The organism is Clostridium sp. K04, assembly GCF_019734375.1.
In the GTDB taxonomy this organism is placed as follows: domain Bacteria; phylum Bacillota; class Clostridia; order Clostridiales; family Clostridiaceae; genus Clostridium; species Clostridium saudiense.
Window position 1 is genome coordinate 1 of sequence record NZ_JAASHD010000013.1, and the last position, 57,671, is coordinate 57,671.

Here is a 57,671-nt window from a genome sequence, read left to right on the forward strand (position 1 = left end):
AGATATAACAGACATAATAAACATAATAATAATCAAAATAAGCCATCTACTGGCAATACTTCAACATCAACTGGTAACACCTCAACATCAAATGGAGGAAATACTAGTAACAATACTCAAACAGGTGATAGTACAGTTGTAAATGATCAATTCATGGCACAAGTTGAACAAGCCATATTTAATAAAGTAAATGAAGAAAGAGCAAAAGCAGGAGTTGCACCATTAACATATAATACAACAATGGAAAAGTATGCTAGAATTAAGTCTCAAGATATGGGAGATAATAATTACTTTAGTCATACTGATTTAAGTGGTAATTGTATAACGACAAAAATGAAAGCTGATGGAGTTACATATAGAGCTTGGGGAGAAAATATCGCTTATATAGGGGGAGTTTCAGACCCAACAGCACTAGCAAATCAATTTATGACTAACTGGATGAATTCTCAAGGTCATAGAGAAAACATATTATCTACAAACTTTAGTAGTATTGGTGTAGGTGTATATAAAATAGGTAATAAGGTATATGCAACTCAAGAGTTTTATAAATAGAAAATAAATTTAGAATATATAATTAAATAGTACAATAATAGTAAGCTATAAGGTGATTTAAATACAATAATCACCTTATAGCTTTTTTTATTTACAAATTAAATTTAATGAAATATCTACCAATGAAATATATAAAATAAATGATTAGATTTGAACTAATTTATCTTAAGTTTTTGATTTATAAATATTATTTACTATCAATACTAGTATAAATAATAGATTCAAACTGTTTTTTATAAGACTTATTGTAATTTATATAAAAAGTTACATTTACTTCAGGATCGGTTAATGGAATCAAAATACGATTATCATGGCTAGAGCTCTTATTAGTCAAATCTGTAGCAAAGGAAGGCAATGCTGAACTTTTTCGTAGTTCATCTAAAGCTGATAGTTCTTCCTGTACAAGAAATAAAGAATCAGGCATTTTTGCTTTGCAGATATCATACCAAAAGCCTATTTTTGAAAGAATAAGTATACTTTGACCATTTAAATCATTTAAAGTTAAGCTTTTATGTCCAGCAAGTGGATGAGCTGGTGGCAGAGAAATATATAAGTGCTCCTCACAATATTTTCTGCTAATAATGTCAGGGAGATTCATTTCATCGGTAGTAATAATAATTTGATATTTGTTGTTTATTAAACCATCAACTAGTTCATCTAAAGATTTCATATCAGATTGAATTTTCATATCAGGAAAAAGTCTTGATACCTCAGGGGTAAGATTCCATATAGGCGCAGGTGCACAAGAGCCAATACTGATAGTGTGATTACTTTTATCAAATGCTTGAAGATGCTCTTTCATCTCAAGACTACTATTTACAATTTTCCTTGCGTATTCTAAAGCAAGTTTTCCATTTTCATTGAAGGTTATTTTGTTTTTTTGACGAGTAAAAAGAGTCACTTGTAGTTCTTCTTCAAGCCTTTGCATAGAACGGCTAAGTGCAGGCTGGGAAATAAGTAGTTCTTCAGCAGCTTTTGAAAGTGTCTTATATTTATCAATTGCTAGTAATTGCTCTAGTTGTATAAATTCAAACATTATATCCTCCAATCAATAATTAATATTTTCAGTATGCGTCTATATTATAGCACAATGTGTTATTGGTATTGTACTAATTCTGGAAATTTATTTATACTTTTTATTGTAGGAAGGAAGAGATTCTGATGCATAAAGAAAGAGTAGCAGAGCATTTTATAAAATTGAATAATGGAATTAACATGCCGATGCTTGGATATGGAACATTACAGATTACAAATGATCAATTATGTGAACAATGTATATATGAAGCAATAAGAGCAGGATATCGTATGTTTGATACTGCAGCGGCTTATCACAATGAAGAAGCAATTGGAAGAGCAATTACAAAAGCTATTAAAGATAAGTTAGTGAAAAGAGAGGAATTATTTTTGATTACAAAGCTTTGGATACAGGATGCTGGTCTTAATAAGACTAGAAGGGCTGTAGAAGAATCTATGAGAAAATTACAAGTTGATTATTTAGATTTATATCTTATTCATCAGCCTTTGGGGGATTATTATGGAGCATGGAGAGTAATGGAACAAATGTTGGAAGAGGGAGTTTTTAGAAGCATTGGGGTATGTAACTTTTCAAAAGAAAAGCTAGTAGACTTATGTATTAACAGCAAGGTAATTCCAGCAGTTAATCAAATAGAAATTCATCCTTTTTATATTCATGATGAAGAATTAAAAGTAATGAAAGAATTTAATATTGCAGCACAGGCATGGGCACCACTATCAGAAGGACAGAGGGATATTTTTAACATAAAAATATTGAAAGATATTGGTGATAAGTATGGAAAGAGTACAGCACAGGTTATCCTTAGATGGCATATTCAAAGAGGAATTTCAGCAATTCCAAGAACAGTACAGATGGATCATCTACATGAAAATATAGATATCTGGGATTTTGAGTTGTCAGATTTAGATATAAAACAAATTGAAAGCTTAAATATTGGCTGTAGTGAGATTATTGATCACAATAGCCCATGTACAGCAAAATGGTTAAATCAGTGGAAAATTCATTAATAAAATATAGCGTAAAAACGCAGAAAGAGGTAATAGTATGGAATTTATAACATTAAATAATGGAGTTAAGATGCCAATGGAAGGCTTTGGAGTATTTCAAGTGCCAGATCATGAGATATGTGAGCAGGCAGTATTAGATGCAATTGCATCAGGATACAGATTAATTGATACAGCAGCTGCTTATATGAATGAAGAAGCTGTAGGTAATGCAATTAGTAAATGTGGTGTTGCAAGAGAAGAACTATTTATTACAACAAAACTATGGGTACAAGATGCAAGTTACGAAGGAGCAAAGCAAGCAATTGAAACATCACTTGATAAATTGGGACTTGATTATATTGACCTATATTTAATCCATCAGCCAATGGGTGATTATTATGGTGCATATCGTGCTATGGAAGAAGCATATCGTAATGGAAAGATTAAAGCAATTGGTGTATGTAATTTCTATCCAGAAAGATTAGTAGATTTATGTTTAAATGTAGAAGTAAAACCAGCAGTAAATCAAGTGGAATTACATCCATTCTTCCAACAAGAAAATGCATTGAAAGTTATGAAAGAGTATGGAGTACAACCAGAAGCATGGGGACCTTTTGCAGAAGGAAATCATGGAATATTTACAGATGAAAAGTTAACTGCCATTGGTAAGAAATATGGGAAAACTGCAGCACAGGTAGTTCTTCGTTGGAACATACAAAGAGGTGTTGTTGTTATTCCAAAGTCTGTTCATAAGAATCGTATGGAACAAAACATTGACATTTGGGATTTTGAACTTAGTAAGGAAGATATGGATGTAATTGCAAAGATGGATATCGGACACAGTGAAATTGTAGACCATAGCAATCCTGAATTTGTGAAGATGTTAAACAATATGAAAATTCATAATTAAATTATTCGGGTGATAAAGGGAGCTGAAAATGGGCTCTCTTTATTTTCAAAAAATATTTAGATATATAAAAGTAAAGCAGCAATAAAATGAGCAAAAATATTTTGATCTTATCAGGAAGTTCAAGAAAAAAGGGCGATTCAGATTTATTTATACAAGAAGCATATGAAATGGGAATAGGAGTGAAATAAATGAAATACAGAGTACTTGGAAAAGATTTAAAAGTATCAGCAGTAGGATTAGGGTGCATGGGTATGAGCCATGGATATGGTAATCCAGCTAATAAGAAAGAAATGACAGAACTTCTTGCACAAGCAGTAGACATGGGATATACATTCTTTGATACTGCAGAGGTGTATGGAACACCAGAAAATCCACATGACAATGAAGAACTTGTAGGGCAAGCATTAAAACCATTTAGAAATAAAATAGTTATTGCAACAAAGTTTGGAATTAATTTTGATATGAACAGTAAAGAAGTAAATAAGCCACTTATTCCGGATTCTAGACCAGAAACAATTCGTTCTTCTGTGGAAAATTCACTTATGAGATTAGGTATAGATAATATAGATTTGTATTATCAACATAGACAAGATCCTAATGTGCCAGTTGAAGAAGTTGCAGGTGTGATGTCAGAACTTATAAAGGAAGGGAAGATTAATCATTGGGGCTTATCTGAAGTAACTGAAGATACTATTCGTAGAGCACATGCTGTCTGTCCAGTTACAGCAGTACAAAATCGTTATTCCATGATGGCAAGACAAAATGAAGTTTTATTTCCTGTTTTAGAGGAGTTGAATATAGGATTCGTTCCATTTTCACCTATGGCAAATGGATTTTTGACAGGTAAATATGATAAAAACTCAAAATTTGATCCTAAGACGGATTATAGAAGTATGATGCCTCAGTTTAAAGAGGAAGCATATGAACAAAATAAAAAATTGCTTCAGTTGTTATGGGATATGGCTTCTGAAAAGAATGCAACACCAGCACAGATTTCATTAGCGTGGATGATTTGTAAGAAGGATTATATTTCACCAATACCAGGAACAACAAAGTTAGAGAGACTTAAAGAAAATGCAAAAGCAGCTGACATACAGCTAACCAAGGAAGAAATCAAAAATCTTGATGAGGCACTGTCAAGTATAAAAATGTCTGAGGTATTTGGTGGAACTAAAATTGTAAAATAGCTTAATAAAAAGGTATGTATAGAATGATAAGGGAGAAGGAGTATATAAAAAATGAAAGTATTATTAATTAATGGAAGCCCTCATAAAGAAGGATGCACATTTGTAGCACTTAGTGAAGTTGCAAAGACATTACAAAATGAAGGAATTGAAACTGAAATTTGCTGGATTGGAAATAAACCAATAGGTGGATGTATTGCTTGTAAATCCTGCGTAAAAACAGGAAAGTGTGCATTTGATGATGTAGTAAATGTAATACATGAAAAAGCAAAAAAGGCTGATGGGTTTATATTTGGAACACCAGTACATTATGCTTCAGCAAGTGGAAATATGACTGCATTCATGGATCGTTTATTTTATTCAGAAATTGGAGGTCAGGGAAATAAGAACTTTAGGTTGAAACCTGCAGCATGTGTAATTTCAGCTAGAAGAGCAGGAACAACAGCAACTTTTGACCAAATGAATAAGTATTTTGCAATTCAAGAAATGCCTATAATAACGGCAAAATACTGGAATATGGTACATGGAGCAGCACCAGAGCAAGTGCAGGAAGATAAAGAAGGGCTGATGAATATGAGGGTCCTAGGAAGAAACATGGCTTTTGCATTAAAGTGTAAGGAAATTGCAATGAAGCAAGGCTTAGAACTTCCAACAGTGGAGCCAGCAGTATTTACGAACTTTATAAGATAAGTCTTGAAGGATGCTAGGATAGAACTTAACGAAAAAACAGCTACAATAGTTTATTTTGTAGCTGTTTTGATTTTATTAAAACAATGGAATCATCTTCTTTCTGGAGTCATTATTAATTGGGCTATTCAATTAAAATTTGAGTACTATTATTTGCAGTTAATTCCTTTTTAGGTAACTCAATATTTAAAACGCCATTATCAAATTTAGCTTTAATTGAATCTTTATTTACATTGCTAATATAGAATCCTCTTGAAACTGATCCATAGCTTCTTTCACGTCTTATATAATTATCTTTCTTTTCTTCAGATTCATTATTTCTAGTTGCAGAAATAGTTAAATAGTTGTTATTGTAATCAATTTTTATATCTTCTTTCTTAACACCAGGTAATTCAGCATGAACAATGTATTCTTCAGGGGTTTCCTTTATATCAGTCTTGAAACTTCCACTAGAATTAAATTTTGATAACATATCATCATTAAAGAAATCATTGAACATGTCATTAATTGTTAATCCTCTATTATTTTCTCCATTATTAAATTTAAAAGGTACTAAACCAAACATACAAAGACCTCCTTATACTAAAATTCTAAATTTTAATTTAGCTAATTGAACTTACTCCCTAAAGTAATAGTTAGGAATGAAGTTCATTTAACAAATTAATTTTGTGAAAGTTCAAAAGTAGTTTTTGCTAAGCTTAATTGAATTTTCAGTGTGAGAAGTTTATTCTTTATTTATTACTTCTCTTATCTCTTTATACAAGTACATTATAAGATTAAAATCAAAGAAAGTCAAAGTTAAAAATGAAGAGATTTAGTTAGATTTATTTAGAAAATTAAAGAGTTAGTTTGATAAATTTTAATTTTAAATAAATATTTATATATTTGAAGAAAATTAAATAAAAATGATTAACGTATTTGCAAATGGGGCAGGGGTTCGATATCAAAAGTATGGAGCAACATTTGAGCATTTAGCTTCTTGGGGATTTGTAGTAATAGGAAACGATGATGCTAATTCTGCAAGCGCTAAATCTTCATCAATTACATTAGATTATATTTTATCATTAAATAGTAATGAAGAAAGTATATTTTTTAATAAATTAGATACAGCAAATGTAGGAATTTCAGGACATTCACAAGGAGGTGTAGGAGCAATAAATGCTGTAACTGAATTTGATAATAGTAATGTATTTACATCAATTTATACTGCAAGTACAACATCGATTGAATTAGCTAATGCTCTTGAATGGAATTATGATGTAACCAAAATATCAATACCTTATTTTATGGTAGCAGGTACAGGTAAGGCTGATGCTGAAACAATAGCACCGCTAGATTCTATGGTTAAAAATTATATGAATTTAAATAGTGATATTAAATCAGTTATGGCAAGAAGAAAAAATACTGATCATGGGGACATGCTCCTTTATGCTGATGGCTATATGACAGCTTGGTTTAGATATACTTTAATGAATGATGAGGAAGCTAGCAAAGTATTCTTAGGAGATTCAGCTGAAATATTAAGTAATTCAAATAATTGGCAAGATGTAATGATTAAATAGAAATAAATATATTGATTATGAAGTTGGATATACTAAAAAGGAATATATTATTATCCATAAAATGCAATAATGTTATCAGTTTAATATGATAATATTATTGCATTTTTTTGTTTAAAAATATATTTATATCTTATTACTTATTTCGACAAAGTGAAGTGATGATATTTGCTATAATTAATAAAAATAAGTAAAAATAAAGGAGGGGTAGTTTTGGGGATAATTATAATTTTAATAATTATAATGTTAATTATTAAATTTAATGGTGCAAAAATTAAAGGTAATGTTGGCGAAAAAAGAGTAGCTAATATACTATCAACTTTAGATAATACAAAATACAAAGTTATAAATAATTTGATGATAAGAACAGAAAGAGGTACTACACAAATAGATCATGTTGTTATTTCTATATATGGAATTTTTGTGATAGAAACAAAAAATTATAAAGGATTAATATTTGGTAGTGAAAATGATGAAAATTGGACACAAGTAATTTATAAGAATAAAGGAAAATTTAGAAATCCTATAAAACAAAATTATGGACACGTATTATCAATAAGGGAAAGATTAAGCCTTGATAGTAGTACTAATATTAATCCAATAGTGGTTTTTACTAATAGGGCTACATTAAAGGTTAATACGAAATCGCCAGTTATGTATGATAATAATGTTATTGACTATATAAGAAGTTGTAATTCTATTGTAATGTCAATAGATATGGTAACTAGGATATATTATGATTTACTTATGTTTAATATTGATTCTAAAGATGTAAGAAAAGAGCATGTACATAATATAAAAAGTAATTTAAGTGAAAGAGAAAAAAAGATACAAAATAACATATGTCCTAGGTGTGGCAAGGCGCTTGTAATGAGAAATGGAAAGAATGGAAGTTTTATAGGCTGTAGTGGGTTTCCTAAATGTAGATTCATAAGAAATTAATATAGATAGTAAATAAGAAAAATACAATAATAGGTTAATAATGTGGAGGAAAGCATGGTAAATTATAAAGATGTTTTTAGAAAAATACCTAAGCCAATATTGTTTATAAAGTATGAATTAAACAAAGATAAGAATACTACAATGAAGATAGAATTTATTAATGACGAAGCACTTTCATTTTTTAATAAAACTTCTGATGAGCTTATCCATAAAGATTTCTTTGATGTTTTACCAGAATTTAAAGATGATAAGAACTTTATAAATAGGATAGAGAGTATAGAGAATGATAATATAGTATGCACTAAATATATTAGGAGTTTAGTGAATTTTATTAGCATTACTATACAAAAAATAGATGAAAAATATTTTGCTTTTTATTTAGAGCATTGTATAGAAAAGAAAATTTTTGATGAAATTAATGAGCTAGGTAATATTTTCTTTATAAAAGATAGAGAAAATAGATACATGTATAGTAGTGATTTATATAATGAATATGAAGGGCATCCAAATCTTGATATGTATGGATTAACAGACTTTGATGTATATTCAAAAGAGAATGGAGATTTATACTTCAATGCAGCTAAAACCTTCATTGATTCAAAGCAACCATATAGTAAAGAGATTAGTACATTAAATAATACTGTATATATATTAAATAGATATTCAATATATAGTAATGGTGAGGTTATAGGTATTATAGGAATTTTTGAAAGTGTTATAGGGAAATTAGAAAAAATATATGATGGTGGTATAATGACTAAAATAGTAAATGATAGCCTAGAACATATAATTTTTAAAGATATGAATGGTGTGTATTTAGATTGTAATGATAGTTTTTTAAAAGATCTTAAACTTAAACGTGAAGATGTTATAGGGAAGAGTAGCTCTAACATATATGGTTTAAGTGAAATAGAAGCTAGTATACAAAAATCAGATTTAGAAGTAATTAAAGAGAAAAAGAGAAAAATATATAATGAAGAAATTACTATTGATGGACAGGTTAGAGAATTTGAAGTTATTAAAGAGCCATTTTTGGATAGTTACAAAAATTTAGTGGGGATTATTGTAACTGGAAGAGATGTTACTCATAGAAGAGAAATTGAAAAAATGCAACAAGAGTTTTTTGCAAATATATCTCATGAATTAAGAACTCCTTTAAATTTAATTTTTGGTTCATTGCAACTAATTAAAAGTGTTGAAAAGGAAGTTTTAGAAAAAAGAAATTCCTTAAATAAGTATATAGATATAATAGACCAAAACTCCAAAAGATTATTAAAGTTGGTTGATAATTTAATTGAGTCTACAAGAATGAAATGTGGATATTATGAATATAACCCTAAAAATTATGATATAGTGAGTTTTGTAGAAAATATTTCAATGTCAGTAGCAGACTTTGCTAAACAAAATAATATAGATTTAATTTTTGATACTGATGTTGAAGAAAAAATAATGGCTTTTGATTTAGAAAAGCTAGAGAGAATAATGCTTAATCTCCTTTCAAATAGTATAAAATACAATAAGGCACAGGGGCAAATAGAAGTATTGCTAAACGATTGTAATGATACTTTTGTTATAACAGTAAAAGATACTGGAGTGGGGATACCAAGTGATAAATTAATGTATATATTTGAAAGGTTCAGGCAAGTTGAAAATAGGTTTAATAAGTCTACTGAAGGTAGTGGAATAGGATTATCGCTTGTAAAAGATTTAATTGAAATACAGGGGGGAACTATAGAAGTTAAAAGTGAGTTAGGTGTTGGAAGTGAGTTTATAATAAAGTTACCTGTAAAGATTTTAAGTGATGATAGTAATATTGATAAGGTATATTTTAATAATGATTATCATGATTTGGTTAAGAGAATGAATATAGAGTTTTCTGATATATATATAGGAAATGATTAAGATGTAATAGCTTCTTATTAGGTAAAATAATGGTTTTGTTTTAAAATAGTGTTGAAATTAGCATAACAAAAAAGGATGTCCAAATGGACATCCTTTTTGAATAGAAATTAAAGTAATCCTATCTTTATGTTGTTTAAATATGGAACAGATAATATAAGAATAAAAATCGAATATATACATAAAAACAATGATAAACTTCCTAACCCTAATTTGTTACATTTAAATTTTTTCACCATTGCTCCTCCTATCAATATACTTAATGTGGTAATACTTATAACTAAAACTACTATAAGTGTTAAATTATAAATTTATCGAGCATTTTAAAAATCAAATCGTCTTATACTTCGTAATATATTAAAATTGTTCATTAAATCTACTCTATAAGTAATAAATAACTTCTTCTAATGAAGATAATACTGCTTTTGTCATATTCAAATAACGTTGATTTGGAACTTTCATGTCTGGTATACATATTACTGGAATATTAGCTGAATATGCTGCTTGAATTCCTGATTCACTATCTTCTAAAACTAAGCACTCTTCTGGATTTTCTGAAATTTTATCACAAGCTTTTAAGAAAATATCTGGGTTTGGTTTTCCTTTTTCAACCTCATTACCAAATACAAATTCATCAAAGTATCCAACAATGTTATGCTGTCTCAATATCGTTAATGCTCTATCTCTTGTACTTGATGAAGCAATAGCAATTTTTAAATTGTTATCTTTTAAATACGTTAATAATTTTTTAACTCCAGTCTTTAAATCAATACCTTCATTAATAAACTTATCTTCAACTTTTAATACGTTCTCTAATCCTACCTCAACAGTCCACGGTAAATTATATGTATCTATTAAATTTGTAACATTCTTAACTTCTGTTTTTCCGGTAAAATTTTGAGCGTATTCTTCAATAGAAAAGCTATGTCCAAATTGGTTTAATATTTCTTTATAGATTTTATATGAAACTATCTCACTATCAATTAATAAACCATCTAAATCAAATATAACTGCTTTTATCATATATCTCTCCCATTAAATACATCTATATATTAGTCAAACATTACTTGCCAATTTGGATTATTTTTAGCTTCAAAACACATTTCTATTTGTTTAGATGTAACCTTTTCTTCAGAAAGATTTGGAAGGTTTTCAACTAAAAAATAATCCATCTCTATAGTCTCTATATTTTCAATAAATTCTCCACCAGTAACTTCACATTCAACAAAAACCTTACACACTCCATAAGGATATAACGGTTTATTATGTTTATTTCTATCTTGAATAGCAATAACTCTTTTTGCAGTAACATCAAGCCCAGATTCTTCTTTTACTTCTTTTATAGTATTTGATTCTATTGATTCTAAAACATCTACCCAACCACCAGGTAGTGACCATAATCCGTTGTTCTCACGAACAAGTAATATTTTTTCATCTTTAAAAATTACTGCTCTAGTATCTAATTTAGGGGTCTGATAACCACTTTCATTACAGAATAAAGTTTTTATTTTATCAATAGGAATATCTGTTTTATAGCTTAACATTTCAGCTGCAATATTTCTTAATTGCTCATATCGTTCTTTATCATATATATCTTTTGTATATGTTAATCCACATTGTGCAATACTCTGTATCTCAATTGCCCATTTTAACCAAGGTTCTTTTAAAAATATATTATTCATAATATCACCATCCAAACTTTAGACTATATTATCTATATATTACTTTACATATTACTATTTCGCATTATAATACCATTGTTCATCAACAATCACATTTATTGTATACCAAAAGAAGTAAAATTAAAACAAATCCCCCAAAATAAATTTTATTTTAAATGCAAAAACATTCTAAAGCAGTATATGTAATAAGTGTAAGGCAACAAAACTAAAAAATAAAAAAGGGGGAATTTACAATGGCAAATAAAGAACTTGAAAGCACAGTACTATCAATAGAGGTAGAAACTTCTGTTGATAAAGAGGGCAATCCTAAATTTACAAAAAAGAAGTTAGGTAACTTAGTACCAGGTGCTGATCCAAATAAAGTTATGGCAGTTGCAGATAAGATTGCACCAATACTTAAGAAGAATACAGGTTATATTTATATAACTGAAGTATCTCAACTTACTAATCAATAATAAAAAGAAAGGAAGTGTAAAGTATGGAATATACATTAACAATGACATTTATAGCCGAAAGTGGAGAAAAATCTAATGTTTCCATTAGTGATGTAAAAAGCGGAATAACTAGTGATGAAGCCTTAGAAATAATGGATAGTATTATTGAAAATAATGTCTTCCAAAATAAAAATGGAGCATATATTACTAAAGAATCAGCTCAAGTTGTTGCAAGACAAGTTACTAAATTTACTGTATAAGCTCTAGTAGTTTTATACAGATTATATAAGAAGGAATAAGGGTTACCTTGGTGTAATTCTTATTCCTTCATTTTTTTATTTTAGCAATCTAAAATATAACCATATCCTGGTATCGATTTCAAACAATTCAAATCTAAAGCTGTTCTTATTTTACTTATATGAGAATCAACAGTCCTATCGTTAATTTTACAATGCGTTCCCCAAATATAATTTATAATTTGCTCTCTACTTAAAACTATACCTTTGTTATTTATAAGAAGTTTTAATATTTCTAGTCGTGTTTTTCCTAAAGAAACTTCATTATCATTCCATAATACTTGTCTTGTAGAAAAGTTAACTTTTATATTTTCATATATCCATAATTTATTATTAAGTTCTGTAATTTTAATTTTTTCTTCTAGAACACAACGTATTTTTTTAATTAAAAAGCCAATATAGCAAGGTTTAACTACGTAATCATTTATCCCCATATTAAAACATCTTTGTTGAACTATATTATGATTTATAGAAGTAAACATTATTACTGGTGTATTATAATTTCTAGCTTTAAGCTCACTTAAAAAAGTAAGTCCATCCATTTCAGGCATGATCATATCTAAAAGAATCAAACTTATCTTATTATTTTCTAGTGCTTCAATTCCAGCCTCACCATTATCGCAGTAAATAACATTAAATCCATTAATCTTTAATTCTTTAGTAAGTTCACGTGAATCAGTAACATTATCGTCAATTAGTAAAATAGTTTCTTTCATAAAATTTCTCCCCCTAAAAAAACAGCATAATTGTAAATAATAATAATTCTACCATTTAATTACATATAATAAAAGACAATTTTATACATTTTCTAAATGTTGTGAAAATTAACAAAATTATTGTGTTAAAGAGATAAAAATCCATATTTTTGCAACATTGAAGGTTTATAATTCTTATATAATCAAAAATTACCTTAACAATAAGTTAAGGAAAAGTGGGGGGATACCATGAATAATAATTTTTTAGCATCAAAACTTGATAGTGAATACATTAAAGATTTAACAATATTAAAGTTAAAGAAAAACTATAAGGTTATAGGGGATGAAGAGTATAAAAATATGCTTTTAGATTTAACAATGCTTAATGGGTATTCAGATTTTACAGAAATGTTATCAATGACAGCTTTTGAAATGATAATAGACAGAATAGAAAATATGGAAAGTAATGAAGAGGTTAAAATAATATTTAATGAAAAAGTAGAAGTTCTTTATAAGAATAAATTTATAGATAAAAGCTGCGATGTTGTATTAATTGGAAAACAAACAATAGAAGTGATAAGTATACTACCATTTGAATTCCATCATATATTTGCTTTTGATCATGAAGAAAGTCAATTGTTAGGAATAGGAATCATAAATAAGTATTTATCAAGTTTTGAATGTAAATGTTTAACACTTGCAGTGGTTCAACCAAATTTAATGGAAAGCTCTATATATGGCACAACTGTAAATAAGTTTTTACATCAGTACGATTTCTCACTTTTATGGGAATAAAAATATAAATTATAGGCTGGCAAAATAATATAGCCAGCCTAAAAATAAAAAAGAGTTTTGGAGGTAATTAAGATGATTTGTACAGATAAAATGATGATTAATATATTTAGTGATACCAATATTGATAAAGATGAAAGGTATATGCTTTTAATGTTTATAACAAATACTATTAAGGGGAAGGATGCTATTGCAATGTCTATTAAAACATTGTTAGAGGTATTTGAATGCAAAGGAAAGAAAACAGTTTTAAATATTATAAAGTCTTTAGAAAAGAAGGGATATATAGAAATAATAAAAAGTATAGGTAAAGTAAATCAATATAAAGTTATTAAATATATTGATGGCTTTTTATCAGAAGATAGCTGCTCTTTACAAGAAGATTCCATTTTAGAAGATGATAGTATTTCTACAAGTGTAAGTACTTATCCTTCAGAGAATAACATTAGGAATCTAAGTGCAGATACCTATACTCCAGAGGATACTAGTGTTTCTACAAGTACAGGTACCTATACTTCAGAGGATACTAGTACTAAGGGAAGGACAGGTACCTATACTTCAGGAGATACAGGTACCTATACTCCACGAGACACTAGTATAATTTCAAGACCAGGTGCTTTAAGTAAAGAAAATAACGCTGGAAGGTCTGAAAATACTAATGTTTCAGCTAGTGCTAGCAAAAATGATGATAGATATATTAATAATAAATATATTAATAATAATAATAAATTATATATATATATTTTTAATGCTTGGAACAAACTAAATATAAACAATGAGAAAATACTAACTGACGACAATAAAAGTGCAATAGCTAATGCATTAAATGAGCATAATGAAGAGGATATTATTAATGCCATAGAAAACTTTGGTGTTGTATATAAAAGCGATCATTACTACAACTATGCTTGGATTTTAAAAAGCTTTTTATCTAGAAGCAATGGAGTTAATAGGTTTATGGAAGATGGTGATATATGGCTTGATTACAAGGCAAAGCAAAAAAATGTTAAGCGTAATTCCATATTTCCTGAAGATTTTGATATAGAAAAATATATAGATTAACCAATATGGACAGGCTTTGTTTATAAAAAAATAAGTTATAAGGTGGGTAATGAGAGATGTTAACTAATAATCAAATTGTGTTAGAGCAGGAGCTTTTGGGGTCTATATTTAAAAATAATAATCTTATGCTAAAGGCTAGAGAAAAAATAAAGCCAGAGATGTTTTTATACTCAAAGCATATGAATATCTATTTAGGGATTTTAGATATGGTTGCAAATAAGCTAGAAGTAGATCTTATAACATTTTTAGAGCATCATAAAAAAAGAATTGGAGATATGGATGGAGTAACTTATGTTACAGAAATATACACATGTAGTGCAAGTGATATAGGCTTTAATACTAAGTTGGACATGCTTGTGAATAATTACAAAAGACATCTTTATGTTGAAATGAAAGACAAAATAAATTCAGATATGTCACTAGAAGAAATTGAAAGTGAAGTTGAAGGTGTTAAGGTTAAGGTCCATAAATGCAATATAAAAAAGGAGCTTGATATAGATAAGCAATATGATGATTATATAAACTGGCTTTATGATGAAAATAGAGATAAAGGAATGAAGTCTGGACTTACTTATTTAGATAAATATTTGGGGAATTTTCAAAAAGGAAGACTTGTTACTGTATTTGCTAGAAGTGGTGTTGGTAAAACAACATTTTCATTACAACTTGCAGCAAATATGGCTTTAAAAGGTCATAAAATCTTTTATGGAAGTGCAGAAATGACAAGAAATCAAGTTTTTAATAGGATAGTGGCTAGTGGGCTTTCACTTTCAGCTAAGGCTATTGATGAAGATACTATCTTAAAAGAGGATAAAGAGAGTATTGCAAAATTCATGACAAAAGTCATAAATAATAAATTTTATGTTTCTACTGAAACAGACTTTGAAAAGTTTATTGATGAAATAAAGGTATATAAACTTCAAAATTCATTAGATGTGGTGTTTGTTGATTATATAAATAAATATATAGATTTTACTGATAGAGATATGCTGACTAATAAATTAGGTAAAATAAGTGGCATGTTAAAGTCTTTAGCAATGGAAGAGGACATTTGTGTTGTTTTAATGGCTCAAGCTAACAGGGTTATAGATAAAAAGGTGGGAGACAATGCAGTTGAAAAAATAGATTCAAGTGATATTCAAGATAGTGCTAGAATTGAGCAAGATAGCGATCAGGTAATAGGTCTTTATAGAAACGTTAAGCTTGATGACAAAATGTATAGAGAAAATTTATTTAATCAAGGTAAGCTTAAATATAATTCTAAAAATGCAGATGATAATCCAGAATGTATGAATGCAGTTATTATTAAAAATAGGCATGGAGATAGGGGGACATGCGCATTAAGGTGGCATGGAAGGTATTCTAGAGTAAGTGATTTTTAGGGGAGGTTATATTATGTTTAGTGATATTATAAGTGTTATTAGTGAAAGGGATAAGTATTTGGCATCGTTAATTGAAAGTATTGATAAGATGTTATTGGTTGATTCTTTTACTGTTATTTTAAAGTCTAGAGCTATTGGTGAGCGAGTTGTTAAGAATATTATTTTGATTGAAGGTATTACTGGTACTGATGAAATGAATCAAAAGGATAAGATTAATTTGCTTGAAAGGCAGGATTTTTTTAGGGATGATGTTTATAGAGCTTTTCATACTTTAAGGGTTTTTGGGAATAGGGCCATTCATGATGAGCTTGAGGGTGTTTTTGAAACTTCTTTGATGGTTTGTAGGGTTCTTTATAGGGTTTTATCTTGGTATGTTATTGTATATGTTTGTTGTGATTTTGTGCCTAGTAGTTATATTGAGCCTGATATTATTGGCAGGATTGCTGAGTCTGAGAAGAGGGTAAGTGATGCTGTGAATTTGGTGTTGGGGAAGGCTTATGTTTGATTAGAGGCATTTAATATGGAATCAGCTATAAGGGGGTATAGCTGATTTTGTATTTAGAATTGTAGAAAGGATTGCCATGTTTTATTAATAATTTAATATGATTTAGCATTAATTGTTTAAAAATATAGTTATATAAATTTATATGAAGTTAATATATATAAGTAAAGGAAGAGTATATGGGGGAAAGATGGCTAAGATAATTTCTATAATAAATTTAAAGGGTGGAGTTGCAAAAACTACAACTACAGTTGGATTAGCTCAAGTTCTATCAACAGAATTTAATAAGAAAGTATTAGTTATAGATTTAGATGCACAAACAAATGCAACAACTATGTTAATTGGGGAAGAAAAATGGCTTGAAGTAAATAAGGACAAGCAAACTATAGCTCAATTATTTTATGAAGGAGTATATCCTAAAAGTGAAAAAATATTTGATATTAATAAAGCAATATTGAAAGGAGTTTCTAATATTGATGAAGTAAAGTTAGTGGATCTTTTACCATCAAGCTTAGAATTAATAGATATACAAGAAGATGTAATAAAAACTCCAAGGGGAATTTTTTCAACTATTAGGCCAGTTGATTTACTAGGAAGGCAATTATCAAAAGTTAAAGAAAGGTATGATTATATATTAATAGATTGTCCTCCAAATTTAGGAGTAATAACAAGGAATGGATTGAAGGTATCAGATGTTTATATTATACCAACTATACCAGATATTTTATCAACATATGGAATTCCTCAAATAATTAGTAGAGTAAAGAAATATTCTAAGGAATTAGAAAGAGATATAAAGCCTTTAGGAATAGTTATAACTAAATATAGAGAGCAATCACCAGTTCATAGAAGGACTATAAAGAAATTACAGGAAGAAGTAGATTGTAAAGTATTTAATACTATATTTAAAGAAAACGATAGCATTGCAAGTGCTGCTGAATATATAAATAAATCTACTGTAAGGCAAAAATGGGGATATGGAGGACAAGTTAATAATTTTATAGCATTAGCAAGAGAAATAATTGAAGCTATGGAGTGAATTTATGGAGAAGAAGTTAAAAGAATTATTTAATGTAATTATGGAAGAGATGAAAACCAATGATGAGTTTAAAAAGAAAATTGAGGTTGTTTTAGGGGGAGAAGATAAACCTAAAAAGAAGGTTAAGAAAAAAGTTATTATTGAAGCTAAATTAAATCCATTGTTGCTTATAAGTAATAGTGAAATGGAATTAAGAAACAAGCTTTCAGAACTTGAAGTTATTGATTTGAAAAATATTATTAAGTTTTATGAAATGGATAATACGAATTCTTGTAGTAGATGGAAAAAGAAAGATAGGCTTATTAATTATATAATTGATGTTAGTAAAAGTAGAGTGAATAGAGGTAATGCATTCAGAGATTAATTATAAATACTGAAATAGAACAAGAAAAGATAGAGAAGTTTTTGGAGTTATATAATACCTTAGATGCACAAATACCAAATTAAAGTTAATATTGAAGGAAACTATAGCAGTTAATGCTATAGTTTTTGTTTGTAACATATAGTACATAATTATTACATAATCAATTATTTTATCTTTCATATACTTTTCTCTTAAATTTGAATAACATAAAGCAAAGGCTGAAAGCATCTTATAATTTTAATCTTCTAAACAATACCTAAGCTCTTCATTAGATAGATTTCCTAAATAAATATTATTTAAGTATTTGCTTAAAAATTTATAAGCATGTTTTATATCATCTAATGGAGTTGAAGGTGAATCCATTTTATATCTTGGAAAATATCTTGATAAATGAAGTGTAATATCTTTATTAATTGAAGATAAAAATTCATCAAGCTCTTTTAAAGTAATATCATCAGTATTTTCATTAGGAATCAAAAGTGTAGTAACTTCAATATGGCAGCCAAATTCATTGGCAATCCTTATAGAATTTTCAACTTCTTTTAATGCACCAAAGCAAAGAGTTTTATAATATTCATCATTACCTTTTAAATCAATGTTTAATGCATCAACATAAGGTAAAAGCTTTCTTAAAGGTTCTTCACAAATATATCCATTAGTTACAAGTACAGTCTTATGATTTTTATTTAATGATTTAATTTTTCTGCAAACATCATAAACATATTCATACCAAATACTAGGTTCATTATAAGTAAAGGCAAGACCTAAGTTATTCTCAAGATTTAAAGAAATATTAGCCATTTCATCTGGTGAAATATATTTACTTGGAGCTATTTCCTGGGAAATGCTGTAATTTTGACAAAAGGAGCATTTAAAGTTGCAACCAAATGAACCTATAGAAAGAATATAAGTCCCTGGATAGAAGTTGTATAAAGGCTTCTTTTCTATAGGGTCCATAGCAAGAGATGTTACCTCACCATAATTTAAGCTATATAATTTAAGACTTCCATCACTATCTTTATGAACTTCACGAACTTTACATATTCCCTTTTGTCCTTCAGTTAAATGGTTACATCTATGAGGACAAAGTTTACAGTTAACGTAATTATCAATTGTTTCATAAAATAAGGCTTCTTTTTTCATATTAATCACCATCTTCAATTTCTTTAAATCTTTCAACTTTAAAGCGTTGCAAAGTATAAGGCTCATTTGGAGATATATTTCCCTTTTCTCTAGCAATAGAAACTTGCTTTTCTGCAGTATTTATGCCTTCAAGGTTAGGTAATAATAAACCTCTTTTATTACCACAAGATACTATAACACCGTAAGTTTTAGGATCTAATTTATCAAAGGTTGTTTCCTCTGGTGGATATAATAAATCTACAGAAATATCAATATCTTTAAGCTCTTCCTTTCTAAGTGGTGAAAATCTAGGATCATTTACAGCTGCACTTATTGAATTTCTTATAATTTCCTCTGCAACTGTATCTGTTGTAGGTGAAATAGTTCCAATACATCCTCTTAAGTCACCATTTATTTTTAAAGAAACAAAAACTCCTTTTTTATCATTTAATAATTTTTCATCATTTATATCATCTAAGGAAACTAATTTACCTTCATTAAAGTATAAATCAAGATTTTTTCTAGCTAATCTAGTATAAACAGAGCCTTCCTTAATTCGTCTTTTATGTTCATTTTCTTTATTATTAATTATTTTAGTATATAAATCTTCAGATGTATCTTTTAAGCTACTATTTTGAGTGCTGTCATTATAGTTATTGTTAGAAGAATTGTTACTTTCAAGACTTTTTTCTTTAAATTCCATAACTCCATAGCCAACTCCAAAAGGTCCTTCATAACTTAAAAGGGTAGAGTTTATATTATTACTATTTATTGCTCCAGCTAAAATATATAAAGAGCGTAATCCACATTCACCAGCTTCTCTTATTAAAGATTTATCTATTGTAAATAAGTCTTTTAAGTTGTTATTTTGTAAAATATTAATTAGCTTTTCATCAAACTCTTTTCCAGCAGGAGTATAAGGATATGGTCCATCTACAGTAAGCCTATGAGATAAGTCACCAGAGGCTATGAAGACAGCTTTTTTATTGCAGTCATTAACTGCATTTTTTATGCATCTACCAAAGTTCATAAGTTCTAAAGGTGATAGCATTCCATATGTTATGTGGACTAATTTAAAGGTTTTTGAATTTTTTAGAAAGTACAAAGGAACCATTGCACCATGATCAAGCTCTAAATCAATATTGTATAAATTAGAGGTTTTTTCATCTAAGGTGACTACCGGAATATTTTCTTTTGTAGCATTTTCTATAATTTTTGATGTAAGGGTAGTATCTATTTCAAAGTTGAATTTTATATTTGGTGCATTAAAGTTTTTTAAGTCTCCACTTAGGGTTTTGGATGTTATTATGGCAATTGCATCTCTAAATACTGTTCCATGTGGGGTTATTATTATAATTGTTTCTGGAGAGAGTTGGTTTATTTTTTTACCTACCTCCTCACATGCTTTTATAGTGTTTATTGCTTTGTTTTCGTTACCTTTTCCTATATCGGGAATGATAATTGGAGGGTGAGGCATTAGGTAGTAACTTAACATAGTTTTCACTTCCTTATTTTTTTATTATTTTAGTAGTATTACCTAAAATATTTATATCTAAAATTTAAAAATTTTTATGAATAAAAAAGTTTATGGTCATACAATTAAACGTAATATAAAAAATGTTTGGGGGTATGTTCGTGAAAAGAGCTAGAAAATCAATTGCGAGTATCATTGTAATAACATTTATAGTTACATGTATTGGCAATTATAAAGCTGTCTATGCAGAAGGAGAACAAAGTTTAGAGGTAAATTATGCTACAGAGGAACTTAATGAAAGTAATGTAAAATTTGCAACAGAAGAAGTTAAGAAAGCGGAATTAGTAGAAGATAATATCGAAGATGAATTAGAGGTAGTTAAACAACCTGCTGTATTAGAAATAGTAGAAACATATGGAAACATCTATGATTTTAAAAATTATTACAATAATTATATAAAAGTAATATTTAAACAAGGTCCTAAAATTCATGATGTTAAGGTTACTATGGTGAAGAGTGATGATCCTAGTAAATTTATAATATATGATAACTATGAAGATTGTTCTAACTATGAATTTAACATGTATGTAGACAAATCTTCAATACTTGATAATGGTATTTATGAAATTGGGAAAGTAGAGGCTATTGCATATACTAATTATGGTGATGATAAGGTAGCTTATATAAATCCGAAGTTTAAAGATGTTATATCTACAGAAGGAATTGAATTTGTTGAAGAGCATGATTTTACAGGAAAAACAATAGAGGTTAAAAATTATAAATCTATAAATTATTCATTTGAAGAGTTTTCAGTAGTAGATAATCCTACTAATGGTTATGAGTTTGGAGCTACTATTAAGATTAAATCTGATAAAGAAATAACTAGTATGGGTGCGTTCTTAAAGTGTGGACTTCAAAATGTTTATTTAACTAGCTCAACTGGATTTGATGAAAATGGAGAATTAAATACAGGAAATATAACTAAAGATGGAGATATTTATACTATAAATTTAGTTCCAACACTATATGCCGAAGAATCAACACCATTAGAATATATGAAAAGTGGTGAATATCAAGTTTCTTTCCTAACTTTCTGTTACAATGATGATAAAGTAACAACTGTACCTGTAAAGTTAACAGATGAAAGATTTAAGAATGAAAATGTCTATGTAGATGGAAGTTATGATTTTAGTCCTTTAGATATAACTTGTAACAATCCAAAGGAAGATATAGTAGGCCCTGTTATAGATGATATAATAGTTGAAAAAAGTAATGGGGTTATAGGTGATGAACTTATAGTTAAAGTTATGATAAGTGATAATCTTTCTGGTTTTAAGAATTATATTAATGGATATTCAATATGGACTAAGATAGGTGATGAGACATTCAAGTATTATGCAGGATATGACTTTGAGGCAGATGGAAAATCAGGTTGCTTTACTATTAAAATATCAATAACTGATGAATTTGAACCAGGAGAGTATATTATGACAGCTATAGGACTTCATGATGCATGTTATAATGGGGCAGAATATACTCTTGAAAATAATTATGAGCTTTTAAGTAAAACAATTTTAAAAGTTACTGATAAAAATGGCAGTGGCTCTGGAGAAGGTGGCGCTGGAGCAGGGGACTCAGGAAATGATTCCAATAATAAGACTGATGAGGATAAGAAACCAGTAGTAGAAGTGAAACCAGGAGCAGGTAACAATAATATAACAACAGGAAATAATAGTACTACAAATACTACTGTAAATAGATTACCAAGTACAGGTAGTGTAGTATCAAGCACTTTCGTTGTTTTCTTAGGTATGATTTTAACTGTAGGAGGAGCATTTGTAATATTTAAGAAAAGAGAGGAAATAATCTAATATTCAAATATTATTAATTAGAAATTTCTTAGTGACAAGTATAAGCTTGTCACTTTTTTTGTAGATAGTAAGTATTAATGAAAATGAGTGATTAATAGTTTAATATTAGAGTTTTTTGTAGCTGATTTGATATTTAAATTATATTTATTAAGAGTTTAAGAGCAATAATTACATATAAATAGATTTGTTCTTAGATTATAGAGTTTAATAATAGAATTTGATGTAACTAAGACAAGAAACAAACTTATAAAAAATTTCCTGATAGAAGGGAAATAATATAAGCTTTTGAATTTAATGTAAACGTTATATAATTTAACTATAGAAGAGAGGAGCTGATAATAAATGTTTAAAGAAATGAAAGTAAAAATATATGCAGATGGTGCTCAATTAGAATCAATGATAGAAGAGTACAATAAAGGTTTTGTAAAAGGATTTACTACAAATCCATCACTAATGAAAAAGGCTGGAGTTAAAGATTACAAAGAATTTAGTAAAAGTGTTTTAGAAAAAATAAAGGACATGCCTATTTCATTTGAAGTTTTTTCAGACGAAAAAGATAAAATGATAAAAGAAGCACAAGAAATAGCTACATGGGGTAAAAATGTTTATATAAAAGTTCCTGTAGTTGATACAAAAGGTAGTTTTACAGGTGAAGTTATTAGAGAACTAGCTAATCAAGGGATTAAAGTGAATGTAACAGCTGTATTTACAATAAATCAAGTACATGAAATATTAAGTTGCTTAAATAAAGATACACCAGCAATAATTTCGATATTTGCAGGTAGAATTGCTGATACTGGAGTAGACCCAACAAGTATTGTGAAAGAGGCTGTTGAAATGGCAAAAGAATATAATAATGTTGAAATACTATGGGCAAGCTGTAGGGAACTTTATAACATATTTCAAGCTGATGATTCAGGATGTCATATAATAACAGTTCAAAACAATTTATTAAATAAATGGAATTTAGTAGGTAAAGACTTAAACAGCTATTCAGTTGAAACAGTTAATGATTTTTATAAAGATGCAAAGAGCTTAGGATTTTCAATATTGTAGGAGTAAAAAAATGATAGAAAAAATATTAAATGAAGATTTTGTTGAAATAGGGGTAGAGGTTGATAATTGGATTGAAGCTGTAAAAGTTGCAGGTGGTGTTTTACTTAAAAATAATAAAATAGAAGAACAATATATTGATGCTATGATAAAAACAGTGGAAGAAATGGGTGCATATATAGTTATGGCACCAGGTATTGCAATGCCACATGGAAGACCAGAAGCCGGGGTTAAGGATATTGGTATTTCAGTAATATTACTAAAAAATCCTGTTAAGTTCGGGAATGAAGAGTTCGATCCTGTAAAATTGGTTTTTGCAATATGTGCAAAGGAACATGATTCACATATTGAATTATTAAAGGATTTAAGTTTAATTTTAGATGATAATGAAATCGTAGATAGGGTTACAAGTTGTAAAAGTAAAAAAGAATTTATAGAATTGCTTATTAAATGTTATGAAAATAATAAATAGGGGTGATAAAAATGAAAATAATTACTGTTTGTGGAAATGGAATAGGAAGTAGTTTAATGTTAGCTATGAAGATTCAAGAAATATGTGATGAAAATAGTATAAAAGCGGATGTTGAATCATGTGATTTGAGTGCAGCAGTAGGAAAACAATGTGATTTATTTGTAACAGTAAAAGAATTAGCAATGAATTTTGATTCAAATAAAACTGTTGTTGTTAGAAGTTATATCAATAAAAAGAAAATTAAAGAGGATGTATTAGAAGCTATTAAAATTAAATATAAAGAATTAACAAAATAGGGGGGATTTTAATAATGCAAGGTGTTTTACAGTTTTTCAAAGATATTTTATCTGAACCTGCTTTACTAATGGGATTAATGGCATTTGTAGGATTAATAGCTTTAAAGAGACCAGCGAATAAAGTTATGACAGGAACTTTGAAACCTATTCTTGGATATCTAATGTTAAGTGCAGGTGCTAGTGTCATTACAACAAATTTAAGTCCTTTGGGTGAAATGATACAAGAAGGATTTAATATTACAGGGGTAATACCTAATAATGAAGCAATTGTTTCAGTTGCTCAAACAATACTTGGTGTAGAAACTATGTCTATTCTTTTAGTCGGACTTATTGTTAATTTATTAGTTGCAAGATTTACTAAGTTTAAGTATATCTTTTTAACAGGACATCATAGTTTCTTTATGGCATGTTTATTATCAGCTGTACTTCAAACAGCTGGATTTGATGGAGGATTACTTATAGCTTTAGGTGGAATAGTTTTAGGATTAGTTAGTGCTATATTGCCAGCTATTGGACAAAAGTACACATTAAAGGTTACTGATGGTGATGAAGTTGCTATGGGACACTTTGGAAGTTTAGCATACTATATTTCAGCTTGGATAGGTAGTAAGGTTGGAAAACCCGAAGATAGTACAGAGAAAATTGAAATACCAGAAAAATGGAGCTTTTTAAGAGATACAACTATTTCTACTGCATTAACTATGATGGTATTTTATGTTATAGCAGCTATAGCGGCAGGACCAACATTTGTTGAGAGCTTATCAGATGGACAAAATATGATTATATTTGCTTTAATGTCTGCAATGAATTTTGCTGTAGGTGTTACAGTAGTTTATGCAGGAGTTAGAATGATTCTTGGTGACTTATTGCCAGCATTCCAAGGTATTGCTACAAAGATAATTCCAGATGCAATTCCAGCAGTTGACTGTGCAGTATTCTTTACTTATGCACCAACAGCTGTAGTATTAGGGTTTGTAGCAAGTTTTATAGGTGGAGTAATAGGAATGCTTATTTTAGGAGTTGCAGGTGCTGTATTAATTATTCCAGGATTAGTACCACATTTCTTCTGTGGTGCTACAGCAGGTATTTATGGAAATGCTACTGGAGGTAAAAAAGGGGCTATTGTTGGAGCATTTGTTAATGGATTACTAATTACATTTGTACCAGCATTATTACTTCCTGTACTTGGCAACTTAGGATTCCAAAATACAACATTTGGTGATTTTGATTTTGGTATTATAGGACTTATAATTGGTAAAGTATATGAATGGATAGGTTCAGTTGGGGTAGTTGGACTAGTAGTATTATTAATAGTAGCAGTAATAATACCAAGTTTTATGAAGACTAAATCTAAAGTTATCAATAATGTTGATGATAATGGAGAACCGATGTAAAAAATTATAGTTTAATTTTGCAAGGTCATTTATGACCTTGCATTATGTGCTTTGGAGGAATAAATGTTAAATAATAGGTCTATCGAAATTTTAAAATATTTAATAAATAGTGAAGAAGATAAATATGTAGAAGAACTTTCCGATAGGTTCAAGGTTTCGAAAAGAATGATTAGGTATGATATAGATTCAATTAATGATTTCTTAAAAAGCAATAATTTAAGTGAGATTGAAAAGAAATCTAACTCGCCATTGAAAATAAATTTTAGTGAAAAGAATAAAATTATAAAAATTTTAGATGACATAGATAGGGATGTTTATATTTTATCTATTGAAGAAAGAGTAGGTATTATTATTTATGAATTATTAAATTCACAAAAAGAATGTACTTATTCAAGACTACAGGAAATTTTATATGTTAGCAAAAGTACTATAGTTTCAGATTTAAAAAAAGTTAAAGAATGGTTAGCTGATTATAATATAAAAATGATTAAGTATAGTAATAAAGGAATATTAGTAATTGGAGATGAGATTGATATAAGAAGAGCAATGACAGATGTTCTTATAGGTAGTAATAATTATAATATTCTTAAAACATTAGAAAAAATATATAGCAATGAAAATAGTGCTATATTAGATAATGTTAAGTCATTAAAGTTATCTAGTGAAATAATAGAGTATATAAAGAGATTAGTTATAGAGTTAGAAGAGGAATTTGGAATATTTACTGATGAAGATTTTATGAGTATTGTATTTACTGTTTTTGTGATAATAACTCGAAGTAAGGAAGAGAGTACAGTAAAATATAATCAATTTAATAATTTAGCTTTAGATTATAAAAAGGAGTATAATGCAGCAGAAAAGATAGCAATTAACTTATTAGAGAAATTTGGTGTTATTATTAATGATGATGATATAGCATATTTGACATCTATAATTGTATCTGTAAGTAAAAATGCACATGATTTTTTGGAGTCTAAAGATTATTTTTTAGCTTGTTCTATTGCGAACACAATTTGCAATAATGCTGAAGAATTATATTCAAAACATTTATTAATGGATACTGATTTATATGAATCCTTTATTAATCATATTAAGGGGTTAGTATTTAGATTAAAGTTTAGAATTAACACAAAAAATGAGATAATTTCTAATATTAAATCAGCATATAGTCAAGATTTTTGCAAAGTTAAAAAATGTTGTGAATTTCTAGAAAAAAAATTTCAATGTAGTTTAAGTGATGATGAAGTTGGATTTATTACATTATATATTTGTGCAGCGATTAATAGAAATAAAGAAAAGAAAATTCCAAAAGTAAAAAATATACTTATTGTATGTTCACAAGGATTTGCAACAGGGAGAATTTTAGAATCAAAAATAAGAAGTAACTTTGAAGTTAATATTATTGCAGTAACTTCAGTTCATGCAATAGATAAGTATATAAAAAGTGAAAATATAGATTTAATTATTTCAACCTTAAATATAGAGAAAAAATATAATGTAAAAAATATAGTTGTATCTCCAATATTCAATGATTATGATATAGAGTTATTAAAGGGATATATTAAATATAGTCCACAAAATAATAATATTATTATTCCTAAAGATATAATGGGGATCATTGACAAGAACTGCATAGTTAAAGATAAGAATAAGCTTATGAATGAGTTAAATGATTATTTTAATGTTAAAAATAACCAGATCATAAATCGATATAGTGAAATTTCCTTAGATAAGATTCAACTTAATTTGAAGTGTTGTAACTGGATAGATGCAATACGATTAGGTTCTAGACCTTTGTTAGATTCAGAGATGATAACTGAAGGTTATATTGATGCAATGATAAAGAATGTAGAGAAGTATGGTGGATATATTGTTGTTGATGATGGAATTGCAATACCACATGCTAAGTCAGAAAATATGGTTAAAAAATCAGGTTTTACTATTAATACTTTTATAGATCCAATTGAAATAGGGGAGCATACTGATATAAGAATTTTATTTATTTTAGCTGTTGCTGATGAGGAAAAGAAAGTAGATTTGATTACAAAAATTATGGGATTAATTGAAGATGAAGTATTTATTAGTTTTTTATTACGTGCGGATGATAAGAAAAAAGTTTATGATTATATAAATGAGAAGTCTAGAGTATAAAGTTATTAGTTTAACATTATTATATAGAGGAGGATTGGAAACTATAGCGATTAATGCTATAGTTTTTTACTTCTATCTAATGAAAGTTATTATATAAGCAATTTAAATAAGAATTTATATTTTAATTATATTTATTAATAAAAAAGCATACATCAATTTTTTGTAAAGTAGGATGTATTTCGACATAATTAAATAGATTAATTTGCTATAATTAATAGAAATAGATAGAAATAAAATAAAATTAATATTTATGGGTAAATATTTAGATTAAAGGGGTAACAATACAAGATGAAATTAAACGTTGAGCAAAGAAGGATAATTGAAAACAAGCCAAATGGACATAATCTTGTAAGAGGGGTAGCAGGATTAGGGAAGACAACAGTGGCTGTTCATAAGATACCATTTTTACTAAAAAACTATTGTTATGAAAAAGATGATAAGATACTGGTTGTGACATATAATAAATCATTAATAAATTATGTTAAATACATATATGATGAAATAGAAAAATATCAGGAAGAAGAACAATTAGCAATAGGATTATATGAAAGTGATAATAAAAATAAACTAGATATAAGAACTATTGATAGCATAATGTATAGATATTTTATATTATACATGAAAAGAAATAAAATAAAAAAGTTAAATGTATCAACGCAGGAACAAGCCACTAATGCACTTATAGAAGCAATTACTAAAGTTAAAAAGAGTTATGAAGAGGTAAAGGCCTTAAATGCTAAAAATTTAATTTTCATTAAAGAAGAGATAGGGTGGATTAAAGCTTGTAACTATATAAATATGCAGGAATATCAAAGTGTTGATAGATTAGGAAGAACTGCTAGCAATAATGGTGATGGACCACAAAAGTTAAGAAAAAATTCTAAGGTAAGAGAAGCAATTTTTGAAGTTATGCTTCAATATAATGAAAATCTTAGAAGAGATAATTTAGTAGATTTTCAGGATATTGCTTTAATGGCTCTAGAAGAGGTTAAATTTAGAGTAGAAAAGAAATATACTCATGTAATTATTGATGAAACTCAAGATTTAACTAAAGTTCAATTAGAGTTTATACAAAAATTATATATGAATAAGAATTATTCTTGTATGTTATTTGTTGCCGATAATGCACAAAGTATTTATCCACAATCATGGCTTGTAAAGGGAAGAAGTTTTAGTAGTATAGGACTTGATATGAAAGGTAAATCCACATCGTTATCAAAGAATTATAGAACTACTACTCAAATTGCACAAGCAGCCTATAGCTTAATTCAAAATGATATAAATATAGTTGAAGATGATAATTTTGTAAAGCCATCTCTAATTGATAAGCAAGGTGTTTATCCTGTATATAGAGATTGTAAAAACAAAGTTTTAGAATCAGAATACATATCTAATTTAATTAATAATGATTTAAAGAACAAGTACAGTTATAAGGATATTGCAATTATTAGTAAGCTTAAAAATAAATTAAAAGAAATAAAGATATATTTAGAAAAGAATAATATTCCTTATAAGGAGCTTAATAATAATTCAGAAATAGATTTTAATGATGATTGTGTCAAGCTTATGACTATGCACTCAATTAAAGGATTAGAGTTTAAGGTTGTAATGATTACAGGACTTAATGATAAATGTATTCCTTTAAAATCTGTTGCAAATGAATTTGAAGATAGTGATTTAGTTGAATCTAGAGATAGAAAATTACTATATGTTGGAATGACTAGAGCTACTGAACAGTTATTTTTAACTAGTGATGGAAATCCATCTAAATTTATAAAGGAAATTAGCTATAAGTATTTAAGAGTTAATATTAATAGTAATTTTAGAAGACTTTATAGAATTAATATAGATGAATATTTATATTCAGATAAAATTGTAGATATTTATAGCAATGAGGAAGTCATAAGACAATGGGTTATAAGTGAACTTATTAATACCTATGGATATCCAAAAGAATTAATTGATGTTGAATATAAAGCTAATTTAGGTAGTCAAAGTGGACTAGTTGATATAGTTGTATATATTTATAAAAATAAATCTAAGATACCATTTATGTTTATTGAGGCAAAGAGATGGGGAATGGGAATTGAGAGGGCTATGCCACAATTACAAAGCTATATGAGTAGTTGTAATACGGTTGCTTATGGAGTTGCTACTGATGGTAATGAGTTAGTTATTATTAATAATGGGTTTGAAGTTATTGATGATATTCCACTATTTAATAGTAATATGGTACCAACATCTATTGAAACTTATGAGTATGTTGATTTAGAACATGGTAGAAGCTATGAGTTTATGAGGGATTCTTCTAATGAGAGAGAAATAATTGTTGAGGATGCTAATGAAACTGCAGTAATTGGAATACCTGTATTTAATGAAATTGCAGCTGGAGCACCGATTTTTATTAACAATGATTTGCAAGGAGCCTTTTATTTGTCTAAGGATTGGATTAAGTCGCCAGGGGAATCCTTTATTTTAAAGATTAAGGGTGACAGCATGATTAAGGCTAATATTAATAATGGGGATCTTGTTGTAATTAGGAAACAGGCGACGGCTAATAATAATGATATTGTTGCTGTTGATATTGATGGAAATGCTACTCTTAAGAGGTTAATGGTTATGGGGAGTAATGTGATTCTTATTCCTGAGAATAATGATTATGAACCTATAATGTTGCCTACTCATGAGGTTAGGATTATTGGTGTGGCTGTGGGGATTGTTAAGGATAAGAATTAATAATTAAAATATTTTAATTATTAATTTAGAATGTATGCTAACAGCATACCAAAATAAAATAATAGAATATTATAATATTTTTGTATAAAGCACCTACTTAAATATGGGTGCTTTTAAGAACTATAAAAACCAATAGACTTAAAAGTAAAAAGATAATATTAGATATATAATTAATTGCAATAATATATAGTCAGAATTTTTTAAAAATAAATAAAATAGTTAAATTTATAGTATATATTATTATGAAAAGATTAAGCAAATTTGTTATGGAGGAAAAATTAATGCTAAATATATTTAAAAAGAATGATGAAAGCCTTTGGAAGTTTTCAGTTATTCCAGGTATAGAAGAATCTACATTTAATAAAGTGTTAGAAAGATTCTATGATTTAGGTATAGCAGGACTTGTTAGAGAAAACATACAAAATTCATTAGATGGTAAAATACCAGGAGAAACTAAGCCTGTTATAGTTACAATAAGAACAGGAAAAGTAAGCAAAAATGATATACCAGGATTAGAGGATATAAAAGAAAGAATAGGATGCCTTGAAGGACATAATAGTTATACAAAAGAAACAATAAATCATATGCAAAATAAAATGAATCAAGAAGAGGTTGATTATATATCATTTGAGGATTATAACACTAAGGGGCTAAGAGGAGCTAAAAATGGACAAAGTTATAGAGCAGAAGATACATGGGGAATCTATGCATATAATAAAGGTGTTCATTCAGAAGAAGAGGATGATACTTTAGAGAAGGCTAGAGGCGGATCACATGGAATAGGTAAAATTGCTTCAAATGCTGCTTCAGAATTACATATGATGTATTTTGCAAATTGCGATGAAGAAGGAAATAAACATCTAGGGGGAACTGTTCAGCTTTTAGAGCATAAGTATAAAAATAAATATTATCGTTCTACAGGGTATTTTACAGATATTAAAAAGATAGAAAATAATGAGGAAAGATTTTTCCCTTATGAAAATACATTTAGTGAAGTATTTGAAAAGAATACTAGAGGTTTAAAAATAATAATACCGTTTTTAAGAGAACAATTTAATAATGAGATAGATATTATTAAAAGTATATGTGATAGCTTTTTTATTGCAATACTTGAAAATAAATTAGAAGTTATAGTAAATGATAAAACTATAAATAATAAAACTATTAAAAAATATATAGAAAACAAAAAATATTATGTCCAAGATATAGCAGAGATGAAAGAGGAATTTACCCCATTATACTTAAGTACATATATGAAGAAAAAGCCTATGCAAATTACAATAGAAGATATAAAAGAGAAATATAATTTTAATTTATATTTTAATTATGATGAAGCAATTTCAAAAGGACGTGTAGCTATAATTAGAACTATAGGGATGAAGATTGAAGATAAAAAGGTTAAGGGAAATGTAAACAAGCCTTTTAATGCTATCTTAATACCAAATTCAACTGTAGAAGATGCATTCCTAAAATCTCTTGAAAATGAATCACATACAGAGCTTTCATTTGAACATATAAAGGATCAAAAGTTACAAAGAAATGCTAAAAGGTTTATAAATAATATATCAAAGGTAATGTCAAAGATAATTGAAGATGAAATTAAAAAGAGTAATCCTACAGATGGAGCGATGAATACTGAAGATGTATTATACTTTGTAGAAAATCAATTTAAGCAAGAACTATCAGATTCACTTGGAACAGTAAGATTAAATAGTGGAGATAAAGAAAAAACTGTAGTGAAGGTTGAGCAGGACATTCCAAAGAAGAAAGATCCTAAAGATAAGAAAGAAAAAGGTAAAGAGAAAAAGAAGCCTTTAAAAAAGGTAAAAAAGAAATCAAGAAATGATGAAAATGATATTGAGCAGGAAACAGAAGAAGGTACTTCAGAAAAGTTAATAACTTATAATGCTCATCCAGATAGAGTTGAAAGGTTAATTATAAAGGATAAAGAATATGTAAAATTTGATTTTACTGATACTGATGAAATGAAGAAAGTAAAACTATGTGATATTACATTATCAGTTGTTGATGGAATGGGACAAGAATATGAAAATGAGTTTAATATGAAAGATAATTATGAGTATGCAATTGATAAAGCTACAGGGCATAAATGTAAAATAGAAAATAACTTAATTAAAAATGTAAAAGTAGTTAAGGGAAATGTACAAATTGAGTTAAAGCTAAAAGAGAACTGTAATAAGGCTTTAAAATTTATGTACTACGTGGAGGTGTAATATGATTTACAAAAAGGATGCAAATTTTCCATATCCTATATTAACTAATACATCAAACAGTTATGATAATTGTAGCTTTATTTTAGATGTTAATTTAGAGGAAAACACTAATGAGTATATATTTGAAATAAATTATGATATTACTTCTTCATTTATTGAAAAGTTATTAAAAGATAGACAAGCAACTTTAGTTTTAATTATTCAATCTAAGGATAATAAGTTCTTCAATATTGATTATGGACAAAAGACTATAAGTATTTCAAAATCAAGAATATCTTTAAGCAAAAGAACTACAATTCAGTTATTTGTGCAATCAAATGAAGAAATTAACTTTAAATATAACTATGATTTAAGTTCTTTCTATGAAGAATTTAAAGATGAAATTGATGTGCCTAAAAATTCAATATTAGGTTTTTCTAATTATGTAGTATTTGAAGGAAGTAATAATAAGCCTTTAGAGTTATTTGAGAAAAAAGTTAATCCAAATCTAAAGTCAGATGTAAAAATTGAGCTTGGTACTGAAACAATTATTATAAATTATAAAAATGAAGCTTTACAATTCACTGATTTACCACAAAGTAGTACATTAAATAATCCTTATGTGTATATGGGACTACAAAAAGCATTGTATAGATTTATTGTAAATAATGATGAAGATCATGAAGAGGTAGATTTAGAAGAAATGGAAGCTCCAAGTGATGGATTAGACTTTAAATTATACAATCTTATGAGAAAGAAAAAGATTAGTGAATTGAATATAGAAAATATTGATGAAGTTATTTATTCTATATCAGATAAAATGCTAGAAAAATACACATCTGCAGTAAGGAGGTTATATTCTGATGGAAATTAGACTTTTAAAGAATGGATATAAAAAAAGTGAGCAGTTTTATAATGACTTTTTAGAAGATCAAGTGAAAAGTAATGATGATTATTTTTCAGGAGATGTAGTTTATATAGATGAAGCACCAGATTTTCCAATCTATATGGGAAGAGGTAGTGAAAGTGAGAAAAAGAAACTATTTATAGAAGCTGTAAATGTAATATCTAAATATTACTTAAAAACTGATAGGGATGTGCATTTTGATGAATTATTTTGGCACTCACTGTTTTGTGTTTATAAAAGAGAGTATTTGCTTGATAAATATCCACAGATAAAAGAAGGAAAAAAAGAGTTTGACACTGTAGTTATTAAGAATTTTGATTGGCAAAATTATATCTATAAATGTGTACTAGCAGCACAGTATGTAAATGATAATGTTGATAGTGAAGAGGAAAGGCAAAGATATTATGAACTTATCTTTGATAATCTTGATTTGTATAACTATATTATCAAATATGAGATTTTTAGAAATGAAAAGTTCTTGTTAAATATTTTGGATATTATTGATGAATTAGACTTAGCTAAAGTAATGAAAGCTAAGATAAAGGATAGACCGGATCTTGGTAAGGATGAACGTGTTGGTAGAAGGGTTATATTTGAATTTAATAAAAGTTATCCTGTAGTTTTATCACCTATGCTTGATAAGGAGAGCTTGAAGGAGCCGTTTTTAGAGTACCTTAGTTATTATTATGATATAAGTAAGATAAAAGAAAAGGTTATGAATTAACATAAAGATGATTGTGAAAAAATTTAGTTATATAACATGAAAATAACAGAAGAAGTATATTGTATTTTAATTAAATTTTAATTGTATGAAATAAAAATTAGTAAAAGTAAAAAGAATGTCGAATTTCTTGAGTTTAAAAAGGTTTGATTATAGAATTACAATAAATAAAAACTAATTATATTACAAAAGAGGAAGAATTGAAATGGAGAAATTACAAATGAATAAAAAAGAGTTTACAACAAGTATTAACAGTTTTGATTTAGTTAACTTTATAAAAGTTGCTAGTAAGAATTTAGGGTGGGGCGAGGAGACAGCAGATTTTATTTCGTTCTTATATTCTGATAGTAATGATTATTGGGAAAATGAGTTAGAAGAAAAAATAGAACTAGATGAAATTGAAGATTATCTTAAGGAAGATGAGCAAGAGGTAATATTTATTCCTATTGCTGTAAGTGATATGGATGGTGGAATTATCTTAGCTAATAAAAATATAATTCAAGAAAGTGAAGTTTGTATGGGAAGCATTGAGCTTTATGAAGATACAGTTGTTGGATTAATTACTTCTATAGTAAATGATAAATATAAATTTGTTATTGCTGAATTTAATGCATGTACAGGTAGTTATGAAGTTACAAAAGATTATGGTGAGCTTGGTGAAGAAGTAACAAAATTAATAGAGGGATTTATTACAAAAGAATAGAAAGTATAAAATTTAATGTTATAAATTTTATTATTAAATAATAGTAGAAAGAATTGTGTAAAATTAAATTTATATAGGTATTTATATATAAATTTATAATTTAATTTTATATTTTAATTTTATTATGAAGTAAACGAATATAATTATAAGAGGTTTAATAAATAAGTATAAAAAAGTTTAATTAAATAAAAAATATTAAAAAATGGAGATTTATAATAAAGTTATGATATTAGATGGTGAGTTCTTTAGTGTAAAAAGTAAAGATTATAATGAAAAAACATTAAATTGTGTAATAGAAACTGTAGAAAAACTTGATAAGATAGATGATAAACCTTTAATGATGCTAGGAAAAATACAAAGTGGTAAGACTAGATCTTTTATAGGAGTAATTTCATTAACATTTGATAATGGATATGATTTGGCTGTGGTGTTAACAAAAAATTCAAATGCTTTAGCAAAGCAAACTACAGCTAGAATGAAACAAGAATTTTATGATTTTAGAGATGAGGATATTATTGAAATATTTGATATTATGTGTATACCACCTAATATGTCACAATTTGAATTAGATAAAAAGATGATTATTGTTGTTAAAAAGGAAAAGAATAATATTCCAAAGCTTATGGACTTTATAGGAAAATATTCTTTACATAAGGATAAGAAGTGTTTAATTATAGATGATGAAGCTGATTTTTGTAGTATAGGGTATGATAAAAATAAGGATACTGAAGATTTTGATTTGAGAAGAATAGCATCTCAGATAAATGATTTAAGATTACAGCTTACGTGTAAGTTTATACAAGTAACAGCTACTCCATATTCTTTATATTTACAACCAGAAACTATTAATTTGGGAAGTGAAAAGCAGATTAGACCAGTAAAACCAGCAGATACTGTTTTGGTACCACATGGAGATGGTTATATAGGTGGGGAATATTATTTTGATAGAGATAAACATCCATTAGGTGAATATTTATTTCATGCTATAGAAGAAAATGAATTACAAATAATTAAAAGTTCTGATAGAAGAAGATTTAAAGATGAGGAAGTCCTAATTAGTGATAAGGTAACAGGACTTAGAACGTCAATAATTAATTTTATTGTGGCAGGGTGTATTAGAATCATTCAAAATGGTGGAAATCCAAGAGGAAAGAAAAATAAGTTCAGTTTTATTATTCATACTGAGATATCTAAAGCAGCCCATAGCAGACAAGAAAATTTAATAAGTATGTTAATTGAAAAGTTAGAGGATGAAGTTAAACATGATAGTAATTTTTTAGATAAATACATTGAAGAAGGATATAATGATTTAGCTAATTCAGTTGATAAATATGGATTTACAGTTCCTTCTTTAGATGAAGTTAATAAATATGCAAAAAAAGCTATTAAAGAACAATGGATAACTAGAGTTATAGTAAATTCAGAAAATGATATTAATGCATTATTAGATGAAGATGGGCAATTAAGGCTTAGAACACCACTTAATATATTTATAGGTGGACAAATATTAGATAGAGGAATAACAATTGCTAATCTTATTGGATTTTATTATGGTAGATCACCACAAAAAATGCAACAGGATACTGTTTTGCAGCATTCAAGAATGTATGGATATAGAAGTAAAGAGGATTTGGCTGTAACTAGATTCTATACAACTAAAGATTTATATAATAGAATGTCTAAGATTAATGATTTCGATACTAAATTAAGAGAAGATTTTGAACAAGGAAACTTTAAAAAAGGGGTTATTTTCATTAGTAAAGATGAAAATGGACGAGTTATACCATGTTCTCCACAAAAAATAATGATTAGTAATACTCATGTGTTAAGACCAGGTAAAACTGCTACTCCAGTTGGATTTCAAACTGGATATAAGACTTATATTAAAAAGAATATTGAAATTATAGATAATATTCTTAAGAAAAATAATCACGGGCAATTACAGGGGAGTTATAAAATAAGTAAGGAAGAGGCTTGTGAAATAATAAAAAATATATATGCATCAATAGAAATTGAAAGTGATAATTGCATTGATGAAAAAGCATTTAATTCTTTAATCAACTATTTAAGCAAAACTTATGTTAATGTATATGTAGGAGTAGATAGAAAAATATCTAGATTAAGAAAAACATCAAGATATTATTCAGACATGCCGTATAATAGGGATAATGATTTAAGAAAAGCTAAATTGATGGCAACTAAAGAACCTACATTGATGTTAATGAAACAAATTGGTACAGAAGAACTAGGATGGAGAGGTGCAGAATTTTACTGGCCAGTATTAGTAGTACAAGATAGTATAGATACAGCGGTATATACATCAGAGCTGTTGAAGTAGTATAAGTTTATTAATATATATATAGTGAAGTTAAAATCAGAACTATTTGAATATTTGTTGATTATAAGAAAATTATTAATACAGATTTAAAATATCATATGAAAATTAAATCGCGTAAAAATAAATAGTAAATAAAAATAAAGAATCGTATAAGAAGAATAAAATACAATTTATTGATTTAAGCAATTCTTTAGAGTTAGTTAGAAGAACTATTTGGTATAAATGCTGAGTACTTTAGTAAAGATATTGATGAAATAGATAAGTTAGAAATACAAAAGGAAAAGTTAAAAAGAGATTTAAAGCCAATAATAAAAGAAGAGAAATCTGTTTATGCAGGAGAAGACATTAATGATATGGTTAAAGTTCCTATATATGATAAAGAAGAAATAAATTCTTTAGAGAGGAACATTGAAAAAGTTAAGTTAATTAATAGATTTAAGTATTCTCTAGAAGTTACAGATCCTAATCCTTATATTGATACATACAAGCTTATAGTAGAGGTTTTGGAAAAAGGACAACATGAAAGTATAGTTCATAAAACTATAGAAGCTCTTGCTCATTATTTAGAAGTGTTACCGGAAGGTATAACTACAGGAGAAGAGCAAGCACAGTTTGAAAGTGAAATATTTGAAGTTTTTGATGACAATAATTTTTAAAAAGTAAATAAAGGTTTGGAGGAATATAAATGTCAAGTGCAAACATTGGATTTGAAGAAACGCTATGGAAATCAGCAGATAAATTAAGAGGAAGTATGGATTCAGGTGAATATAAGTATGTAGTATTAGGACTTATATTTATGAAATATATATCCGATAAATTTGAAACTAAATATGAAGAGTTAGTTGAAGAAGGAGATGGCTTTGAAGAAGATAGAGATGAATACGAAGCAGAAAATATCTTCTGGGTACCAAAAGAAGCAAGATGGGGTTATTTAAAAGATAATGCAAAGGATCCTAAAATAGGGCAAATAATTGATGATGCAATGATTCTTATAGAAAAGGAAAACCCTACATTAAAAGGTGTTCTTGATAAGAGATATGCAAGACCAGAACTTGATAAAAGAAGACTTGGAGAGCTTATAGATTTAATTTCAACTATAAGACTTCATAAAAATGGTGAAAAGGACCTTTTAGGTAGAGTATATGAATATTTCTTAGGACAATTTGCAAGTTCAGAAGGAAAAGGTGGTGGAGAGTTCTATACTCCTACTTCTGTAGTTAAAACTTTAGTAGAAATGATAGAGCCTTATAAAGGTAGAATATATGACCCAGCTTGTGGATCAGGTGGTATGTTTATTCAAAGTGAAAAGTTCATTGAAGAACATGCAGGTAGAATAGGTGACTTATCAATATATGGTCAAGAGCTTAATGCTACAACTTGGAAGCTATGTAAGATGAACTTAGCTATTAGAGGTTTAGATGGAAACATAGGACCAAACCAAGCAGATACTTTCCATGATGATTTACACAAAACATTAAAGGCAGATTACGTATTAGCAAATCCTCCATTTAATATAAGTGACTGGGGTGGAAATAAATTAACAGAAGATGTTAGATGGAAGTACGGGGTACCACCAGAAGGAAATGCAAACTATGCATGGCTTGAACACATTGTATATCATCTTGCACCAAATGGAGTTGCAGGAGTAGTTTTAGCAAATGGAGCTTTGTCTTCTAATACTTCTAATGAAGGTGTAATAAGAAAGAATTTAGTAGATGCAAAACTTGTAGATGCTATAGTAGCATTACCAGATAAATTATTCTATTCAACAGGTATTCCAGTATCTTTATGGATATTAAATAGAAATAAAAAAGATAATCCTAAGTTTAGAGAAAGAGAAGATGAAATATTATTTATAGATGCTAGAAACTTAGGAAATATGGTAGATAGAAGACATAGAGAATTAAGTGAAGAAGATATTAAGAAAATATCAGATACTTACCATAATTATAGAAATTTAAATGGACAATACGAAGATATTCAAGGATTCTGTAAAGTAGCTAAGTTGGATGAAGTAAGAGAACATGAATATGTATTAACTCCAGGAAGATATGTAGGTATTGAAGAGCAAAAAGATGATGGAGTTCCATTTGAAGAAAAGATGGCAGCCTTAACAAGTGAACTAGGAGAACTATTTGCTAAGTCAAGAAGCCTAGAGGATGAGATTAGAAAGAATCTAGGGGGGATAGGGTATGAGTTTTAACGAGTGGAAATATGTAAAAGTAAAAGATATTGCTGAAATAATATTTAGTGGAGGTACACCTTCAACCCAAAAGGCAGAATTTTGGAATGGTAAAATTAATTGGTTATCATCTGGAGAAACTAGAAGTAAATTTATTTATAATACTGAAAAAAAGATAACTCAAGAAGGTGTTGATAATTCTTCTACAAAATTAGCTAAAAAGAAGGATATTGTAATAGCATCAGCTGGTCAAGGGTTTACTAGAGGGCAGACATCTATGTGTTTAATTGATACATATATTAATCAATCGTTAATATGTATTAGGGCTAAAAAAGATGTTATTGATCCATATTATTTATTTTATAACATTAGCAGTAGATATGCTGAATTAAGACAAATATCTGATGGACATAGTATTAGAGGTAGTTTAACTACTAAAATTATTAGTGATTTGAATATAAGTTTACCAATAATTAAAGAACAAATAAAAATAGGAGAAACACTATTTGCTATTGATGAAAAAATAGAAACAAATAATGAAATAAATAAAAAACTAGAAGAAATGGCTCAAGCTATTTTTAAACAATGGTTTGTTGATTTTGAATTTCCTAATGAAGATGGTAAGCCATATAAAAGTAGTGGTGGAGAAATGGTTGAGAGTGAGTTGGGAATGATTCCTAAGTACTGGGGAGTTGATTTATTAAGCAATTTGGTAAAAGAGGTTATTACAGGAAAAACCCCATCAACTAAAAAGAGTGAGAATTATGGAGATAAGTACCCATTTGTAACTATTCCTGATATGCATAATAAGGTTTTTGTTACTAAGACTGAAAGATATTTATCAGAGGATGGACATAAGTTACAAGAAAAAAAATTAATTCCTAAAAACTCTATTATGGTATCTTGTATTGCTACTGTTGGACTAGTATCAATTTCATCAGAAGCGGTACATACTAATCAGCAAATAAACAGCATAATACCAAACTCTATAGAAGAAGTATTTTATTTTTATGAATATTTAAAATTAATGGAAGATAGGCTAAAGGGAATAGGGTCATCAGGAAGTGCTACTTTAAATGTAAATAAAGGTGAATTTGAAAAAATAAAATATATTTACCCTGATTCAAGGATTATAAATAAATATAATAATACAGTTAAGAATATTTACGAAAAAATTAAATTAAATGAAATAGAGAATAATCGATTAGCACAATTAAGAGATACATTATTACCAAAGCTTATGTCAGGTGAAATTAGAGTACCGATAGATTAGGTTAGAATTCAGAATAGATAATTAAGAATTTAGATAAAATTCAAATAATTCTTAATTATCTAAGATAAATATTTCATTAAAAGAAGTAGGAGAAGCTGAATATTGGATAGAGCTTCTAATAGCCACAGAATATTTAAATGAAAAAGAAGGAAATTAAGGTGGGGTGTGGAACGTTGAGTTTATTTGAAAATTTCACAGAAGATCTTTTAGAGCAAGCAGCTATAGAGATACTTCAAGAATTAGATTATAGTTATGCTTTTGGACCAGATATTGCCTATGATGGTGATACTCCAGAAAGAAATAATTATAAAGATGTTTTATTAGAACAAAGAGTTAAAGATGCTTTATTTAGTATCAATAGACATTTACCAGAGGAAGCTTTAGAAGAGGCTTACAGAAAAATTATTACATTTAATAGTCCAGTATTAGTTGATAATAATAAAGAGTTTCATAAGCTTTTAGTTGAAGGTATAGATGTTTCTTTTAGTAAGGATGGAGCTATTAAAACTGAAAAGGCTTATATTATAGATTTTAAAAATATAAATAAAAATGATTTCTTAGTAGTAAATCAATTTACTATAGTTGAAAAAGAAGAAAGAAGACCAGATTTAATTATTTTTGTTAATGGTATTCCTCTAGTAGTAATTGAGTTAAAATCAGCTAGTGATGAAAATGTAAGTATTGAAGAAGCTTATAATCAAATTCAAACTTATAAGAACGATATACCAAGTTTATTTAACTACAATGCTTTCTGCATATTATCAGATGGTATAAATGCTAAAGCTGGTACTATTACTTCTAATGAAGAGAGATTCATGAACTGGAGAAGTATTGATGGTGAAACTATTGCATCTTTAGATGTACCACAATATGAAGTTATGCTAAGAGGTATGTTATCTAAGGAGCGTTTATTAGATATAGTAGAAAACTTCTTATTATTCCAAACTTCAAGAAAAGCAGATTATGATGCTAATGGTAATAAAATTGGAGATAAGGCAGTTAATATAAAAATATTAGCAGGATATCATCAATACTTTGCAGTTAAAAAAGCAGTAGAAAAAACAAAATTAGCTTGTAGTGAAAAGGGAGATAAAAAAGCAGGTGTTATTTGGCATACTCAAGGGTCAGGTAAGAGTTTTTCAATGGTATTCTATGCAGCACAATTAGTAAAGCAATTAAATAATCCAACAATAGTTGTATTAACAGATAGAAATGACTTAGATGATCAATTATTTGGAACTTTTGCTAAATCAGCTGATATTTTAAGACAAACTCCAAAGCAAGCAGATGTTAGAAAGCTTTCAGATGAGCAAAAGCAAGCTAATGTTAAAGCTAAAGATAATTCAAAAGAAGTAAATGGATTATTTGATTTACTTAATGATAGAGAGTCAGGTGGAATTATTTTTACAACTATTCAAAAGTTTAAACCAGAAGATGGAGAAATGCCTGCTTTAACTGATAGAAGAAACGTAATTATAATGGCAGATGAAGCTCATAGAAGTCAATATGGATTTGAAGCTAAAACAGATAAAGAAGGTAATGTTAAATATGGATATGCCAAATATTTAAGAGATGCACTTCCTAATGCAACATTTATAGGATTTACAGGTACTCCAATTGAACTTGATGATAAATCAACTCCAGTAGTATTTGGTGATTATATTGATATTTATGATATGACTAGAGCTGTTGAAGATGGAGCTACTGTAAAAATATATTATGAAAATAGAATAATCAAACTTGATACTAATGAAGATATTATTGAAGAAATTGATGAAGAATTTGATGAAATAACAGAAGGTCAAGAAGATAATGATAAAGAGAAGTACAAGAGCAAATGGTCAAGATTAGAAGCTGTTGTAGGTTCTCCAAGTAGAATTAAAAAGTTAGCAGAAGACATAGTAAATCACTATGAAGAAAAAGCTAAAACTGTAGATGGAAAAGCTATGGTTGTTTGTATGAGTAGAAAAATCTGTGTTGATCTTTATGATGAAATAATTAAATTAAGACCAGATTGGCATTCTGATGATGTTGATAAAGGTAAAATAAAAGTAGTTATGACTGGTAGTGCAGCAGATAATCAAAGATTGCAAGTTCATATTGGTGGTAAACAAAGAAGAGATACATTAGCTAATAGAATGAAAGATAATAATGATGAACTAAAAATCGTTATAGTAAGAGATATGTGGCTAACAGGTTTTGATGTTCCATCAATGCATACTATGTATATAGATAAGCCAATGAAAGGACATAACTTAATGCAAGCTATTGCTAGAGTTAACAGAGTATTTAAAGATAAGAGTGGTGGAGTTGTAGTTGACTATCTTGGAATACTTGAAAGTCTTAAAAAGGCATTAAAGCAATATACAGATAGTGATAAACATAACACTGGTATAGATACAGGTGCAGCTATTGCAGTAATGATTGAAAAACTAGAAGTTTTAAGAGATATGCTTCATGGATTTGACTATTCAGGCTATATGGGAGATTCTCAATCTAAAAGAATAAGAGCTATTACAAGTGGTATGAACTTAGTTTTAGGCTTTGATGAAAAAGAGCAAAAGGAATTTAAGCAATTTTCTACAGAACTAGCAAAGGCTCATGCATTATGTGCAGCTACAGATGACGGAAAAAAAGTAGCATTAGAAGTAAGTTACTTCAAAGCTGTAAAAGCCAGTTTAGTTAAACTAGACAGTAAAACTACAGTGAAAAAATCAAAGAAAGAGATGGAAGCTAGAGTTAATCAACTACTAGAAAAATCAATTATTTCAGAAGAAGTTATTGATGTATTTGATACTTTAGGGATAAAAAGGCCAGATATTTCTATTCTTTCGGAAGAATTCTTAGAAGAAGTTAAAGGGATGAAAGAAAAGAACCTTGCTGCTGAAATGCTTAAAAAGTTACTTGAAGGCAATTTGAAAACTATGGAGAGAACAAATTTAGTTAAATCAGAAAAGTTTTCTGAAAAGCTAAAGAAGACTTTAAATAAATATAGAAATCAAGCAATAACTAATGCAGAAGTTATTGAAGAGTTAATTAAGATGGCTCATGATTTAAAGAATATGAAAACTAGAGAAGAAGAGCTAGGATTAAATTCTGATGAAATTGCTTTCTATGATGCATTAACTGATGATGATGCAGTAAAAGAGTTTATGACAGATGAAACTTTAAAGATGATTGCACATGAGTTAACTTATGCTATAAGAAGAAATATTTCTATTGACTGGAGCATAAGAAAAAGTGCTCAAGCAGGTATGAGAAGGATAATTAAGAGGCTTTTAAAGAAATATGATTATCCACCAGATAAATCTAAGAAGGCATTGGAAACTGTTTTAAGACAGGCTGAGCTTATGTGTGGGAATGTAGATTTTAGTGATATGGACTGGCAAATGATAGCAGAAAAGAAAGAAACTTATAGATAATATATAGGGGATACTCTGTATCCCTTTAAATATAAATTTTAGATTATAAAAACTATTGTTAGTAATAATTAATAAATATTTTAAAAGGAGGTGTAGACAATCAATAATTATTTAGAAGAATACAATAATTTAATTAATAGAAAATTTAAGGAAGAAAAAGGTTGTGGCTATTACTTATATAAAGCTAATCTTGAATATAATTTAGATGAGCTAAAAAGATGTAAGGAGAGTTTATTAAAAGCAATAAATCACTTTAGATTAGATGAAGATGAACTTATTATTATGTTTAATTTAGCATCTTTATGTGGTTGCTGGGATGAAATAATAAAAAAAATTAGAACAGTATATTTAGAAAATAATAATTTATCTATAAGGAATAAGTACATAGAAAATATATTCTTATTATGTTGTGGTGAGTTTTTGCAATATAAGGATAAAATAGGTGATATATTACAGGAGTGTAACAACAATATTGAAAAAAGTATAATTACGTATTTAATATCTAGAAACATAACAGATAAAAAGATTCAACTGGAATATTGTAAGGTTTCTTTAGGACTATGGCAGGAAAATATTGCAGCAGCAGAAATTATATTTAGATATAAAAATAAAGTTTCAGCTGAAATAATATATAAGCTAATTGAATTAGAAAAATTAAATAATATAGATCTAATAGAAAATCAAGAAAATTGTATATATGATTTTAATTTTATTCCTCTTGGTGGAGGAGATAATGTAGGAGCAAGTTCTTATTATATAGATATAAATGGGGCGAGAGTATTAATAGATTGCGGAATTGAATTTAAAGGTAATGATTATGAATTACCAAACTTTAAGCTTTTAGAAGAGATAGGTGTATTTAAGAGTATTAAATATATAATAATTACTCATGCTCATTTAGATCATTGTGGAGCAATATTAGATTTATATAAAATGAATAAATCAATAAAATTCATAATGACTAGAGAATCTAGAGAGTTATTGAAACTTAATATTATGTCATTAGAAATAAGTAAAAAGGAAAATTATATTTTAGAAGAATTAATTCAAAAAATAATAACTATTGATTTTCGTAGAAAATTCCCAATAGATCAAAATGGAACATATATAGAATTATATAGAGCTGGACATATATTAGGTGCTACTTCAGTTATGATTAAAAATGAAAAATGTAATATATTCATTACAGGAGATTATTGTTTAAGAAATCAAAATTTAGTACAAGGTATGGATATTCCAGAAGATGAAATTGATATTCTTATAACTGAAAGTACTTATGGTAATAAAGAAATTAATAAATCGTTTTTGAATGAAAAGCTAGAGTTATTTAATTATATAGGTGAGAAGTTAGAACAAGGAAAGCAAGTATTAATTCCTGCATTTGCATTAGGAAGAACACAAGAAGTATTAGATTTAATTAATTCTAATGATAAGAATAAACATTTTAGGACATATATTGATGGTACTTCTATTGAGGTAACAAAGATTTACGAAAAATATATAGATAAAAAAATAGTTAAAAACCGTACATATTATGTTAAGGATTCTGTTTATTCTTCAAAAGAGCAATTTATATCTGAAGAAATAATGACTAATACATGTTGTATAGTAGCAAGTTCAGGAATGTTATTAGAAGGTAGTGCATCAGCGGAATATGCTAAAAAGATACTTGCTTCAGAAAATGGAGTATGTATTTTAATAGGATATCAAGCCAATAACACTATTGGTGCAAAGCTTAAGGAACAAGCACAATTAAAATGTGAACGATACATTAATATTGAAGGAAAATGTTATAAAATTGCTGCTGAAATTAAATCATTTAATTTATCAGCTCATGCAAGTATGAATGAAATTTTAGCACTTCAATATTATATTAGAGCTAAAAATATTATTTTAGTTCATGGTGACAATAAAGGCGAGAAATCTATATTAGAAAGAAAATTGACTAATATAGGTAATATAAATATATATCAAAGTAAAAATAATGAGTTAATAAAATTATAAATGGAGGAAAAGATGAAAGAAAGAATATTAGAATTGGCTATATTAAGGCCAAATGGACATCCATGGCAAAAGGCCAATTTAGGAATTAGTAAAAGAGAGATAGACTCTATTTTAAAAGAAATGGGGTTAATTTCAAAGTATGAAAGAGCTAAGTTAAATAAATTAATAAAGTTTACTATTTTGAAAGAAAGTAAAGGACGTAATGATAATGAAGAGATTGTTAAGTTAGTAAAGTCAATATTATCAAAAGATATAGAATTAAATTCGGATATTATTACTAAAATTCAAAAAATAATGAATTTGGATAATGAAGAAGATATAAGGATCTATAATTCTTTCTTAAATGGAGAATTAGATGTAGAAGGTTTTAGAGAAAATTTACAATCAAGTTTAAGTTGGTTAGTTGAAGTATTTACAATTTATTTTGTTATGAAAGAAGAATTAACTATTGAAGAGTTAAATAATAATATTTGTGAGTTTATTAATAAGTTATTTAGTAATACAGAGCATAGTAAGGAAATTAAAAGCAGAGTTCATTTGGCAGGATATGGGGATAATAATTCATTAATAAATCTAAAAAAATATTTATCAGATTATAGAGAAGAAATATTAACATTATTTAATATAATAGAAAATAAAAAATTTGAAAATAAATTAGAAGTTGAAGAAAAATCTAAAGTAGAAGAGAAATTAGAAATAGAAGAAAAATCTAATGAATTAACATTAGATTTAGGTTCAGAAAGTGATATAAATATATCAGATTCTATAATTGATATGTTTTTGAGCAAACCTACGTCATTAGATGTATTAGATGATACTTTTAATATTGAAGTTGATATAAAAAATAATAATATAGAATCTTCCATAGAAGAAATCAATAATGAAACAGTAGAAGAAACTATAGAAGAAAAAGTTGTATCAATAGAAGAAAGTGAAGAATTAATTACTTTATCAAGAGAAAAATATAATAAATTAATTGAAGCAGATAAAGAAAGAGAAATTAAAGTCTTAAAAGACTTAGCTAATATCCGTAATGGGGCAGTTTTATCTGAGCTTTATAATGCTTATAAAAATATAAATGATATATCTAAAGAAAATTTAGAAATAATATTGGCTAATTTATTTAATGCTTTAAACCAATATGGTTTTGAAGCGATAGAAGATAGGAAATTAGTTGGTGAAAACATAACAGTAAATACAAAAGATGTATTAAAAGAATTTATATTTACTAATCCGATAAATAAAGATGGACTAGTGGAAGGTAAAGTTGAATATTTAGGTTGGAGCTACAATGGTAAACAAGTTGTGCCAATGGTTATAAAACCAATATAGATAGGAGGAAAAATAAATGGCATTTTCAGTTGGAATAGACTTAGGTACTACTAATACAGTAGTATCTACTGCAAGAAGAGGAATTAATTCAAATGTTGAGGTGTTAACTGAAGCGATAGATCAAGTAATTAATGAGGAATGGGGAGAAATTCAAAGTAGTACATTACTACCATCAGTGTTATATGTAAATAATGGTCTACATAATGTTGGATTAATGGCTAAAGAAATGAAAGGTCAAAGTGCAAATAGAGTAATTTTTAATTCTAAAAATTATATTGGTGAAAGTGATTATAGATGGAAAATTGATGATAAAGAGTATTCGCCAGAAAAAGTTGCTTCTTATTTTTTAAGTGCAATTAGAAAGCATTTAAAGCAAAAATATAGAGAGGATGAATCTATTGAATCTGCAGTAATTACAGTTCCTGCATCATTTAATATAGATCAAAGAAATTCTACTAAAACTGCTGCTAAACTTGCAGGGTTTAAAGGTGATATTACTCTTATTTCAGAACCAACAGCAGCTATTTTAGATTTTATAAATGAACAAAGTAAACTTCAAGATAACGATAAGTTTATAGAACTTCAAGATTTTAAAAATGTTTTAGTTTTTGATTTAGGTGGAGGTACTTGTGATGTAGCTGTGCTTAGAATTAAGATTAATGGAAAAGAAATATATGTTGAAGAAGTAGCAGTATCCCCTCATACATTAATAGGAGGAGCTAATTTTGATGCATATGCAGTTGAAGGTATAATTAAAGATTTTGAAAAAGAAAATAATATTTTATTGAAAAATGACTTAGATAATGAATCATATAAGAAGTTAAAAAGAATGTTGCTAGTATATTTAGAGAAAGCAAAAATTTTCTTTGCAGGAAAATACCTTCAACAAAGTGATGAATGTGATGATTTAAATGAATTGCAAAAAAATATAAAAAGAATAATAGGAATTCCTAATGCAATTAATGGACAACCATTTAAGTATGATTTATCAATGAAGAGATATAATGAATATATTACTTCACTATTAATTAAGGAAAGTAAGGAGAATGTTATTTCACCAATTGAATCAGCGTTAAGATCAAGCAAATTAGAAGCAAAGGACATAGATTATGTTTTTTGTGTTGGCGGAATGACAAAATATCCTGAGGTTTGGAAAACTATAACAAACTTTTTTGGAAAAGAGCCATTAAAATTTACAGATTCTATGGAATCAGTTTCAAGAGGTGCTGCAATATATCAACATTATGATATTATTAATTTAGAAAAAAATGATAATAAAGTAAATATTGAAGAACAAACAGTAGTAGATATAATACCTACTTTACCTCAAACTGTATTTTTAAATGTAAAAGATGGTTTCCCAATTCCATTAATTGAAGCCAAAACAAAAGCTGGAACACCAATAATTCATGATAATCTTATAAAAGTAACTTCTGAAATAGGGTTATCATTAGAGCTTTATGCAGGAATGAGCTTTTTTGATCCGGATTTAAAAAGACTTGAAAATGTAAATTTAAGATTCCCAGTAGGTATTAAATCAGGTACAGATATAACATTAAAGCTTGAGTATACGCAAAAGGGAGTACTGATGTTTGAAGCTTGGATTAAAGATAATCCAGATATTAAGATCAACTTAACATTAGAAGGCAGTCAATTAGACGAAAGTGAGATAGAAGAGGCGAATAAAGAATACAGAATTGATGATGTTAGGGGGATAATTTAATGTTAGATTATAAGGATATTTTACAGAAGTTAAAAAATGAAATAGAAGAAGAAAGTATGTCTATTGAAGTAGATACAATGTCGTTTATTGAAGATGTAAATGCTAAATTGACAAATGATTCAAAGAGATATAAAGATAGTAATAAAATTATTTTTAAACAACATATTAGTTATGAAAATGCAGAAAAAATTATTAGTTTAGTTAATAATATAGAGGGGTATAACTTAAGTAATATAGGTGACTATAAATATGAATTAATTAATATTTGTAATATAATGGATGCTATGAGAGAAAATCCGGTTGAAATATTAGTTTATGCTACAAAAGGACTATATGGAAAAGATTTATATATAAATGCAGTAAGAGATGTTGTTAAATATCTTTATGAAGAAAATAGTGAAAATGTAAAGATAGCTTATAAAAGTATATTATCTAATTGGAATTGGAATGACTGTATTGAGTTTGTATTAAAAAGTATATGTGAGTTAAGAATATATGATATTTATTTAGAAGTTTATGAAATATTTGAAAAAAATATTCTTAATAGGGAAATGGCGGCTAGAGCATTATTAGCTATAAATGCGAGTGAAGTATATGAAAGTATGATAAATTTCCTATGCTGTCAATCTAATGATACAAGTTTAGAACTTGAGTTATATAAAAAGATATTATATATGATTGCTAAAGAAAATCCTAATAATACGCTATATATTTATAAATCTTATTTAAGACAAAATTTATGGGGAAATGTAAGAAATATAACTATAGGAGCTATAAGATTTAATTTAAGTAAGGTTATTTTAGATGATATTGAGAAAAAACTTAAAAATAATCAAATTGATAATGCTATAAGAAAAAAATTAATAATATTACTTGAAAAATGTACAAATGGAGAGGATAGAGCACAAGAAATACTTTTTGGAGCAACTAATAGAAGAAAAGATAAGGAAAGTTTATTAGGGATAATTACCGATAGGAATTCAACGGATAAGGAAAGAAGTATAGCTTTAATTACTTTAGCAAAGATGGATTCAATAAGTAATCAAGATTTAGATAAGGTTATCGCTAATGTTATTAATCAATCAGAAGTTTTAAATGCTACAATATGTTCAGCTAAGGTTGAAAGAGGGGATAATAGATATATTATAAAATTATTTGAGTATATTTTAAATAATGATGAATATAGCGATGTTTCTATAGAAGCTTCTAATCAAATAAAAAGATTAAGAGGTTTGAATAGACAAGATTTATTAGATAATTTAAATAAAGTTGCAGAAAAAATTCTAGATAATGAAGATACAGTTAATGTAAAAAAGGTAATTAAAGTAATTGATTTATTTTCTACAGGAATTCCTTCAGATGAAATTGCAGAACTATTTTTAAAGAAATTAATGAATACTGAATATATAGTTATTAAGAATAAATTGTTAGAATTTTTCAGAAAAGAATATAGTAGATTTACTTATGCTTTAAAGGAGAAGATAAAAGGTGTTGTTGTTCAATGTAGCTATAATGAGGATACGAAAAAGGTTGCTATGGAATGTTTAAACTCTATTAACTCTTTAGTTGATTTAGCTCCAACAGGAGGATCTAATTAATGAAAAAAATATTTAAAACTAATATTGATGATTTTGAAATACTTGATTTGATAATAGAGTACTTTCAAGATGATAATCTTAGATTAATTATAGATGAAAATCCGCTGTTAAAATTTTCATGTATTCCAGAGGGAGGAAAAAGATTTAGATTTAATAGGGATGTAGTTGAGGTAAAGGTAAAAGAGTTTATTAGAAAAGATAGAAAGATAAGGATAAGCCTTTTAAAAATGTGGGAAAAAATTGTTGTTAATGAGATAAAAGAAATTGATTTTATTTTAACAACTGAGGATATGTACACAAAATTAAGTAAAGGAAAAACGTCAAAATACATATTTAGATCATGTACTATACTATGGCAAAAAAATAAGTTAGATTTAAATAAGTGTGGAGATAAATTATATGAGATATATAAAGAAAAAATAAATTCACAAAATGAAGAGTTCAATGATAGTCAAGCAAAGATAGAGGAGATAGGTATGAACAATGATATTATGTCATTAACTTTAGGAGAGTGCATTCAAGAGTTAGTAAATGCAAAAAAAGAAATAATAGAGTTAAATGAGAAGGTGAAGGAAAAGGAAAACGAATCTCAAAAGTTAAAGAGTAATTTGGATTCTATAATTGATAATAGAGATTTAAAAAAAGAAATAAAGTTTTTATCAAAGAGAATAAATGAAGTAGATTTATTAATAAAGGAAGAAAATGAAAAGTTAAACACAGAGTTATGTGAAATAAAAAAAGAAAATGTAGAATTAAGAAAAAAAATAGAGGCAATAGATAAAAGTATAAGTAGTATTAACATGAATACACTTATAAAAACTTTATCGGAAAGTCAAAATAATTTTAATAATACTTTAAAGGGTGGATTAGTTGAGATTATACAAAAAAATATGGAAATAGTATTATTAGGATTAGAAGAGAGATTACTTAAAAAGTTAGAAGAAAAAGATAATAAATATAATAATACTCCAAGTATAGAAGTGAAAGAAGAAGGTTCAGATAAAGACAATAATTTTAATACATTAATTGAATCTATATTATTATAGATTATAAGAATTATTAGCAATTTCATTTTAATTCAGTAGGATGTGAAACTAACAGTTTATCTTCAGTCATAAGTATATGATTGATAATTAATTGGTCGTTGAATTTGCAACTGAAGGAGAGATGTCTGAAATTTATATATACTTAATGAAAGCTATTAATAGAATATTTAAAGATAAATTAGATAGAGGTGTAGTTGATTACTTAGAAATGATTGAAGGTTTTAAAATAGAATTAAAACTGAGATATTCGCAGAGCAAATAATAAGAGTTATTAAAATACGAATGAGAAGTATAATTAAGAGGTTTTTAAAGAAATATGATTATTAACCAGATAAATCTAAGAAGGCATTGGAAACTGTTTTAAGACAAGCTGAACTTATGTGTGGGAATGTAGATTTTACTGATATGGACTGGCAAATGGTAGCTGAAAATAATATAGAATATAAGTAGTATAGGATGGTGTACTAAGAGTAGTACACCATTTTATAACAATATCTTGATAGTGATAATAGTAAAATAATAATTAAAATTAAATAAAAAATAAGGAGTATGTTGGGATGGAAACTATAGTAAAAAGAGTATGGGAAGAATCAATTAAGCATGTTTCAAATGCTGTTGAAAATGTAAAGGTTAAACAAGAAAAATATAATGAAGATATAAAAGTCTTAGAAAATAAAATATATAACTTAAGAGAAGAACTTCCTTATGCAGATAGAGAAGATAGAATTTATATGAGAGAAGAGCTAAATTTATTAAGAGATAACTATGATGTTCTTCGTAGAGATGGTGATGAAAAAGACACAGAATTATTCATTAGTTCACCATACTTTTGTAAAGTCGCTACAGATGCTGGCAACATATATATATCTAAATATAAGAAAGATTATGAAAATGATATAGTATTATTTACAGATAATATTGCAAAATTAAGATTTTATGATGTAGATGAATCAGAAAAAATCAATGGAAGAAAACATACTGTTAATGAAAAAATAGATTATATAATTGAAGAATCATTATTAAAGCAATTTACTCATTATAAGAAAGATTTAAGTTATATTTTTGATGGTGAAAATACTACAGTAATAAAAGGTGAAATGCCAAAGGTTAAAAAGGCTATAAAACCAGTTGGTAATAGAAAGATAGGTATGCAAGAAATTATTGATAGAATGAAGCTTGAGCAAGATGCTGTAATGAGAGCACCAGAAATAGGAGTAACGTTAATAAATGGAGGAGCAGGTACAGGTAAAACTAATATAGCAATTCATAGATTAAGATACTTACTAAATGAATTTGGAAGTATGTTTAAAGAAAAAAATATGGCATTAGTTTGTTATAATGTAGCTTTAAAAGAATATTTAAGTAGTGTTATTGGAGATCTTAACCTGAAAAATATTCAAGTATTTTCATTTGATAAATGGGCTTATCAATTAGTAAAAAACTATAGCAATATTAGCTACATCAATTATAATGCAAAGATTAGTGATGAAACTATAGAAGCATATAAATCTGTAGAATTTGGAGATATACTTTTAAATTATATACAAGCTTTAAGTAGTTGTATTGAAGATGAAATAACAAGTAGTGATTTATTAAAGTTCTATATACCAGATCATTATATATTTAATGATATAATAACTATTCAAGATATATTTGAGTTAAGAGAGGAAATTCATGAAGAGATTAATTCAATGCCTAATTCAGAAGAAACAAAAAATTCTGTAGATAAAGAATTAGAAAGAATTTTAAAATCTACTTATGTAACTAAAATTGATTTTAATAATAAAATTTATACTTTGAATGGTACTAATATTCTTTATAAAGTTTATATATCAGAAGAAATAAAAGAAAAATTTAAAGAGGCATACTTCTTTTATAAGACTTTATTCCAATATAAAGCTAATAAATATGAACTTTATGCAATAACCTATTTATTAACACTTATATCAGGAGAGATTAATAAGGAGTTAAGAGTTTTTGATCATATTGCTGTAGATGAAGTTCAAGATTTTTTACCTATCCAATTAAAGGCTTTAAAGAATATTTCAACATATTCTATGACTTTAGCAGGAGATGTTAATCAAAAGATATTTAATACTAATATAGATGAATGGGATGGACTTGGAATTAATATAGATAATTTATTTACATTAAAAGAAGTACATAGATCTACAGTTCAAACAATTAACTTTGCCAATGCCTTAATTGGAAATACAGATAAAATAATCAATGATAATAGTGGACTAAAACCAGTAGTATACTGTGGTAAGGGCCTAAATGATAATTTAGAAAATGTTAAAGAAAAAATTAAAGAAATAAAATATAAAAATAAAGATGCTGCAATAGTTATTTTATATCCAGATAGTAAACATTTAAAATATATTAATGAGCAAATGAATGAAGAGGGTATTAATAGTTATATAGCACTTAAAGATGAATGGGATTTTACTAAAGATGTATCAGTAACTAATTATCATCAAGTTAAAGGATTAGAATTTGATCATGTATTTATATTAGGATTAAATGAGTTTGAAAGCTATAGTTATGCGAATAAGGAAAAAATATTATATACATTGTTAACAAGATCAAGGGAAGGTGTTTATATGTATTGTAATAAAGATATACCTGAAATAATATCTAATGTTAACACAAGTCTATATCATTTTGGTAAGTAGGAAAAATTATATCTTAACCATATTTTTTATAGTGATGGATATTCGTATAAAGAAAAAGTAAAGTTATAGTTTTATTTAGAAAGTTTAATGCGGTTATTGTGAATATGAAGCTAGGTATAATATAAATATATTTACTTGAAGAGGAGATTATATGATTTTATATAATATAAATAATGAAAACTTAGAAGAAATAAAAGAAGTTCCATTTTCAAAAGAAATTGAGTTACATAAATTATGTGAAAAGAATTTGGAAGAACTATTTGGACTAGAATTTGTAAAAAGAGAAGTTACTTTAAATAATTTCAGGATTGATACCTTAGCATTTGATAAAAATACAAACTCTTTTATAATCATTGAATATAAAAATACAAGGAATTTTAGTGTTATAGATCAAGGATATGCTTATTTATCTTTGCTTGTAAATAATAAAGCAGAATTTATATTAGAGTATAATGAAAATTGTAATAATACTTTAAAAAGAGATGATATAGATTGGTCACAATCAAGGGTAATATTTGTATCACCTGAATTTAATAACTACCAAAAAGAATCAATAAATTTTAGAGATTTACCATTTGAATTATGGGAGGTTAAAAAGTTTAGTAATAATACAGTGAGCTTTAATCCTATAAAAGTTTCAAGAAATGCTGAGTCTATTAAAACAATAGAAACTACAAGTGAAGTAGTTAAATCAGTAAACAAAGAAATTAAAGTATATAAAGAGGAAAATTTATTAAATAATAGTCCGGAAGAAATAAAGGAAATATATAATGAAATTAAGGAATATATACTTACTTTAGATGGAAATATTAATATTAAATGTACTGGTGTTTATATTGGATTTAGATTAAATAATAAAAATATAGTAGATATATATCCTATGAAAAAGAAAATAAAAGTATGGCTTAATTGTAAATGGGAAAGTATTAATGACTATAAAAAAATAGCAAGAGATGTATCGAATATAGGACATTGGGGTAATGGCGATTATGAAGTAGTTTTAACTGATAAAGATGATTTGGATTATTTATTTGACTTAATTAAGCAAGTATATAAACTAAGAAAGTTGTAAATTAAAATTACATGTTGCTAAAATAAAATGTTACCAATAACCTTTTTGAAGAGTTATTTAATAACGATTCAAAGATTAGCTCAAAATATAGTAGAGCATATAGGGCTATATGGTGGAGAAAATTTATATTTAAAAAATGAAAGAATATATAATTAATAGTTAAAAATATAATTTGTTTGGAAAAGATAAATAAATATGAGATAATTAATAAGAGCAAAAAGAATATTATTACAAGTTTCTTTTTGCTTTTATTATATAAAAATATTAGGAGATCAGATGATAAATAATATAAAAGAAACAATAAAAGTATCACAAATAAATGAAAAACCAATACACGAAGATCAAATAAATTCAAATTCCACAACAGGTGATAAAGACCACCTTTATCCAAAGCTAAAACAAAGCTTCAAAACAGCTACAACAATAGATATAATAGTATCATTCCTAATGGAATCAGGAGTAAAACTATTATTACAAGACCTAAAAGAAGCACTAGGTCGTGGAGTTAACATAAGAATACTTACAGGAAACTATTTAAAAATAACACAACCACAAGCACTATATTTACTAAAATCAGAACTAGGAGATAAAGTAGACTTAAGATTTTACAACAATCCAAACAAATCATTCCATCCAAAAGCATATATGTTTCATAATCCACTAGATTCAGAAATATACATAGGTTCATCAAACATATCAAGAGGAGCATTAACATCATCAATAGAGTGGAACTACAGATTCCTAAAATCAAATGCTCCAAATGACTTTAAAGTATTTTACGATACATTTGAAGATTTATTTAATAACCATTCATTAGTAATAACTGATGAAGTATTAAAAGATTATTCAAAACAATGGACAAGACCTAATATATATAAGGATTTAGAAAAAGAAGAAAGCAAGGAAGATAAAGTTGTAAATATATTTGAACCAAGAGGAGCTCAAATTGAAGCATTATATAGCTTAGATAAATCTAGAGAAGAAGGATTTGATAAAGGTTTAGTAGTTGCTGCAACAGGTATAGGAAAGACTTATTTGGCTGCATTTGATTCTGCAAAGTATCAGAGAATTTTATTTGTAGCACATAGAGAAGAAATAATAAAGCAAGCAGCTCAAAGTTTTAAAAATGTTAGAAATTCTGATGATATTGGATTCTTTTATGCTAATCAAAAAGATACAAGCAATTCATTTATATTTGCATTAGTTCAAACTTTAGGTAAGGATGAATATTTAAATGAAAAATATTTTGCAAAGGACTATTTTGACTATATAGTAGTTGATGAATTCCATCATGCAGTTTCTAACAATTACAATAAAATAATTAATTACTTTACACCAAAGTTTTTATTAGGACTTACTGCAACTCCAGAAAGACTTGATTCTAAAGATGTATTTGCACTTTGTGATTATAACATGGTTTATGAAGTTAGGTTAAAAGATGCAATAAATAAGGGGTGGCTAGTACCTTTTAAATACTATGGTATTTATGATGAAACAGTTAATTATGAAGATATAGATTATAAATATGGTAAATATGATGATAAGCAACTTGAAGAAGCATTGATGCTTAATAAAAGAGGAGAACTTATTTTAAATCATTATCAAAAATATAATTCACAAAGGGCAATGGGATTTTGTAGCTCAAGACATCATGCAGAATATATGGCAAAGGTATTTAATGAAAATAAAGTGCCTGCAGTAGCTGTATATAGTGGAGAAAGGGGAGAATATTCAGAGGAAAGAGATATAGCTTTAGCTAAATTGACTTCCGGTGAGTTAAAGGTAATATTCTCAGTAGACATGTTTAATGAAGGTTTAGATGTACCTCAAATTGACATGGTTATGTTTTTAAGACCAACACAATCTCCAACAATTTTCCTGCAACAGCTT

At 27.3% G+C, this 57,671-nt stretch carries 49 protein-coding genes (1 of these 49 running past the window's edge); 41 read left to right on the forward strand and 8 right to left on the reverse strand.

Annotated features, from left to right (window positions below):
- Positions 1–552: CAP domain-containing protein (locus HCG70_RS07105; RefSeq protein WP_221697615.1), on the forward strand; the 552-nt coding region annotated here is incomplete at its 5' end.
- 187 nt (positions 553–739) lie between these two features.
- On the opposite strand, the gene HCG70_RS07110 is transcribed toward HCG70_RS07105, so the two are convergent.
- A complete protein-coding gene (locus tag HCG70_RS07110) occupies positions 740–1,588 on the reverse strand; it encodes a LysR family transcriptional regulator (RefSeq protein WP_195955445.1) in 849 nt (282 codons plus the stop codon).
- Between the two features lie 125 nt (positions 1,589–1,713).
- Between HCG70_RS07110 and HCG70_RS07115 the strand changes: the two genes are divergently transcribed.
- The 4 genes from HCG70_RS07115 (at position 1,714) to HCG70_RS07130 (ending at position 5,358) form a co-directional block, all read left to right on the forward strand.
- The gene (locus HCG70_RS07115; protein WP_195959347.1) at positions 1,714–2,595 is read left to right on the forward strand and encodes an aldo/keto reductase; all 882 of its coding nucleotides are present in this window, start codon (positions 1,714–1,716) and stop codon (positions 2,593–2,595) included.
- 37 nt (positions 2,596–2,632) lie between these two features.
- A complete protein-coding gene (locus HCG70_RS07120) occupies positions 2,633–3,484 on the forward strand; it encodes an aldo/keto reductase (RefSeq protein WP_195959348.1) in 852 nt (283 codons plus the stop codon).
- A 188-nt stretch (positions 3,485–3,672) separates the two neighbouring features.
- Entirely contained in the window at positions 3,673–4,671 is a 999-nt protein-coding gene (locus HCG70_RS07125) for an aldo/keto reductase (RefSeq protein ID WP_055278015.1), read from the forward strand.
- 51 nt (positions 4,672–4,722) lie between these two features.
- Positions 4,723–5,358: a flavodoxin family protein gene (locus tag HCG70_RS07130; RefSeq protein WP_055278014.1), complete on the forward strand. Its 636-nt coding sequence runs from the start codon at positions 4,723–4,725 to the stop codon at positions 5,356–5,358.
- A 121-nt stretch (positions 5,359–5,479) separates the two neighbouring features.
- On the opposite strand, the gene HCG70_RS07135 is transcribed toward HCG70_RS07130, so the two are convergent.
- Positions 5,480–5,920: an Hsp20/alpha crystallin family protein gene (locus HCG70_RS07135; protein WP_154820942.1), complete on the reverse strand. Its 441-nt coding sequence runs from the start codon at positions 5,918–5,920 to the stop codon at positions 5,480–5,482.
- A 340-nt stretch (positions 5,921–6,260) separates the two neighbouring features.
- On the opposite strand from HCG70_RS07135, the gene HCG70_RS07140 reads away from it, so the two are divergent.
- The 3 genes from HCG70_RS07140 to HCG70_RS07150 all read left to right on the forward strand — a co-directional run bounded on the left by HCG70_RS07140 (position 6,261) and on the right by HCG70_RS07150 (position 9,758).
- A complete protein-coding gene (locus HCG70_RS07140; RefSeq protein ID WP_242833247.1) occupies positions 6,261–6,917 on the forward strand; it encodes a hypothetical protein in 657 nt (218 codons plus the stop codon).
- Between the two features lie 210 nt (positions 6,918–7,127).
- Positions 7,128–7,856, forward strand: a complete 729-nt coding sequence (locus tag HCG70_RS07145; RefSeq protein WP_242858484.1) for a nuclease-related domain-containing protein — start codon at positions 7,128–7,130, stop codon at positions 7,854–7,856.
- 54 nt (positions 7,857–7,910) lie between these two features.
- Positions 7,911–9,758, forward strand: a complete 1,848-nt coding sequence (locus HCG70_RS07150) for an ATP-binding protein (RefSeq protein ID WP_221697616.1) — start codon at positions 7,911–7,913, stop codon at positions 9,756–9,758.
- A gap of 107 nt (positions 9,759–9,865) precedes the next feature.
- Here the strand turns inward: HCG70_RS07150 and HCG70_RS17370 are convergent, their stop codons facing one another.
- The 3 genes from HCG70_RS17370 to HCG70_RS07160 all read right to left on the reverse strand — a co-directional run bounded on the left by HCG70_RS17370 (position 9,866) and on the right by HCG70_RS07160 (position 11,437).
- The gene (locus HCG70_RS17370; protein ID WP_260457801.1) at positions 9,866–9,994 is read right to left on the reverse strand and encodes a hypothetical protein; all 129 of its coding nucleotides are present in this window, start codon (positions 9,992–9,994) and stop codon (positions 9,866–9,868) included.
- A 142-nt stretch (positions 9,995–10,136) separates the two neighbouring features.
- Positions 10,137–10,778: an HAD family phosphatase gene (locus HCG70_RS07155; protein ID WP_221697617.1), complete on the reverse strand. Its 642-nt coding sequence runs from the start codon at positions 10,776–10,778 to the stop codon at positions 10,137–10,139.
- 29 nt (positions 10,779–10,807) lie between these two features.
- Positions 10,808–11,437 carry an NUDIX hydrolase gene (locus HCG70_RS07160; protein ID WP_055277970.1) on the reverse strand — a complete coding sequence of 210 codons (630 nt, stop codon included), beginning with the start codon at positions 11,435–11,437 and terminating at the stop codon, positions 10,808–10,810.
- Positions 11,438–11,670: 233 nt separating this feature from the next.
- Between HCG70_RS07160 and HCG70_RS07165 the strand changes: the two genes are divergently transcribed.
- On the forward strand, positions 11,671–11,892 hold the full coding sequence (locus HCG70_RS07165) for a DUF1659 domain-containing protein (RefSeq protein ID WP_042399015.1): 222 nt from the start codon (positions 11,671–11,673) through the stop codon (positions 11,890–11,892).
- Positions 11,893–11,915: 23 nt separating this feature from the next.
- Positions 11,916–12,131 (forward strand): DUF2922 domain-containing protein, encoded by a 216-nt coding sequence (locus tag HCG70_RS07170; RefSeq protein ID WP_042399018.1) that lies wholly within the window; start codon positions 11,916–11,918, stop codon positions 12,129–12,131.
- Positions 12,132–12,211: 80 nt separating this feature from the next.
- On the opposite strand, the gene HCG70_RS07175 is transcribed toward HCG70_RS07170, so the two are convergent.
- Positions 12,212–12,883 (reverse strand): response regulator transcription factor, encoded by a 672-nt coding sequence (locus tag HCG70_RS07175; protein WP_042399021.1) that lies wholly within the window; start codon positions 12,881–12,883, stop codon positions 12,212–12,214.
- A gap of 228 nt (positions 12,884–13,111) precedes the next feature.
- Between HCG70_RS07175 and HCG70_RS07180 the strand changes: the two genes are divergently transcribed.
- The 6 genes from HCG70_RS07180 (at position 13,112) to HCG70_RS07205 (ending at position 18,003) form a co-directional block, all read left to right on the forward strand.
- On the forward strand, positions 13,112–13,657 hold the full coding sequence (locus tag HCG70_RS07180; protein ID WP_195953577.1) for a hypothetical protein: 546 nt from the start codon (positions 13,112–13,114) through the stop codon (positions 13,655–13,657).
- A gap of 72 nt (positions 13,658–13,729) precedes the next feature.
- The gene (locus tag HCG70_RS07185) at positions 13,730–14,716 is read left to right on the forward strand and encodes a hypothetical protein (RefSeq protein WP_221697618.1); all 987 of its coding nucleotides are present in this window, start codon (positions 13,730–13,732) and stop codon (positions 14,714–14,716) included.
- A 56-nt stretch (positions 14,717–14,772) separates the two neighbouring features.
- Positions 14,773–16,098, forward strand: coding sequence for a replicative DNA helicase (locus tag HCG70_RS07190; RefSeq protein ID WP_195952389.1), 1,326 nt, complete (start codon positions 14,773–14,775; stop codon positions 16,096–16,098).
- 13 nt (positions 16,099–16,111) lie between these two features.
- On the forward strand, positions 16,112–16,603 hold the full coding sequence (locus HCG70_RS07195; RefSeq protein ID WP_195953574.1) for a DUF4145 domain-containing protein: 492 nt from the start codon (positions 16,112–16,114) through the stop codon (positions 16,601–16,603).
- Between the two features lie 187 nt (positions 16,604–16,790).
- Positions 16,791–17,639, forward strand: a complete 849-nt coding sequence (locus HCG70_RS07200) for a ParA family protein (RefSeq protein ID WP_042399032.1) — start codon at positions 16,791–16,793, stop codon at positions 17,637–17,639.
- A gap of 4 nt (positions 17,640–17,643) precedes the next feature.
- Positions 17,644–18,003 (forward strand): hypothetical protein, encoded by a 360-nt coding sequence (locus HCG70_RS07205; RefSeq protein ID WP_195951026.1) that lies wholly within the window; start codon positions 17,644–17,646, stop codon positions 18,001–18,003.
- A 237-nt stretch (positions 18,004–18,240) separates the two neighbouring features.
- On the opposite strand, the gene amrS is transcribed toward HCG70_RS07205, so the two are convergent.
- Both amrS and amrA read right to left on the reverse strand, forming a co-directional pair.
- The gene (gene amrS, locus HCG70_RS07210) at positions 18,241–19,146 is read right to left on the reverse strand and encodes an AmmeMemoRadiSam system radical SAM enzyme (protein WP_221697619.1); all 906 of its coding nucleotides are present in this window, start codon (positions 19,144–19,146) and stop codon (positions 18,241–18,243) included.
- Between the two features lies 1 nt (position 19,147).
- Complete coding sequence (amrA, locus tag HCG70_RS07215) at positions 19,148–20,620, reverse strand: AmmeMemoRadiSam system protein A (protein ID WP_221697620.1); 1,473 nt, start codon at positions 20,618–20,620, stop codon at positions 19,148–19,150.
- Positions 20,621–20,760: 140 nt separating this feature from the next.
- Between amrA and HCG70_RS17655 the strand changes: the two genes are divergently transcribed.
- The 25 genes from HCG70_RS17655 to HCG70_RS07345 all read left to right on the forward strand — a co-directional run.
- Positions 20,761–22,470: an LPXTG cell wall anchor domain-containing protein gene (locus HCG70_RS17655; protein WP_221697621.1), complete on the forward strand. Its 1,710-nt coding sequence runs from the start codon at positions 20,761–20,763 to the stop codon at positions 22,468–22,470.
- Between the two features lie 342 nt (positions 22,471–22,812).
- Complete coding sequence (locus HCG70_RS07225) at positions 22,813–23,526, forward strand: transaldolase (protein WP_221697622.1); 714 nt, start codon at positions 22,813–22,815, stop codon at positions 23,524–23,526.
- Positions 23,527–23,536: 10 nt separating this feature from the next.
- Positions 23,537–23,995, forward strand: coding sequence for a PTS sugar transporter subunit IIA (locus HCG70_RS07230; protein WP_221697623.1), 459 nt, complete (start codon positions 23,537–23,539; stop codon positions 23,993–23,995).
- Positions 23,996–24,006: 11 nt separating this feature from the next.
- Positions 24,007–24,291 (forward strand): PTS sugar transporter subunit IIB, encoded by a 285-nt coding sequence (locus tag HCG70_RS07235; RefSeq protein ID WP_221697624.1) that lies wholly within the window; start codon positions 24,007–24,009, stop codon positions 24,289–24,291.
- 14 nt (positions 24,292–24,305) lie between these two features.
- Positions 24,306–25,685, forward strand: coding sequence for a PTS ascorbate transporter subunit IIC (locus tag HCG70_RS07240; RefSeq protein WP_221697625.1), 1,380 nt, complete (start codon positions 24,306–24,308; stop codon positions 25,683–25,685).
- Between the two features lie 63 nt (positions 25,686–25,748).
- Positions 25,749–27,836, forward strand: coding sequence for a BglG family transcription antiterminator (locus HCG70_RS07245; RefSeq protein WP_221697626.1), 2,088 nt, complete (start codon positions 25,749–25,751; stop codon positions 27,834–27,836).
- Positions 27,837–28,124: 288 nt separating this feature from the next.
- Positions 28,125–30,572, forward strand: coding sequence for a transcriptional repressor LexA (lexA, locus tag HCG70_RS07250; protein WP_221697627.1), 2,448 nt, complete (start codon positions 28,125–28,127; stop codon positions 30,570–30,572).
- A 281-nt stretch (positions 30,573–30,853) separates the two neighbouring features.
- Positions 30,854–32,806, forward strand: coding sequence for a hypothetical protein (locus tag HCG70_RS07255; protein ID WP_221697628.1), 1,953 nt, complete (start codon positions 30,854–30,856; stop codon positions 32,804–32,806).
- Between the two features lies 1 nt (position 32,807).
- Positions 32,808–33,659 carry a hypothetical protein gene (locus HCG70_RS07260; protein ID WP_221697629.1) on the forward strand — a complete coding sequence of 284 codons (852 nt, stop codon included), beginning with the start codon at positions 32,808–32,810 and terminating at the stop codon, positions 33,657–33,659.
- Complete coding sequence (locus HCG70_RS07265) at positions 33,649–34,416, forward strand: DUF6339 family protein (RefSeq protein ID WP_196049056.1); 768 nt, start codon at positions 33,649–33,651, stop codon at positions 34,414–34,416. Before HCG70_RS07260 ends, HCG70_RS07265 begins: the two co-directional genes overlap by 11 nt.
- A 202-nt stretch (positions 34,417–34,618) precedes the next feature.
- Positions 34,619–35,116 carry a hypothetical protein gene (locus HCG70_RS07270; protein WP_221697630.1) on the forward strand — a complete coding sequence of 166 codons (498 nt, stop codon included), beginning with the start codon at positions 34,619–34,621 and terminating at the stop codon, positions 35,114–35,116.
- A gap of 223 nt (positions 35,117–35,339) precedes the next feature.
- On the forward strand, positions 35,340–37,454 hold the full coding sequence (locus HCG70_RS07275; protein ID WP_221697631.1) for a Z1 domain-containing protein: 2,115 nt from the start codon (positions 35,340–35,342) through the stop codon (positions 37,452–37,454).
- A gap of 353 nt (positions 37,455–37,807) precedes the next feature.
- Positions 37,808–38,110 (forward strand): hypothetical protein, encoded by a 303-nt coding sequence (locus HCG70_RS07280; protein ID WP_221697632.1) that lies wholly within the window; start codon positions 37,808–37,810, stop codon positions 38,108–38,110.
- A 29-nt stretch (positions 38,111–38,139) separates the two neighbouring features.
- Complete coding sequence (locus tag HCG70_RS07285) at positions 38,140–39,657, forward strand: class I SAM-dependent DNA methyltransferase (protein ID WP_221697633.1); 1,518 nt, start codon at positions 38,140–38,142, stop codon at positions 39,655–39,657.
- Positions 39,647–40,909, forward strand: a complete 1,263-nt coding sequence (locus HCG70_RS07290; RefSeq protein WP_221697634.1) for a restriction endonuclease subunit S — start codon at positions 39,647–39,649, stop codon at positions 40,907–40,909. The genes HCG70_RS07285 and HCG70_RS07290 overlap by 11 nt, the downstream gene beginning before the upstream one ends.
- Before the next feature lie 173 nt (positions 40,910–41,082).
- Positions 41,083–44,331, forward strand: coding sequence for a type I restriction endonuclease subunit R (locus tag HCG70_RS07300; protein ID WP_221697635.1), 3,249 nt, complete (start codon positions 41,083–41,085; stop codon positions 44,329–44,331).
- A gap of 282 nt (positions 44,332–44,613) precedes the next feature.
- Positions 44,614–46,335: an MBL fold metallo-hydrolase gene (locus tag HCG70_RS07305; RefSeq protein ID WP_221697636.1), complete on the forward strand. Its 1,722-nt coding sequence runs from the start codon at positions 44,614–44,616 to the stop codon at positions 46,333–46,335.
- Between the two features lie 12 nt (positions 46,336–46,347).
- On the forward strand, positions 46,348–47,667 hold the full coding sequence (locus HCG70_RS07310; protein ID WP_221697637.1) for a hypothetical protein: 1,320 nt from the start codon (positions 46,348–46,350) through the stop codon (positions 47,665–47,667).
- 16 nt (positions 47,668–47,683) lie between these two features.
- Positions 47,684–49,390, forward strand: coding sequence for an Hsp70 family protein (locus tag HCG70_RS07315; protein ID WP_221697638.1), 1,707 nt, complete (start codon positions 47,684–47,686; stop codon positions 49,388–49,390).
- The gene (locus tag HCG70_RS07320; protein WP_221697639.1) at positions 49,390–50,988 is read left to right on the forward strand and encodes a hypothetical protein; all 1,599 of its coding nucleotides are present in this window, start codon (positions 49,390–49,392) and stop codon (positions 50,986–50,988) included. The genes HCG70_RS07315 and HCG70_RS07320 overlap by 1 nt, the downstream gene beginning before the upstream one ends.
- On the forward strand, positions 50,988–52,034 hold the full coding sequence (locus HCG70_RS07325; protein WP_221697640.1) for a hypothetical protein: 1,047 nt from the start codon (positions 50,988–50,990) through the stop codon (positions 52,032–52,034). The genes HCG70_RS07320 and HCG70_RS07325 overlap by 1 nt, the downstream gene beginning before the upstream one ends.
- Positions 52,035–52,155: 121 nt before the next feature.
- Complete coding sequence (locus HCG70_RS07330; RefSeq protein ID WP_221697641.1) at positions 52,156–52,296, forward strand: hypothetical protein; 141 nt, start codon at positions 52,156–52,158, stop codon at positions 52,294–52,296.
- A gap of 295 nt (positions 52,297–52,591) precedes the next feature.
- Positions 52,592–54,709 carry a UvrD-helicase domain-containing protein gene (locus HCG70_RS07335; RefSeq protein WP_221697642.1) on the forward strand — a complete coding sequence of 706 codons (2,118 nt, stop codon included), beginning with the start codon at positions 52,592–52,594 and terminating at the stop codon, positions 54,707–54,709.
- Between the two features lie 151 nt (positions 54,710–54,860).
- On the forward strand, positions 54,861–55,781 hold the full coding sequence (locus HCG70_RS07340) for a DUF5655 domain-containing protein (RefSeq protein WP_221697643.1): 921 nt from the start codon (positions 54,861–54,863) through the stop codon (positions 55,779–55,781).
- 276 nt (positions 55,782–56,057) lie between these two features.
- Positions 56,058–57,671: the 5' portion of a DEAD/DEAH box helicase family protein gene (locus tag HCG70_RS07345; protein ID WP_221697644.1), read on the forward strand. The gene runs 873 nt beyond the window's last position; only the first 1,614 of its 2,487 coding nucleotides appear in the window; it begins with the start codon at positions 56,058–56,060; its stop codon lies beyond the right edge, outside the window.

Bases quoted from the DNA above. Each gene is read 5' to 3' on its own strand.
- HCG70_RS07110 (WP_195955445.1), bottom strand. From the start codon at position 1,588: ATGTTTGAATTTATACAACTAGAGCAATTACTAGCAATTGATAAATAT.
- HCG70_RS07115 (WP_195959347.1), top strand. From the start codon at position 1,714: ATGCATAAAGAAAGAGTAGCAGAGCATTTTATAAAATTGAATAATGGA.
- HCG70_RS07120 (WP_195959348.1), top strand. From the start codon at position 2,633: ATGGAATTTATAACATTAAATAATGGAGTTAAGATGCCAATGGAAGGC.
- HCG70_RS07125 (WP_055278015.1), top strand. From the start codon at position 3,673: ATGAAATACAGAGTACTTGGAAAAGATTTAAAAGTATCAGCAGTAGGA.
- HCG70_RS07130 (WP_055278014.1), top strand. From the start codon at position 4,723: ATGAAAGTATTATTAATTAATGGAAGCCCTCATAAAGAAGGATGCACA.
- HCG70_RS07135 (WP_154820942.1), bottom strand. From the start codon at position 5,920: ATGTTTGGTTTAGTACCTTTTAAATTTAATAATGGAGAAAATAATAGA.
- HCG70_RS07140 (WP_242833247.1), top strand. From the start codon at position 6,261: ATGATTAACGTATTTGCAAATGGGGCAGGGGTTCGATATCAAAAGTAT.
- HCG70_RS07150 (WP_221697616.1), top strand. From the start codon at position 7,911: ATGGTAAATTATAAAGATGTTTTTAGAAAAATACCTAAGCCAATATTG.
- HCG70_RS17370 (WP_260457801.1), bottom strand. From the start codon at position 9,994: ATGGTGAAAAAATTTAAATGTAACAAATTAGGGTTAGGAAGTTTATCA.
- HCG70_RS07155 (WP_221697617.1), bottom strand. From the start codon at position 10,778: ATGATAAAAGCAGTTATATTTGATTTAGATGGTTTATTAATTGATAGT.
- HCG70_RS07160 (WP_055277970.1), bottom strand. From the start codon at position 11,437: ATGAATAATATATTTTTAAAAGAACCTTGGTTAAAATGGGCAATTGAG.
- HCG70_RS07165 (WP_042399015.1), top strand. From the start codon at position 11,671: ATGGCAAATAAAGAACTTGAAAGCACAGTACTATCAATAGAGGTAGAA.
- HCG70_RS07170 (WP_042399018.1), top strand. From the start codon at position 11,916: ATGGAATATACATTAACAATGACATTTATAGCCGAAAGTGGAGAAAAA.
- HCG70_RS07175 (WP_042399021.1), bottom strand. From the start codon at position 12,883: ATGAAAGAAACTATTTTACTAATTGACGATAATGTTACTGATTCACGT.
- HCG70_RS07180 (WP_195953577.1), top strand. From the start codon at position 13,112: ATGAATAATAATTTTTTAGCATCAAAACTTGATAGTGAATACATTAAA.
- HCG70_RS07185 (WP_221697618.1), top strand. From the start codon at position 13,730: ATGATTTGTACAGATAAAATGATGATTAATATATTTAGTGATACCAAT.
- HCG70_RS07190 (WP_195952389.1), top strand. From the start codon at position 14,773: ATGTTAACTAATAATCAAATTGTGTTAGAGCAGGAGCTTTTGGGGTCT.
- HCG70_RS07195 (WP_195953574.1), top strand. From the start codon at position 16,112: ATGTTTAGTGATATTATAAGTGTTATTAGTGAAAGGGATAAGTATTTG.
- HCG70_RS07200 (WP_042399032.1), top strand. From the start codon at position 16,791: ATGGCTAAGATAATTTCTATAATAAATTTAAAGGGTGGAGTTGCAAAA.
- HCG70_RS07205 (WP_195951026.1), top strand. From the start codon at position 17,644: ATGGAGAAGAAGTTAAAAGAATTATTTAATGTAATTATGGAAGAGATG.
- amrS (WP_221697619.1), bottom strand. From the start codon at position 19,146: ATGAAAAAAGAAGCCTTATTTTATGAAACAATTGATAATTACGTTAAC.
- amrA (WP_221697620.1), bottom strand. From the start codon at position 20,620: ATGTTAAGTTACTACCTAATGCCTCACCCTCCAATTATCATTCCCGAT.
- HCG70_RS07225 (WP_221697622.1), top strand. From the start codon at position 22,813: ATGTTTAAAGAAATGAAAGTAAAAATATATGCAGATGGTGCTCAATTA.
- HCG70_RS07230 (WP_221697623.1), top strand. From the start codon at position 23,537: ATGATAGAAAAAATATTAAATGAAGATTTTGTTGAAATAGGGGTAGAG.
- HCG70_RS07235 (WP_221697624.1), top strand. From the start codon at position 24,007: ATGAAAATAATTACTGTTTGTGGAAATGGAATAGGAAGTAGTTTAATG.
- HCG70_RS07240 (WP_221697625.1), top strand. From the start codon at position 24,306: ATGCAAGGTGTTTTACAGTTTTTCAAAGATATTTTATCTGAACCTGCT.
- HCG70_RS07245 (WP_221697626.1), top strand. From the start codon at position 25,749: ATGTTAAATAATAGGTCTATCGAAATTTTAAAATATTTAATAAATAGT.
- lexA (WP_221697627.1), top strand. From the start codon at position 28,125: ATGAAATTAAACGTTGAGCAAAGAAGGATAATTGAAAACAAGCCAAAT.
- HCG70_RS07255 (WP_221697628.1), top strand. From the start codon at position 30,854: ATGCTAAATATATTTAAAAAGAATGATGAAAGCCTTTGGAAGTTTTCA.
- HCG70_RS07260 (WP_221697629.1), top strand. From the start codon at position 32,808: ATGATTTACAAAAAGGATGCAAATTTTCCATATCCTATATTAACTAAT.
- HCG70_RS07265 (WP_196049056.1), top strand. From the start codon at position 33,649: ATGGAAATTAGACTTTTAAAGAATGGATATAAAAAAAGTGAGCAGTTT.
- HCG70_RS07270 (WP_221697630.1), top strand. From the start codon at position 34,619: ATGGAGAAATTACAAATGAATAAAAAAGAGTTTACAACAAGTATTAAC.
- HCG70_RS07275 (WP_221697631.1), top strand. From the start codon at position 35,340: ATGATATTAGATGGTGAGTTCTTTAGTGTAAAAAGTAAAGATTATAAT.
- HCG70_RS07280 (WP_221697632.1), top strand. From the start codon at position 37,808: ATGGTTAAAGTTCCTATATATGATAAAGAAGAAATAAATTCTTTAGAG.
- HCG70_RS07285 (WP_221697633.1), top strand. From the start codon at position 38,140: ATGTCAAGTGCAAACATTGGATTTGAAGAAACGCTATGGAAATCAGCA.
- HCG70_RS07290 (WP_221697634.1), top strand. From the start codon at position 39,647: ATGAGTTTTAACGAGTGGAAATATGTAAAAGTAAAAGATATTGCTGAA.
- HCG70_RS07305 (WP_221697636.1), top strand. From the start codon at position 44,614: ATGTTTAATTTAGCATCTTTATGTGGTTGCTGGGATGAAATAATAAAA.
- HCG70_RS07310 (WP_221697637.1), top strand. From the start codon at position 46,348: ATGAAAGAAAGAATATTAGAATTGGCTATATTAAGGCCAAATGGACAT.
- HCG70_RS07315 (WP_221697638.1), top strand. From the start codon at position 47,684: ATGGCATTTTCAGTTGGAATAGACTTAGGTACTACTAATACAGTAGTA.
- HCG70_RS07320 (WP_221697639.1), top strand. From the start codon at position 49,390: ATGTTAGATTATAAGGATATTTTACAGAAGTTAAAAAATGAAATAGAA.
- HCG70_RS07325 (WP_221697640.1), top strand. From the start codon at position 50,988: ATGAAAAAAATATTTAAAACTAATATTGATGATTTTGAAATACTTGAT.
- HCG70_RS07330 (WP_221697641.1), top strand. From the start codon at position 52,156: ATGTCTGAAATTTATATATACTTAATGAAAGCTATTAATAGAATATTT.
- HCG70_RS07335 (WP_221697642.1), top strand. From the start codon at position 52,592: ATGGAAACTATAGTAAAAAGAGTATGGGAAGAATCAATTAAGCATGTT.
- HCG70_RS07340 (WP_221697643.1), top strand. From the start codon at position 54,861: ATGATTTTATATAATATAAATAATGAAAACTTAGAAGAAATAAAAGAA.